The sequence below is a fragment of the Caldimonas manganoxidans ATCC BAA-369 genome, assembly GCF_000381125.1.
GTDB lineage: Bacteria > Pseudomonadota > Gammaproteobacteria > Burkholderiales > Burkholderiaceae_C > Caldimonas > Caldimonas manganoxidans.
On sequence record NZ_KB905952.1, the window covers coordinates 1 to 40643 of the forward strand.

32 protein-coding genes, 1 tRNA gene and 1 riboswitch are annotated in these 40643 nt (G+C 67.2%); of the genes, 21 read left to right on the top strand and 12 right to left on the bottom strand.

Annotated elements, in window-relative coordinates; genetic code table 11:
- Positions 1–215: 215 nt before the first annotated feature.
- Positions 216–608, bottom strand: coding sequence for a rhodanese-like domain-containing protein (locus F615_RS0112440; RefSeq protein ID WP_019561520.1), 393 nt, complete (start codon positions 606–608; stop codon positions 216–218).
- An 88-nt stretch (positions 609–696) separates the two neighbouring features.
- On the opposite strand from F615_RS0112440, the gene F615_RS0112445 reads away from it, so the two are divergent.
- Positions 697–1752, top strand: coding sequence for a homocysteine S-methyltransferase family protein (locus F615_RS0112445; protein WP_019561521.1), 1056 nt, complete (start codon positions 697–699; stop codon positions 1750–1752).
- A gap of 18 nt (positions 1753–1770) precedes the next feature.
- Here F615_RS0112445 and F615_RS18500 read toward each other — a convergent pair whose 3' ends face one another.
- The gene (locus F615_RS18500) at positions 1771–2382 is read right to left on the bottom strand and encodes an OmpA family protein (protein WP_019561522.1); all 612 of its coding nucleotides are present in this window, start codon (positions 2380–2382) and stop codon (positions 1771–1773) included.
- A gap of 82 nt (positions 2383–2464) precedes the next feature.
- Entirely contained in the window at positions 2465–3136 is a 672-nt protein-coding gene (locus F615_RS0112455) for a YiaD family glycine zipper/OmpA-like lipoprotein (protein WP_019561523.1), read from the bottom strand.
- Positions 3137–3271: 135 nt separating this feature from the next.
- Positions 3272–3356: riboswitch (S-adenosyl-L-homocysteine riboswitch) on the top strand.
- 38 nt (positions 3357–3394) lie between these two features.
- Here F615_RS0112455 and metH point away from each other — a divergent pair.
- Positions 3395–6130 carry a methionine synthase gene (gene metH / locus F615_RS18505; RefSeq protein WP_083932468.1) on the top strand — a complete coding sequence of 912 codons (2736 nt, stop codon included), beginning with the start codon at positions 3395–3397 and terminating at the stop codon, positions 6128–6130.
- Here metH and F615_RS18510 read toward each other — a convergent pair.
- Positions 6055–6756, bottom strand: a complete 702-nt coding sequence (locus F615_RS18510; protein ID WP_019561525.1) for a TetR family transcriptional regulator — start codon at positions 6754–6756, stop codon at positions 6055–6057. The two genes, metH and F615_RS18510, sit on opposite strands and share 76 nt — an antisense overlap.
- A gap of 180 nt (positions 6757–6936) precedes the next feature.
- On the opposite strand from F615_RS18510, the gene F615_RS0112470 reads away from it, so the two are divergent.
- From F615_RS0112470 to F615_RS18515, 3 genes are read left to right on the top strand one after another with little or no spacing between them, the layout of a single operon-like run.
- Positions 6937–8124, top strand: a complete 1188-nt coding sequence (locus F615_RS0112470; RefSeq protein WP_019561526.1) for an efflux RND transporter periplasmic adaptor subunit — start codon at positions 6937–6939, stop codon at positions 8122–8124.
- Between the two features lie 15 nt (positions 8125–8139).
- Positions 8140–11286, top strand: a complete 3147-nt coding sequence (locus F615_RS0112475; RefSeq protein WP_019561527.1) for an efflux RND transporter permease subunit — start codon at positions 8140–8142, stop codon at positions 11284–11286.
- Positions 11283–12728, top strand: coding sequence for an efflux transporter outer membrane subunit (locus F615_RS18515; RefSeq protein ID WP_019561528.1), 1446 nt, complete (start codon positions 11283–11285; stop codon positions 12726–12728). The genes F615_RS0112475 and F615_RS18515 overlap by 4 nt, the downstream gene beginning before the upstream one ends.
- A 15-nt stretch (positions 12729–12743) precedes the next feature.
- Here F615_RS18515 and F615_RS0112485 read toward each other — a convergent pair whose 3' ends face one another.
- The gene (locus F615_RS0112485; protein WP_051090248.1) at positions 12744–14162 is read right to left on the bottom strand and encodes an aminopeptidase P N-terminal domain-containing protein; all 1419 of its coding nucleotides are present in this window, start codon (positions 14160–14162) and stop codon (positions 12744–12746) included.
- A gap of 102 nt (positions 14163–14264) precedes the next feature.
- Here F615_RS0112485 and F615_RS0112490 point away from each other — a divergent pair, with 102 nt between their 5' ends.
- The gene (locus F615_RS0112490) at positions 14265–15959 is read left to right on the top strand and encodes a choice-of-anchor I family protein (protein ID WP_169452431.1); all 1695 of its coding nucleotides are present in this window, start codon (positions 14265–14267) and stop codon (positions 15957–15959) included.
- Here the strand turns inward: F615_RS0112490 and F615_RS0112495 are convergent.
- Complete coding sequence (locus tag F615_RS0112495; protein ID WP_019561531.1) at positions 15953–16645, bottom strand: PH domain-containing protein; 693 nt, start codon at positions 16643–16645, stop codon at positions 15953–15955. The two genes, F615_RS0112490 and F615_RS0112495, sit on opposite strands and share 7 nt — an antisense overlap.
- Positions 16642–17379, bottom strand: coding sequence for an N-acetylmuramate alpha-1-phosphate uridylyltransferase MurU (gene murU, locus F615_RS0112500; RefSeq protein ID WP_019561532.1), 738 nt, complete (start codon positions 17377–17379; stop codon positions 16642–16644). The genes F615_RS0112495 and murU overlap by 4 nt, the downstream gene beginning before the upstream one ends.
- 155 nt (positions 17380–17534) lie before the next feature.
- On the opposite strand from murU, the gene tkt reads away from it, so the two are divergent.
- Entirely contained in the window at positions 17535–19580 is a 2046-nt protein-coding gene (gene tkt / locus F615_RS0112505; protein WP_019561533.1) for a transketolase, read from the top strand.
- An 83-nt stretch (positions 19581–19663) separates the two neighbouring features.
- Positions 19664–20665: a type I glyceraldehyde-3-phosphate dehydrogenase gene (gene gap, locus F615_RS0112510; RefSeq protein WP_019561534.1), complete on the top strand. Its 1002-nt coding sequence runs from the start codon at positions 19664–19666 to the stop codon at positions 20663–20665.
- A 60-nt stretch (positions 20666–20725) separates the two neighbouring features.
- Here gap and F615_RS0112515 read toward each other — a convergent pair whose 3' ends face one another.
- Genes F615_RS0112515 through F615_RS0112525 form a run of 3 tightly spaced genes read right to left on the bottom strand, consistent with a single transcriptional unit; the run spans position 20726 to position 22748 of the window.
- Positions 20726–21466, bottom strand: coding sequence for an SPOR domain-containing protein (locus F615_RS0112515; protein ID WP_019561535.1), 741 nt, complete (start codon positions 21464–21466; stop codon positions 20726–20728).
- Complete coding sequence (locus F615_RS0112520; protein WP_019561536.1) at positions 21460–22296, bottom strand: biotin--[acetyl-CoA-carboxylase] ligase; 837 nt, start codon at positions 22294–22296, stop codon at positions 21460–21462. The genes F615_RS0112515 and F615_RS0112520 overlap by 7 nt, the downstream gene beginning before the upstream one ends.
- Complete coding sequence (locus F615_RS0112525) at positions 22242–22748, bottom strand: SET domain-containing protein (protein WP_026330288.1); 507 nt, start codon at positions 22746–22748, stop codon at positions 22242–22244. The genes F615_RS0112520 and F615_RS0112525 overlap by 55 nt, the downstream gene beginning before the upstream one ends.
- A gap of 141 nt (positions 22749–22889) precedes the next feature.
- On the opposite strand from F615_RS0112525, the gene F615_RS0112530 reads away from it, so the two are divergent.
- The 13 genes from F615_RS0112530 (at position 22890) to F615_RS0112590 (ending at position 37918) form a co-directional block, all read left to right on the top strand.
- On the top strand, positions 22890–25487 hold the full coding sequence (locus tag F615_RS0112530; RefSeq protein ID WP_019561538.1) for a DNA topoisomerase III: 2598 nt from the start codon (positions 22890–22892) through the stop codon (positions 25485–25487).
- A complete protein-coding gene (locus tag F615_RS0112535; RefSeq protein WP_019561539.1) occupies positions 25484–26458 on the top strand; it encodes an AEC family transporter in 975 nt (324 codons plus the stop codon). The genes F615_RS0112530 and F615_RS0112535 overlap by 4 nt, the downstream gene beginning before the upstream one ends.
- A 38-nt stretch (positions 26459–26496) precedes the next feature.
- On the top strand, positions 26497–27777 hold the full coding sequence (locus F615_RS0112540) for a glutamate-5-semialdehyde dehydrogenase (protein WP_019561540.1): 1281 nt from the start codon (positions 26497–26499) through the stop codon (positions 27775–27777).
- The gene (gene queC / locus F615_RS0112545; RefSeq protein WP_019561541.1) at positions 27770–28492 is read left to right on the top strand and encodes a 7-cyano-7-deazaguanine synthase QueC; all 723 of its coding nucleotides are present in this window, start codon (positions 27770–27772) and stop codon (positions 28490–28492) included. Before F615_RS0112540 ends, queC begins: the two co-directional genes overlap by 8 nt.
- 85 nt (positions 28493–28577) lie before the next feature.
- On the top strand, positions 28578–29171 hold the full coding sequence (locus F615_RS0112550) for a LemA family protein (protein WP_019561542.1): 594 nt from the start codon (positions 28578–28580) through the stop codon (positions 29169–29171).
- A 31-nt stretch (positions 29172–29202) separates the two neighbouring features.
- On the top strand, positions 29203–31146 hold the full coding sequence (locus F615_RS20500) for a M48 family metallopeptidase (RefSeq protein ID WP_019561543.1): 1944 nt from the start codon (positions 29203–29205) through the stop codon (positions 31144–31146).
- Between the two features lie 26 nt (positions 31147–31172).
- Positions 31173–31484: a c-type cytochrome gene (locus F615_RS0112560; protein WP_026330289.1), complete on the top strand. Its 312-nt coding sequence runs from the start codon at positions 31173–31175 to the stop codon at positions 31482–31484.
- Positions 31485–31495: 11 nt separating this feature from the next.
- Positions 31496–32770, top strand: a complete 1275-nt coding sequence (locus tag F615_RS0112565; RefSeq protein ID WP_019561545.1) for an NAD(P)/FAD-dependent oxidoreductase — start codon at positions 31496–31498, stop codon at positions 32768–32770.
- Positions 32771–32843: 73 nt separating this feature from the next.
- Positions 32844–34136, top strand: coding sequence for a 16S rRNA (cytosine(967)-C(5))-methyltransferase RsmB (gene rsmB / locus F615_RS0112570; protein WP_019561546.1), 1293 nt, complete (start codon positions 32844–32846; stop codon positions 34134–34136).
- 18 nt (positions 34137–34154) lie between these two features.
- Positions 34155–34787: a DUF4390 domain-containing protein gene (locus F615_RS0112575; protein ID WP_019561547.1), complete on the top strand. Its 633-nt coding sequence runs from the start codon at positions 34155–34157 to the stop codon at positions 34785–34787.
- Between the two features lie 22 nt (positions 34788–34809).
- Positions 34810–37104, top strand: coding sequence for a sensor histidine kinase (locus F615_RS0112580; RefSeq protein ID WP_019561548.1), 2295 nt, complete (start codon positions 34810–34812; stop codon positions 37102–37104).
- Between the two features lie 8 nt (positions 37105–37112).
- Complete coding sequence (locus tag F615_RS0112585; RefSeq protein WP_026330291.1) at positions 37113–37796, top strand: response regulator; 684 nt, start codon at positions 37113–37115, stop codon at positions 37794–37796.
- A 46-nt stretch (positions 37797–37842) separates the two neighbouring features.
- A tRNA-Phe gene (locus F615_RS0112590) sits at positions 37843–37918 on the top strand.
- A 264-nt stretch (positions 37919–38182) separates the two neighbouring features.
- Here the strand turns inward: F615_RS0112590 and F615_RS0112595 are convergent.
- Together F615_RS0112595 and F615_RS0112600 are read right to left on the bottom strand one after the other, a co-directional pair.
- Positions 38183–39145: a hypothetical protein gene (locus F615_RS0112595; RefSeq protein ID WP_019561550.1), complete on the bottom strand. Its 963-nt coding sequence runs from the start codon at positions 39143–39145 to the stop codon at positions 38183–38185.
- Between the two features lie 3 nt (positions 39146–39148).
- The gene (locus F615_RS0112600) at positions 39149–40390 is read right to left on the bottom strand and encodes a hypothetical protein (protein ID WP_019561551.1); all 1242 of its coding nucleotides are present in this window, start codon (positions 40388–40390) and stop codon (positions 39149–39151) included.
- Between the last annotated feature and the right edge of the window lie 253 nt (positions 40391–40643).

Consider the following 40643-nt stretch of genomic DNA (forward strand, 5'->3'; position numbering starts at 1 on the left):
CGGGCCATGTACTTGCCGTGGATGTCGACGGTGAAGTCGGCGCTGACGACCGTGCCGCCATGGGTGGTCTTGTCGCCCAGGACGATGAATGGGCGCATGCAGTCCTCTCCTGATGGTGTTGTGTGGCCCCAGCGTGCTGCATCATGCGGGGCCCACGGGCAGTTTATGCAGCGTCAACGCACACGCTGTAATGAGTTGTGACACGACGGGGCGCGCTACATCTGTTCCCAGGGCAAGCCGTCGTGCCGCCAGCCGTTCTGCGTGCCGCGGTGCAAGTGCTCGTCGCGATCACCCTCGAAGCCGTGGCGCACGTCGACCACCTCGGTGAAGCCGGCAGCCTCCAGGGCCCGCGCGGCCTCGAGGCTGCGCGGGCCCGAGCGGCAGATCAGCACCACCGGGCGGTGCGGGCTGGCGGTCTCGCGCCGCACGCGCTCGACGAAGCGCGCCTCGTCGATCTCCATCTCGGGGTATTCGTACCAGGGGATGCGCACCGCGCCCGGCGGGTGGCCCACGTACAGGTACTCGATCTCCATGCGCACGTCCACGAAGAGGGCGTCGGGGTGGGCCTGCAGGTGGGCCCAGGCCTGACGGGGGGTGAGGTCTTTCATGGCGTCGGCGACTGGTCGTGGCGGCATTGTCCCGCAGCGCCAAGCCCCCAGGGAGCGCCGGCCCGGCGCCCATGCCTACAATGCGTACATGGACGCCCGACCCTACACCCGCGCCGCCGCGCTGCCGGAGCTGATGCGCCAGCGCATCGTCATCCTCGACGGCGCGATGGGCACCATGATCCAACGTTACAAGCTGAGCGAGGCCGACTACCGCGGCACGCGCTTTGCCGACCATCCCAAGGATCTCAAGGGCAACAACGAACTGTTGGTGTTCACCCGGCCCGATGTGATCAGCCAGATCCATGAAGCCTATCTGGCGGCCGGGGCCGACATCATCGAGACCAACACCTTTGGGGCCACCTCGGTGGCCCAAGAGGACTATGGGCTGGCCTCGCTGGCGCGTGAGATGAACGTGCAAGCGGCCCGCCTGGCGCGCGCGGCCTGCGAGAAATTCGCCACGCCAGACAAACCCCGTTTCGTGGCCGGGGCCTTCGGCCCGACGCCGCGCACGGCCAGCATCAGCCCGGATGTCAATGACCCTGGGGCGCGCAACATCGATTTCGACACCTTGCGTGCGGCCTACTACGAGCAGGCCGAAGGGCTGCTCGAAGGCGGGGCTGACCTCTTTCTGGTGGAAACCATCTTCGACACGCTCAATGCCAAAGCGGCGATCTTTGCGATCGATGAGCTGTTCGAGGCCACGGGCGAGCGCGTGCCGGTGATCATTTCGGGCACCGTCACCGATGCATCGGGGCGCATCCTCTCGGGCCAGACCGTCACGGCCTTTTGGCACTCGGTGCGCCATGCGCGCCCCATCGCCGTGGGCCTGAACTGCGCATTGGGGGCGGCGTTGATGCGTCCGTACCTGGAGGAGCTGGCCAAGGCCGCCGACGACACCTTCATCTCCTGCTACCCCAATGCGGGGCTGCCCAATCCGATGAGCGAGACCGGCTTCGACGAGACCCCCGAGGTCACCAGCGCGCTGATGGAAGACTTCGCGCGTGCCGGGCTGCTCAACATCGCCGGCGGCTGCTGCGGCACCACGCCCGAGCACATCGCGGCGATCGCCCAGCGGGTGGGGCGCTACCAGCCGCGTTGCCAGGCCCAGGGCATGTTCAGCCGCCTGGTGTCGCAGACGGCTTGAGCCTGGCCGCCTCGGCGCTCAGGGGGCCGGCACGCTGATGAGCAGCTCGACCCGGCGGTTGAGCGCCCGCCCTTGGGCGGTGGCATTGTCGGCCACGGGTTCGGTTTTGCCGCGGCCTTCGGCGAGCAAGCGCTCCACCGGCACGCCACGCCCCACCAGGTAATCACGCGCGGCTTCGGCGCGCTCTTTGGACAGGCGGTTGTTCAGTGCGTCCGAGCCGCGCGCGTCGGTGTGCCCGAGGATGAGCACCCGGGCCTCGGGCGCTTCGAGCAAGGCGGCGGCCACCAGGTCCAGGGTCTGCCGGAAGCCCTCGGTCACCGCGGCGCGCCCGGAGACGAAGGAACTGTCGCCGGTGGCGCGCACCAACAGACGGTTGTCGTCGGTGCGCCGCACCTCGACCTTGCCGGTCTGGGCGGCGCCCAACAGACGTTGCGCCAACGCCTCCATCGAGGCCGTCCAGGCATGGCTGTCGATCACCGAGACGGCCGGGGCCGCAACAGGGGCCGGTGGCGGGGCGGGCGCCGCCACGGGGGCCGGCGGCGGTGCTTCGCTCGGCGTGGGCGTGGCGCAGCCGGCGAACCCGGCGAGGGTGACCAGGACTGGCCACAGTCGTTGCAAGCGCATGCTCATGTCTTTTCCTCCTGAGTGGGATGGGTGGGGACGAAGAAAAACCCCGGCCTGGCGCCGGGGCTGGGTTTGGGTGCAGCGGCGATCAACGAGCCTGAGCGGTTTGCTCGCGCTCGGCCACGAAGATCTCCACGCGCCGGTTCTTGGCGCGCCCTTCGGCCGTGTCGTTGCTGGCCACGGGCTCGCGGCTGCCCCGCCCATCGATGCTGATGCGCGAGACGGCCACGCCGCGGGCCACCAGGTAGTCGCGCGTGCTGGCGGCACGCTCGATGGACAAGGGGTTGTTGACCGCATCGGAGCCGGTGCTGTCGGTGTGGCCGATGATGCGGATCTCGGTGGCTGGATGCTCGCGCATGCTCTGGGCGAATTTGTCCAGCACGCTGGCCAGTTGGGGCCGGATGGCCGAACGGCCCACGTCGAAGCCGGCATCGGACGGAATCTGCACGCGGATCTGGTTGTCGGCCGTGCGCTCCACCCCGATGCCTGTGCCGGCGCTGGCCTGCTCCATCTTGGCGCGTTGCTCTTCCATGCGCTTGGACCAAATGTAGCCGCCCAGCGCACCGACGGCCGCACCGGCGGCCGCGCCGGTGGCCGCGCTCTTGCCTTTGTTGCCCCCGGCGGTGGCCAGACCGATCAACGCGCCGGCGGCCGCGCCGATGCCGGCCCCCTTGGCGGTGTTTTGCTGGGTTTCACTCATGTTGGCGCAGCCTGCGGCCCCCAGGGCCAAGGCGCACAGTGCCACGATGCTTCGCTTCATGATCGTTCCTCGGACTGCCAAAGTTCAAATTCCAGCCGAAGCTGGATCGACTGGCAAGGTCATGGCGTTGAAAAATGTAACGACCGCTCGATCCATGAGCCCCCTCGGTTGGAGGGGCTTCGCGTAAAATACGTAACTTCCAAGGAGCGTTGCAGCACCGGTGCCTCTGGCGTCCGTGTGTCAGGCTTGGAATTTTCGTTCGCAACGACGCTCGCCCGCGCCGCCACGGGTGAGCCGTGGCCCCTCGCATGACCGGCCATGACTTCTGCCTCCCTTACTGCCTCCTCTGCTGTGCCGCCGATGCGACTGTCGGGGCTGGAACCCGTGTTGATCGGTGATGGCACGCTGTTCGTCAACATTGGCGAGCGCACCAATGTGACCGGCTCCAAGGCATTTGCGCGCATGATCCTCAACGGTCAGTTCGAAGAGGCCTTGGCCGTGGCACGCCAACAGGTGGAAAACGGCGCGCAAATCATCGACGTCAACATGGACGAGGCCATGCTCGACAGCAAGGCCGCGATGGTGCGCTTCCTCAACCTGATTGCGTCTGAGCCTGAGATTGCGCGCGTGCCGATCATGATCGATTCCTCCAAGTGGGAGGTGATCGAAGCCGGCCTCAAATGCATCCAGGGCAAGGGCATCGTCAATTCCATCTCGCTCAAAGAGGGCGAGGCAGAATTCAAGCGCCAGGCCCGGCTGATCCGGCGCTATGGCGCGGCCACCGTGGTGATGGCCTTCGATGAGCAGGGCCAGGCCGACACCTTCCAGCGCAAGATCGAGATCTGCCAGCGGGCCTATCGCCTCCTGGTGGACGATGTGGGCTTCCCGCCCGAGGACATCATCTTCGACCCCAACATCTTCGCGATTGCCACCGGCATCGAGGAGCACAACAACTACGCGGTCGACTTCATCGAGGCCACGCGTTGGATCAAGCAGCATTTGCCCGGGGCCAAGGTGTCCGGCGGCGTCTCCAACGTGAGCTTTTCCTTCCGCGGCAACGAGCCGGTGCGCGAGGCCATCCACACGGTGTTTCTGTACCACGCGATCCGTGCCGGCATGGACATGGGCATCGTCAACGCCGGGCAGATCGGCGTCTATGACGATCTAGACCCCGAGCTGCGCGAGCGGGTGGAAGACGTGGTGCTCAACCGCCGCCCAGACGCCACTGAGCGGTTGCTGGAGATTGCAGAACAGGTCAAGGGATCGGCCAAGGATGACAGCGCCCGCTTGGCTTGGCGCGCGCTGCCGGTGGAGGAGCGCTTGAGCCATGCGCTGGTGCACGGCATCACCGACTTCATCGTGCAAGACACCGAGGAAGCCTGGCAGAAGATCAAGGCCCAAGGCGGCCGACCGTTGCATGTGATCGAGGGCCCGTTGATGGCCGGCATGAACATCGTGGGCGACTTGTTCGGTGCGGGCAAGATGTTTTTGCCGCAGGTGGTCAAGAGCGCACGCGTGATGAAGCAGGCCGTGGCCCATCTCGTGCCCTACATCGAGGAGGAAAAGCGCCAGCTCGAGGCCGCCGGCGGCGATGTGAAACCCAAAGGAAAAATCGTCATCGCCACCGTCAAGGGCGACGTACACGACATCGGCAAGAACATCGTCGCGGTCGTCCTGCAGTGCAACAACTTCGAGGTGGTCAACATGGGCGTGATGGTGCCCTGCCAGGACATCCTCGCCCGCGCCAAGGTCGAAGGGGCGGACATCATCGGGCTGTCGGGGCTCATCACGCCCAGCTTGGAAGAAATGCAGTACGTGGCCTCGGAGATGCAGCGCGACGAATACTTCCGGGTCAAAAAGATCCCACTGCTCATCGGTGGGGCCACCACCAGCCGCGTGCACACGGCCGTGAAAATTGCCCCGAACTACGAGGGGCCGGTGGTCTACGTGCCCGATGCCTCGCGCAGCGTGAGCGTGTGCTCGGACTTGTTGTCGGACGAGCGCGCGGCGAAGTACCTCGAAGAACTGCGGGCCGACTATGAGCGCGTGCGTCAGCAGCATGCGGGCAAGAAGCAGGCGCCCTTGGTGAGCTTGGCGCAGGCGCGCGCCAACAAGACCCCGATCGATTGGGCCTCGTATATGCCGCCCAAACCCAAGTTCCTGGGCCGGCGCGTGTTTCGCAATTACGATTTGGCCGAGATTGCGCAGTGCATCGACTGGGGTCCGTTTTTCCAGACCTGGGATTTGGCCGGTTCTTTTCCGGCCATCCTCACCGACGAGATCGTGGGCGAATCGGCGCGGCGCGTCTACAGCGACGGGCAGCGCATGCTCAAGCGGCTGATCGAAGGCCGCTGGCTCACTGCGCATGCGGTGATCGGCTTGTATCCGGCCTGTCAGGTCCACGATGACGACATCGTGCTCTATGCCGACGAGGCGCGCACCCAGGTGCTGATGACTTGGTACGGCCTGCGCATGCAAACCGAGCGCCCGGTGGTCGATGGGGTGCGTCGCCCCAACCGCTGTCTGGCCGACTTCGTCTCACCGCTGAACAACGATTACGTGGGCCTGTTCGCGGTGACCGCCGGCATCGGCGTGGAGAAGAAGGAGCGGTACTTCTTGGATGACCACGACGACTACTCGGCCATCATGCTCAAAGCGCTGGCCGATCGGCTGGCCGAGGCGCTGGCCGAGCGCATGCACCAGCGCGTGCGCACCGAGCTGTGGGGCTATGCTCCGGACGAGGCGCTGTCCAACGAAGAGCTGATCGCCGAAAAATACCGTGGCATTCGCCCGGCCCCTGGCTACCCGGCCTGCCCGGACCACAGCGTCAAACGCGACATGTTCCGAGTGCTGGGGGCGCACGAGATCGGGATGGGCCTGACCGACAGCCTGGCCATGACCCCGGCGGCCAGCGTCAGTGGGTTCTACCTGGCGCACCCGCAGGCGGTGTACTTCAATGTGGGCCGGGTGGGGGCCGATCAACTCGATGATTTGGCCCGCCGCAGCGGGCGCGACCGCGCCGAAGTCGAGCGCTTGGCCGGGGCCTGGGTCTGAGTGCGCAGCTCCAGCGGCAGCACGCCTTGCAAATAGGCGTCGATGAGCGCATGAGCGCTGTCCAGTGGCTCCAGCTCGGGCAGGCGTAGCAAGCGCAAGCGCAGCAGGCCACCCAGGAAGCATTTGGTCTCCAAGGCCGCCAGGCGGGGCGTGATGTCCGGGCGCAGCGTGCCTTCCAGACGGGCTTGTTCGTAGGTGCGCTCGAGCTTGCCGATCAGGTCTTGGCTGTGAGCGATCCAGTCGCTCAGATCCTCGCTGCGTTCGCCGACGAATTCGCACTTGAACTCCAGAATCTCCATCACCACCCGCAGCTCGGGGTCATCGATGGAGCCGATCAGCTGACGCAGGAAATTGCGCAGGCGGTTGCGTGCGTCGGCCTCGGGGTCGAGCAGCAGCGTGTAGTCCAGCCGATCGATGAAGGGGATCGAGACTTCATCGAACATGGCGTCGATCAACTCGCCTTTGTTGGCGAAATGCCAGTACACCGCGCCGCGTGTGACGCCCGCTTCCTTGGCGATGTCCTCCAGGCTGGTCATCGACACGCCTTGGGCGTGGAAACACCGCCGTGCGGCGGCCAAGATCGCCCGGCGGGTTTGTTCGGCTTCTTCTTTGGTGCGTCGCGCCATGATAAGCATACATTCGTGAATGTATGTATGATACGGGCTTTCCCGGGGGCGCGAACTCGGGGTTGATCCGCACCGGCGTGCGGTCGATCGAGGGACGCGCCCGGCTCGATCCACCTATCCATGCTCACGCCGACGGCTTCGTGTTCGAAGCCCGGGGCGGCGTGAGTCGATGAGGACTTCATGCGAACGATCGTCGATGACTTCACACGCCGGTTCGCTGCGGGCTCGGTGAGCCGCTGGAGCGCTGTATTGCTGGCTGCGGCGGCGTTGGCGGGCTTGGCGGCCTGCGATGCGGCCAAGACCGCGCCCAGCCCTGCGGCCGGGGCGGCCCTGCCGGTGCAGGTGCGCGTGGTGCAAGAGCAGCAGCTGCCGATCACGTTGGAGGCCGTGGGCCAGGCCGAAGGCTCCAAACAGGTCGAGGTGCGCGCCCGCGTGACCGGGTTGATCGAGCGCCAGCGCTACCAAGAGGGCGAGCCGGTGCGTGCCGGCGCGGTGCTGTATCAGATCGAGCGCGCGCCCTTCGAGATCGCGCTGCAGCAGGCGCGCGCCCAGCTGGCCCAACAGCAAGCGCAGCTGGATCAGGCCCGCCGCGAGTACGAACGACTGCGCCCGCTGGCCGAGGCTCAGGCCATCAGTCGACGCGAGGCCGACAACGCCCAGTCGTCGCTGCAGCTGGCGCAAGCGGCCGTGGCCCTGGCTCAGGCCCAGGTTCGACAGGCCGAGTTGAACCTGTCCTACACCACGGTGACGGCGCCGATCTCGGGCATCAGCGGGCGCTCGCTGAAGTCGGAAGGGGCGTTGGTCAACCCCAGCACCGACAGCCTGCTGACCACGGTCACGCAGACCGATCCGATCTGGGTGCGATTCGCGCTGTCCGAAGCGGAGCTGGCCCGTGTGCGGGCGGCCGGCGGCACGCAAGTGCGGTTGTTGAGCGACCGGGGCGAGTCGCTGCTGGAGCAGGGGCGACTGAACTTTGCCGGCTCCACGGTGGATCCGTCGCTGGGCACGGTGCCGCTGCGGGCCGAGTTTGCCAACCCGCGGCTGCGGGTGCTGCCTGGCCAGTTCGTCAAAGTGCAGGTGGTGGCAGGGCAGGCACGAGGCTTCTTGGTGCCGCAGTCGGCCGTGATGCAAAACGAGCAAGGGCGCATGGTGTGGGTGGTGCGCGAGGGGCAAGCCCAGCCGGCGCCCATCCAGACGGCCGGGTGGTTGGGCAGCGATTGGGTGGTCACCAGCGGGCTGAAGGCCAGCGATCAGGTCATCGTCGAGCATCTGATGAAGCTGCGTCCCGGCGCCCCGGTGGCGCCGCAGCCGGCCGAGCCGCAGCCCGCTGCAGCGCCAGCGGCCGCCGCAGCGGCCTCGACGCAGTGAAGAAAAGGAGGGCGCATGAACTCTCGCTTCTTCATCGAGCGGCCGATATTCGCCGCGGTCTTGTCCATCGTCGTCGTGCTGGCCGGGCTGGTGTCGATGCGCGCTTTGCCGATCGCCCAATATCCGGAGATCGCCCCGCCGACGGTCACCATCAGCGCGTCCTATCCCGGCGCTTCGGCCGAGACGCTGGCCACCACGGTGGCCGCACCCATCGAGGAGCAGCTCTCCGGCATCGAGGGGCTGCAGTACTTCAATTCAAGCGCCTCGTCCAACGGCACGGTGGAAATCACCGCTACCTTCGAAGTCGGTACCGACATCGACAAAGCCACCTTCAATGTCAACAACCGCGTGCAGCTGGCCTCGCCGCGCCTGCCTGACGAGGTGCGCCGCAACGGCGTGGTGGTGGCCAAGCGCTCGAACAATTTTTTGCTCGTCATCGCGTTGAACTCGCCGCAGGGCACGCACGATGAGTTGTTCTTGTCCAACTACGCCACGCTGAACATCCTGGACGAGCTCAAGCGCATTGCGGGCACGGCCGACGTGCAGGTCTTCGGCGCGCGCGACTATTCGATGCGGGTGTGGCTCAATCCGGACCGCATGGCCCAGCTGGGCATCACGCCGGCTGACGTGGCCGCGGCCATCGGCGCACAAAACGCGCAATACGCCGCGGGCAAGATCGGCGCCGAGCCTGCGCCACCGGGGCAAGAGATTGCCTACACGGTGACCGCGCGCGGCCGCCTGCTGCGCCCGGAAGAGTTCGGCGAGATCATCCTGCGCGCCAGCGGCCCCGGCGGCGTGCTGCGCCTCAAAGACGTGGCCCGCGTGGAGCTGGGCGCGCAAAGCTACGACCAGTCCAGCTACGTGGATGGCAAGCCCTCCATTGCCATCGGCGTGTTCCTGCAGTCTGGGGCCAATGCGCTGGACGTGGGCGAAGCCGTCAAGGCCAAGATGGCCGAGCTCAAGCGCGAGCGCTTCCCCACCGATGTGGACTACAGCATTCCCTACGACACCACCTTGTTCGTCTCGGCGTCGATCCACGAGGTGGCCAAGACGGTGATCGAGGCCGCGCTGATCGTGCTGGTGGTGGTGTTCATCTTTTTGCAAACCTGGCGCGCCACGCTCATTCCGATGCTGGCCGTGCCGGTGTCGCTGATCGGCACCTTCGCCGGCCTATGGCTGTTGGGCTTTTCGATCAACACGCTGACGCTGTTTGCGATGGTGCTGGCCATCGGCATCGTGGTCGATGACGCGATCATCGTGATCGAGAACGTCGAGCGGCTGATGCGCGAGGAGAGAATGAGCCCCTTTGCGGCGGCCATCGAGGCCATGCGCGAGGTCTCCGGCGCCGTGGTGGGGATCGTGCTGGTGCTGTGTGCCGTGTTCATCCCGGTGGCCTTCATGGGGGGCATCGCCGGCCAGCTGTACCGCCAGTTCGCCGTGACGGTGGCCATCTCGGTGGTGCTGTCCGGCGTGGTGGCGCTGACGCTGACCCCGGCGTTGTGTGCGTTGTTGCTCAAGCCCCATGAGCATGAGGGCCCCACGCGCGGCGAGCGGTTGTTCGCGCCGTTCAACCGTGGGTTCAACTGGCTCACGGCGCGCTTTCTGAAAGGGGTGGATTGGGCGCTGCGGCGTCGGCTGGCCGCCTTGAGCGGCTTCGTGCTGATGCTCGGCGCGGCGCTGTGGCTGCTGGCGACGGTGCCGGGCAGTTTCGTGCCCGATGAGGATCAAGGCTACATCATCGCCTCGGCGGTGTTGCCCGATGGCGCGACGCTGGCGCGCACCGAACGCACCACCGAGCGGCTGCGCCAAATGAATGCCGACAATCCGGCCATTCGCAACTTCTTCGCGATCAATGGCTTCGACTTCATCGGCGGGGGCGCCAAGGCCAATGCGGCCACCATCTTCATCCCCATGAAGCCTTGGGAAGAGCGCCAGCAAAGTGCGCAAGCGCTGGCGCAGGCGGTCTCGGGCATGGGCTTTGCCTTGCCCGATGGCATTGCCTTCGCGTTCAATCCACCCGCCATCCTGGGGCTGGGGCAGGCCGGCGGCTTCGAGGTCTATGTGCAAGGCCGCACCGAGCCCGATCCTCTGAAGCTGGCGCAGGTCACGCAAGACTTCATGGCCGCGTTGGCCAAGCATCCCGCGCTGACGGGCTTGAACACCTTCTACCGCCCCACGGTGCCGCAGTTGCGCGTGGAGGTCGATCGCGAAAAGGCCCTGGCCTTGGGCGTGCCGGTCAGTGAGGTGTTTGCCGCCTTGCAAGCGCAGATGGGCTCGTACTACGTCAATGACTTCAACCGCCAAGGGCGCACCTATCGCGTCACGATGCAGGCCGATGCGCCCTACCGGGCCAAGCCGGAGGATCTCGGTCGCTTGCACGTGCGCTCACAGACCAGTGGGCAGATGATTCCGCTCAAGGCGCTGATCCGGGTCAGCGACATCGTCGGCCCGGAGCAGGTCGAGCGTTACAACGGCTACATCGCCGCCAAGATCTTCGGCAATGCCGCGCCAGGCTACAGCTCCGGCGAGGCCATCGCCGCGGTCGAACAAGTGGCGCGCGAGCATTTGCCGGCGGGCTATTCGATCGAATGGACCGGCCAGGCGTTCCAGGAAAAGCGCACCGGCAATGCGTCCGTGTTCGCCTTCGGCTTTGCGCTGATCATGGTCTATTTGATCTTGGCCGCCTTGTATGAGCGCTGGGGTGTGCCGATGGCGGTGATGCTGGCCGTGCCCTTTGCCGTCACGGGGGCGCTTTTGCTGGTGTTCTTGCGCGGCATGGAAAACGACATCTACTTCCAGATCGGCCTGGTGGTGTTGATTGGCCTGGCCGCGAAGAACGCGATCCTGATCGCCGAATTCGCCATGCAAGGCATGGAGCGGGGCTTGTCGGCCGTGGCCGCGGCCCGCGAGGCCGCGCGTCTGCGCTTCCGCCCGATCGTGATGACCTCGCTGGCCTTCGGCTTGGGGGTGGTGCCGCTGATGATCGCCACTGGCGCCGGTGCGGCGGCCCGCCAATCGATGGGCACGGGCGTCTTCGGTGGCATGCTGGTGGCCACCTTCGTGGCCCCGATCTTCATTCCGCTGTTCTTCACTTTGCTGGCCCGCAAGCCGCGGCCCCAGCACAGCCATGCGCCAGGCTCGACCGAGGAGGTACCGGTATGACGATGCGCCAACCGTTGCGAACCCTGCGGCTGGGGCCCCTGCTGGGTGCGGCCGTGCTTGGGGCTTGCGCGGCCGTGGGGCCGGATTATCAGCGTCCGGCCGTGAACCTGCCGCCGCAGTATGCCGCGCCTGCCGAGACCTCCCCCGTGGCGCAGGCGCCGTCGGAGGTGTCGCCCCACTGGTGGACCTTGTTTGGCGATGCCACGCTGGACGACTTGATGCAGGCTGCGCGGCGCCACAATACCGACGTGCAAGCGGCCGTGGCCCGGGTCGAGCAAGCCGTGGCGCTGCTGAGCGAGGCCGAGGCGCTGCGCTGGCCCACGCTGGGTCTGCGCGCCAGCGCCACGCGACAACGCAGCAGCGAGCTGTCGGCCACCGGCACGGGGGCGACCTTCAACACCTTCGAGCTTGCCGCCAGCACCGGCTTCGAGATCGATTTCTGGGGGCGGCTGCGTCGGGCTTCGGAGGCCGCCCGCGCGCAGGCCCTGGCCAGCGACCATGCCCGCGAGGTGGTGTGGCAGACCGTCAGCGGCCTGGTGGCCCAAACCTACTTCAGCCTGCGCATGCTCGATGAGCAGATCGCACTCAGCCGCGACACCCTGGCCTCACGCGAGGCCAGCTTGCAGCTGCTGCGCATGCGGCTGCAAGGCGGGGCGGCTGCGCGCTTGGACGTGGATCAAGCCGAGGCCGAGCGTGCCGAAGCGGCTTTGCAGTTGCGTGAGTTGCAGCGCCAGCGCGAGTTGGCGCGTTCACAGCTGGCGCTGCTGAGCGGCCAGCCGGATTTGCAGTTGGCCCCCGGGGCGGTGCGCGACCTGCCGGTGCCGCCGGTGCCGCCGGCCGGTCTGCCCTCGTCCTTGCTGGAGCGCCGGCCCGACGTGCGGCAAGCCGAAGCGCTACTGGCCGCGGCCAATGCCCAGATCGGCGTGGCCCGGGCGGCGATGTATCCCAGCATCACGCTGACGGGCGCCTTCGGCGGGCAAAGCGCCGAGCTGGCCGATCTGCTCAAGGGCGGTGCGCGCATCGGGCTGTTGGGCGTGGGGCTGGATGTGCCGATCTTCGACGCCGGCCGGCGCCGTGCGCAGACGGCTCAGGCCGAAGCGCGTCAGCGCGAGGCCCTGGCGGCCTACCAAGGCGCGGTGCAAGCGGCCTTTCGCGATGTCGCCGACGCCTTGACCAATCTGCAAGCCGCCCGGGCCGCGCAGGCCGATGTGGAGCGTGCCGCGCAGGCCAGCGAGCGGGCGCTGCGCTCCGCGCAGCAGCGGTATGAGGCCGGCTACTCGGCCTATCTGGAGCTGCTCGATGCGCAGCGCAGCGCCAATGCCGCGCGGCTGCGGGTGCTGGACAACCACCGCGCCCAACTGGCCGCGACGGTGGAACTGTTCAAGGCCTTGGGCGGCGGCTGGACGCCGCCCGCATCGCCGCCGCTGGCTCAGGGCTCCTGAACGCGGGCGCGGCCCTCAGGCCGCACCCGCCATCAGCGCTTCGATCTCGTCGGGCTGCACGGGGGCGTCGCGGGTCAGCAGCTCGCAGCCCGCGGGCGTGATGAGGGCATCGTCTTCGATGCGGATGCCGAGGTGCCAATAGCGTTCGGGCACGCCTGGGGCTGGACGCACGTACAAGCCGGGCTCGACGGTGGCCACCATGCCCGGCTGCAAGATCCGCGAGGGTTTGCGCAGCACTCGGCCGCCCATGCCGTCGGGTTGCTCGATCGGGGGCTCGTCTTCTTGCACATACGAGCCCACGTCGTGCACGTCGCGGCCCAGCCAGTGGCTGGTGCCGTGCATGTAGAACGGGCGATACGCGGCCGTGCCGATGACCTCATCCACGTCGCCATGCCGGCTGCGGTCCAGCAGCCCGGTGTCCAGCATCCCCTGGCACAGCACGCGCAAGGCGGCCTCGTGGGCATCGCGCAGGCGGGCTCCCGGCCGCAGGGCCGCGATCGCGGCGGTTTGGGCGGCCAGCACGATCTCGTAGAGCTCGCGCTGCGCCGCGCTGAAGCGTCCGCTGATCGGGAAGGTGCGGGTGATGTCGCCGGCATAGCCGCGGTATTCGCAGCCGGCATCGACCAGGCACAGCTCCCCGGGCTTCAGCGCAGCTTCTCCTGCCGGATGGTGCAGCACACAGGCGTTGGCGCCGGCGGCCACGATGCTCGGGTAGGCCGGACCGACGGCGCCTTGGCGTCGGAACTCGTGCAGCAGTTCGGCCTCGAGATGGTATTCGCGACATGGCTCCAGCCGGCCTTCGCGTGCCCACTGGCCACAGCGTTCCATCACGCGCACATGCGCCAGGGCCGAGATGGTGCCGGCGCGGCGCATCAATTGCAGTTCGTGCGCGTCCTTGATCAGGCGCATCTCGTCCAGCAGCACCGACAGGTCACGGCACTGCGTGGGGCAGCTTGCGCCCTGGCGCTCGCGCGCGCGCACCACGTCCAGCCAACGCTCGATGCGCGTGGCCAAGCCTTCGTGCACGCCAAAGGGGTACCAGACCGCCGGATGCCCGCTGAGCAAGTTGGGCATGTGCTGGTCGAGATCTTCGACGCTGAGCGCCGCCTCCACGCCCAGGGCGGCCGCCGCGGCCTCGGGGCCGAGCCGATGGCCATCCCAGATCTCGCGCTCGGGATCGCGCGGCAGGCACAGCAGCGTGCTGCGCCCGGTGCTGTCCAGCACCAGCCAGGCGTCGGGTTCGTCGAAGCCGGTGAGGTAATGGAAGTGGCTGTCGGGCCGATAGGGATGGTGAGTGTCGCGGTTGCGCACGCGCTGCGGCGCCGTGGGCAGCACGGCCACACCGCCGCCGGCCTCACGCAAGGTCTGCGCCAGCCGGGCCCGGCGCTGGCGGGGGGCCTCCGGGTCGGCGGCCAAGGGGGGAAGCAGGCTCATCCGCACAGTCTAGCCCGGCGGCGTGGTCGGTGGCGACTTCATCACCCTGTCACAACACAGGCAAACACTGCGCGGCGTTTGTCAGTCGTTGCAGGAGAAACTGTGAAGCAAAAGCACAAGCCCTGGGGGATGGGCGGCATCGTGGCGGTCGCGACGGCCCTGGTCGTGGGCTGCGGAGGCGGCAGCGACGGCAACTCACCCGACGAACCCGTGGTGCTCACACCCACCAGCCTGAGCATGACGCGCATCGGCGGTTACGTGCACGAGAACCCGACGAGCCAGCCCGGCGCTGCCGAGATCCCCGCCTACGATCCCCTGAGCCGTCGGCTCTTCGTGGTCAATGCCACCCTCGGCTCGGTGGACGTGCTCGACCTGAGCAACCCGGCCGCGCCGACCCTGGTGCAGACCCTGGACGTGAGTGACCTGGGCGCCAGCGTCAATAGCGTGGCCATACACAATGGCGTGGTGGCCCTGGCCATCGAAGCCAATCCCAAAACCGACCCCGGGCGGGTGGCGTTCTATCGTGCGGCCGATTTGCAGCGCATCGGCCAGGTCACGGTGGGGGCTCTGCCCGACATGCTGACCTTCACCCCCGATGGCCGGCGCCTGCTGGTGGCCAACGAGGGGGAACCCAACAGTTACAACCAGCCCGACTCGGTGGATCCCGAAGGTTCCATCAGCATCATCGACCTGCCGGTGCTCACGCCCACCCAGGCCACCCTCACCGTCACGGCCCGCACGGCGGGGTTTGCGGCCTTCAACAACCAGGCGGCCTCGCTGCGCGCGGCTGGCGTGCGCATCTACGGCCCCAATGCCACCGTGGCGCAGGATCTCGAGCCCGAGTACATCGCCGTCTCGGACGATGGCCGCACGGCCTACGTGACGCTGCAGGAGAACAACGCGATCGCCATCGTGGACATCGAGACGGCCACGGTCACGTCCATCCGCCCGCTGGGCTTCAAGGACCACAGTCTTGCCGGCATGGGCATGGACGTGAGCGACGAAGACGGCGGCACCCACACCAACAGCGGCACCCCCGCGGTGCGCATCGCGCCGGTGCCGGTGCGCGGGCTCTACCTGCCCGATGCCATCGCCAGCTACACGGTCGGCGGCCAGACCTACCTCATCACCGCCAACGAAGGCGATGCGCGCGATTGGCCGGGCTTCAACGAGGAGACGCGCGTGCGGGCTTACTGCACCAACGGCCTGGAGCCGGCGATCTTCGGGCCGGACGCCGCCAACCTGCTGTTCGACTCCCACCTGGGCCGCCTGCGCATCACCACCACGCCCAACGGCGGGCTGGACGGCAAGAACAGCGCCGGTCGCTGCACCGAGCTGTACGCCTTCGGTGCTCGATCCTTCTCGATCTGGACCGCCGACGTCAGGCAGGTGTACGACTCGGGCGACGAGTTCGAGCAGCGCACGGCGGCCTTGGCGGGCACGCCAGGTCATGACTACGCCTTCAACGCCAGCAACGACAACAACACGCTCGATAGCCGCAGCCCCAGCAAAGGCCCCGAGCCCGAGGGCGTGGTGCTGGGCCGCTTCGGCGCAAAGACCTTCGCCTTCATCGGCCTGGAGCGTGTGGGTGGGGTGATGATCTACGACGTGAGCGACCCCGCGGCGCCCCGCTTTGTCACCTACCTGAACACGCGCGAAGGCGCGGGTGGCGACCGCGGCCCTGAAGGCCTGGCGCTGATTCCGGCGGCCGACTCCCCCCATGGCCAGCCCCTGCTCATCGTCGGGCACGAAACCAGTGGCACCACCGCGGTGTATCAGATCAACCTGAGCTACTGAGCCTTTTCGCTCTGGGCGCGGCGCAGCTCGACCAGCTTGCGCCGCAGTTCGCGCTCTTGCGGGTCCTTGGGCTCACGCCGTGCTCTCGCGCGCCGCCGTTCGTTGGCCCGCCGCTGTTGCAGTTCACGCACTTGCTGGATTTGCAGCCGGATGAAGTTGGCCACGTCTTCCACCCGACTCAGGCCGCCCAGCGTGGCCGTATGGGGGAGTTTGACGGCTTTGCCGTCGTCCAGGGTCAGCGCGATGTAGCAGGTGCCCAGTGGTCCCAGCCAGCGCTTTTCCACCACATGCACCTCGGCCACGCGCGAGACCGGCACTCGACGGGTGGAATGCCGCCAGCCGCGCCGCCAGCTCACGGACTTCACGCTGGCGGCGGCGCGTTCCCAGGTCCACCAGTCCCAGCCCAGGGCGGCGCACCAGGCCAGCCCCGCGGGCACCCACAGCCCGGGCCGATCGAAGACCCAGGCACAGGCTCCCAGCACGCCGGCCAAGATCAGACCGGCCCAGACGATCGCCAGGTCGCGCTGCGGCGTGAGCAAGGAGCGGTCGTAGACGAAGGAATCCAAGCCCTCGCCGGACAAGGGCGAGGCCGCCAGTTGCACGCCGCGCAGGGCCTTGATCACGCCCACCTCGAGCAAGGCCGCCAAGGCCACGGCCGCCAGCATTCCGACGAGCAGCTCCTTCATGTTCCGTCCTCCGGGGTCGGTGCTGTGCCAAACGGCAGCGGTGCCGACAAGGCTTCCCATTGTGCGGGGGTTCCGACGTTTTCCCAGCGGCCTGTATACATTTCGACACTGATTTGGCGGCGACGCATCGCCTCATGCAAGAGCGGGCCCAGCGCGGCAGGACGCCCCACGGGCAGGTGGCGGCACAACTCGGCGCGCATCAGCGCCAGGTTGGCGTAGGTATGGAGCGGCACGGTCTGCGGCGGTTCGCTCAGTCCCAGGCCGTCGGCGCCGATGCCGAAGTCGCCGCGCGGGTGGTACGGCGGGTTGGGCACCAGCCACAGATGGGCCAGCCGCGAGCCTGCGGCAAAGGCCTGCGCGCGCGCGGCGTCGAAGCGGAAATCGGGGGCGAAGATGTCGCCGGAGACCACCCAGAAGCATTCGCCCAGCCACGGCAGGGCCTTGGCGATGCCACCGGCGGTCTCCAGTGCCCCGCCATGGTCGCGACCTTCCATCGAGTAGTGGATGCGCAGCCCGAAGCGCGAGCCATCGCCCAAGGTGGCTGGGAACCGCGCCTCCAGCCAGGCGGTGTTGATGACCACCTCGCGTACGCCGTCGCGTGCCAGGGCCAGCAAATGCCATTCGATCAAGGGTCGGCCGTGCACCGGCAACAGCGGCTTGGGGGTGTGGTCGGTCAGCGGGCGCATGCGTTCGCCGCGGCCGGCTGCCAGGATCAGGGCTTTGAGGTTGTCCATGCGCGCAACAAAGGGCCTTCGGAGGCCCGGCGGGCCCCCAGCGGGGTGATTATCCGCGCCGACTTACAATGCGGGATTCCCCGATCCAACCCCCGTCCCATCCGCGCATGCCGTCGGCGGCGCCGGGATGCACAGCCGCAGCGGCAGGTTTTCTCATGGACATGAGTGCCCAGACCCCCTCGACCCTCCAGAACACCACCTTGATGGCCAATGCGATCCGCGCCCTGGCGATGGATGCCGTGCAGGCCGCCAATTCGGGCCACCCCGGTGCCCCCATGGGCATGGCCGAGATGGCCGTGGCGCTGTGGAGTCGCCACTTGCGCCACAACCCGGCCGACCCGCAGTGGCCCGATCGCGACCGCTTCGTGCTGTCCAATGGGCACGGCTCGATGCTGATCTACGCGCTGCTGCACCTGAGCGGCTATGACTTGTCGCTGGAGGAGATCAAGCGCTTCCGTCAGTTGCACAGCAAGACCCCGGGGCATCCCGAGGTGGGCATCACGCCGGGCGTGGAGACGACCACCGGTCCGCTGGGGCAGGGCTTGACCAATGCCGTGGGCATGGCCTTGGCCGAGAAATTGCTGGCGCATGAGTTCAACCGTGGCGAGCACCGCATCGTCGATCATTACACCTACGTGTTTCTCGGCGACGGCTGCTTGATGGAAGGCATCAGCCACGAAGCCTGCGCCTTGGCTGGCGCCTGGAAGCTCAACAAGCTCATTGCGCTGTACGACGACAACGGCATTTCCATCGACGGCCAGGTCGATCCCTGGTTCATCGATGACACTCCCCAGCGCTTTGCGGCCTACGGCTGGCAAGTCATCGACGACGTGGACGGCCATGACGTGCAGGCGGTGGATGCGGCCATCGCCCAGGCCAAGCGCAGTACCGACCGGCCCACGCTGATCGTGTGCAAGACCACCATCGGCAAGGGCTCGCCGAACCGGGCCGGCACGGCCAAGGTCCATGGCGAGGCCCTGGGCGTGGAGGAGATTCGCGCTACGCGCGACGCCTTGGGCTGGGTGCATGACCCCTTCGTGATTCCGGCCGAGGCCTACGCGGCTTGGGATGCCCGCCAGACCGGTGCGGCGCTGCAGCGCGACTGGCAGTCCCGCTTCGAGGCTTACCGGGCCGCGCATCCCGAGCTGGCCGCCGAATTCGAGCGCCGCATCCGCGGCGAGCTGCCCGCCTCGTTCGCCCAGGTGGCGGTGGATGCGGCCGTGGCGGCCCATGCCAAGGCCGAGACCGTGGCCACCCGCAAAGCCAGCCAGATCGCGCTGGAGGCCTTCACCGCGGCGCTGCCGGAGCTGCTGGGCGGCTCGGCCGATTTGACCGGCTCCAATCTCACCCAGACCAAGAGCACGCCGGCGTTGCGCTTCGATGCGGTCAGCGGCGAGCCCAACGGCGGGCGGCACATCAACTACGGGGTGCGCGAGTTCGGCATGGCCGCCATCATGAACGGCATCGCGCTGCACGGTGGCTACATTCCCTACGGCGGCACCTTCCTGACCTTCAGCGATTACTCTCGCAACGCCATCCGCATGGCCGCGCTGATGAAGCAGCGCGTGATCCACGTGTTCACGCACGACTCCATCGGACTGGGCGAAGACGGCCCGACCCACCAGTCGATCGAGCATGCGGCCAGCCTGCGTCTGATCCCCAATTTGGATGTCTGGCGTCCGGCCGATACCGCCGAGACCGCGGTGGCCTGGGCCTGCGCGCTGCAAAACAAACATCGCCCCACGGCCTTGCTGCTGTCGCGTCAGAACCTGCCCTATGCGCCCAAGGCGGGGCTGGAGGACATCGCGCGCGGGGCCTATGTGCTGGCCGAGCCGAGCGAAGTGGGGCTGCAGAAAAAGCCGCAGGCCGTCCTCATCGCCACCGGCTCCGAGGTGCAGCTGGCCTTGCATGCGCAGCAGTTGCTGGCCGTGCAGGGCATCGCGGTGCGCGTGGTGTCCATGCCGTCGAGCACCGTCTTCGACCGCCAGGACGCTGCCTACAAGAGCCAGGTGCTGCCTGCGCGGCTGCCCCGCATCGCGGTGGAAGCTGGCGTCACCGACTTCTGGTGGAAGTACGGCTGCGCCGCGGTGGTGGGCATCGACACCTATGGCGAATCGGCGCCGGCCGGTGTGCTGTTCAAACACTTCGGCTTCACGCCGGAGAATGTGGCGGCCACCGTGCGCGCCGTGCTGGCACAGTGAGTCGAAGAGCGGGGGCGACCGACGACGGCGCCCCCGTTTTTCATGAGCGACACAGATCGACTTTTCTCTAGGAGAGCGCAATCATGACCATCAGAATCGGCATCAACGGCTTTGGGCGCATCGGGCGCATGGTGTTCCGCGCGGCGGTGAAGAACTTCCCGGACATCGAGGTGGTGGCGATCAACGACTTGCTCGAACCCGACTACCTGGCCTACATGCTGCGGTACGACTCGGTGCATGGTCGCTTCGATGGCGAGGTGGCCGTCGAAGGCAGCACCTTGGTGGTCAATGGCAAGAAGATCCGCCTCAGTGCCGTGAAAGACCCGGCCGAGCTGCGATGGGGCGAGGTCGGCGCCGACATCGTGGTGGAATCCACCGGTTTGTTCCTCACCAAAGACACCGCTGGCAAGCACCTGAGCGCCGGCGCGAAGAAAGTGATCATGTCTGCGCCGTCCAAGGACGACACCCCGATGTTCGTCTACGGCGTCAACCACACCAAATATGCCGGCGAGGCCATCATCTCCAATGCGTCTTGCACCACCAATTGCTTGGCGCCGCTGGCCAAGGTGCTGCACGACAAATGGGGCATCAAGCGCGGCCTGATGACCACCGTGCACGCGGCCACGGCCACGCAAAAAACGGTGGACGGGCCGAGCAACAAGGACTGGCGCGGCGGCCGCGGCATCCTCGAGAACATCATTCCCTCCAGCACCGGCGCGGCCAAGGCCGTGGGCGTGGTGATCCCCGAGCTCAACAAGAAGCTCACCGGCATGGCCTTCCGAGTGCCCACCTCCGACGTGTCGGTGGTTGACCTCACCTGTGAACTGGAGAAGCCCGCCACCTATGCCGAGATTTGCGCCGAGATGAAGGCCCAAAGCGAAGGCGCGTTGCGAGGCGTGCTGGGCTACACCGAAGACAAGGTCGTGGCCACCGATTTCCGTGGCGACCCGCGCACCTCGATCTTCGATGCCGAAGCCGGCATCGCCTTGGACTCCACCTTCGTCAAGCTCGTGGCCTGGTACGACAACGAATGGGGCTACTCCAACAAGGTGTTGGAAATGGCCCGCGTGGTGGCCTCGAAGTGATCGGCGCTCGTCGTTGACCTCAGGGCTCCTGCGGGAGCCCTTTTTCGTGTCCCCGTAGGATCAGGGGCGCGCGTCGGACGCAACCTCACAGGGCGCGGGCCGACGCCCCTGCAGCCGCGGGGCCAGGTCCTCCAAGCGCGTTTGAAGTTTGGCGCTGGCCGCGGGGATGCGCACCTGCACACGCACGGCCGGTGGCGTGATCGTCAGCACGCGGGCCGCACGCACACCGCGATCGGCCAAGGCCAAGGCCCGCCGCTCGGCGCTTTCGCGCGAGTTGAAGCGGCCCAGCGTCAGCCCGGGCTCCAGGCCGGGCGAATGGCGCAGCTCTTCAGCGCGGATGCCGGCTGCGCGCAGTTCCTCTTGCCGGCGCAGCAGCGCCTCGCGGCTGGGGTACTTGCCCAAGTAGACCAGGAACACCCCACCGTGCTCCTCGCGCTGCGCGCTCCAGTCCACACCTTGCAGCACCTGCGAGAAGGTCGTTTGCACGGCGGCGTACTCGGCCTCGGTGTAGGGGCCGATCTCCAAGCAGCTACTCTGGGCTGCCTCGCTGGCGGCCGAGGCTGGGGCGGGCAGCGCCGGGGCGTCCTGTGGCTCAGCCGCCGAGGCCGCCTCGGGCTGAGAAGGCGCAGCCGCCTGCGGCGCGGTGTGGATTTGCACGAGCTCGGGACGCACCTGGCGCTGGAGCCGTTCGGGCTCGCGTGGGCTCGGCGAGATCGACACCAGGCCGTGCAAATGACCGGCCGTCCAGGCGTAGTAGCCCAGGTTGGCCAGCAGCAGCACGAGCACCAGCAGTCTCAACATGGGCGCACACTCACCTCGCCGCTGTCCAGACGGTGCAGGCCGTGCGCGTCACGCAGCAGCAAAGCGCCATCCTCGTCGACCCCTTCGGCCTGGGCTTCGGGCAGCTCCGGCTTGGTGGTGCGCACACGGCGGCCGCGCAACAAATCACGGGCTGCGAAACGCCGCGCAAAGGCCGCAAAGCCGCGCAGCTCGAACAGCTTGAGTGCGCCCACCAAGGCGGTGGCGGCCGCCGTGAGGGCCTCGGCGGCGGTGAGGCCCGGGTCGAGCTGGCGCAGCCAAGCCACCGGATGGCGCGGGTCGGGCAGGGCCGGCGGCACCTCGATGTTCAGGCCCACGCCCACCACCACATGGCGGGTGGCACTGGCATGGCCCTGGGTCTCGATCAAGATGCCGCCCAGCTTGCCGGCGGGGGCGCCGTGGTCGTCGAGCGTCCACAAATCGTTGGGCCACTTGATGCGCAGCAGCGGGTGCAGCGCCTCGGCCAGGGCCACGCCCACGGCCAGCGACAGTCCGCCCCAGCGCTGCGGCGACAGCGGCAAGCCCAGTGAAAAGGTCAGCGAAGCCCCCGGCGCCGACTGCCAGGCCCGCCCTTGGCGGCCGCGCCCGGCGTGTTGGCGCTCGGCCACCAGCAGACAGGCGGCGGTATCGCCCTGACGTGCGCGTTCCAGCAGCCGGGTGTTGGTGGAGTCGACCTCGGCCAGCACCTCCACGCTCAACCCCGGCAGCTGGGGTTCGAGCCGTTCCCAGAGGTCTTCGACCGGCCAGCGCAAGGTGCTCATCGCTTCGGGGCGAGCATGGTGCGGCGGCAGTTCGGTGCACCGCAGCGGCATTCGTACTGCTTTTTTAGTTTGGGCGTGTAGCGCTCGTCGATCACCAGGCGGTAGTCGTAGAACAGCTCCTCGCCAGGGGCGATGTCACGCAAAGCCTTGATGAACACGCGGCCATTGACTTCGTCGGCTTCGCAATTGGGGTTGCAGGCATGGTTGATCCAGCGTGCGGCGTTGCCGCCGTACTTGGCGTCGATCACATGGCCGTCGTCGATGTGGAAGTAGAACGTGTGGTGCGGGTCGCTCGGGTCGTGCGGGTGGCGGCGTAAGGCTTCGGCCCAAGTGATGACTTCGCCCTTGTACTCGATGATGCGCTCGCCGGCGCGGATGGGCGCCACGGCGAACACCCCTTTGCCGTGCACGCTGGAGCGGCGCACCTGGATGCGCCGCCGCCGAGCTGGGGCAGCGGACCCCGCGGCGGCGCGGGGGGAACGGGAGGGCCGAGCTTGCGTCATGGTCGACTTTGGGTACATTGAAATGTGGGAGCGCGCGCGTGCGTGCGCGCACGCGCGAGGCAGCGGCATTGTAGGGGCCGCGCGCTAGGCGCGCTGCGTGGCCGGCTCGCCGCCCCCCTTCCTGACCCCCACACGAGATCCATGAGCAAAGCCCTGGTGATTGCCGAGAAGCCGTCCGTCGCACAAGACATCGTGCGAGCGCTCACGCCTGTCTGCGGCAAATTCGAAAAGCACGACGAGTATTTCGAGAACGAGCGCTACATCGTCAGTTCCGCCGTGGGCCATTTGGTGGAAATCAAGGCGCCCGAGGCCTACGACGTCAAGCGCGGCAAGTGGAGCTTTGCTCACCTGCCGGTCATCCCGCCGCATTTCGAGCTGCATCCGATCGACAAGAGCAAAGGCCGGCTCAACACGCTGGTCAAGCTCATTCGCCGCAAAGACGTCACCGAACTCATCAATGCCTGCGACGCTGGGCGCGAGGGCGAATTGATCTTTCGCCTCATCGTGCAGTACGCCACGCCGGCACGCGGGGGCTTGAACAAGCCCATTCGCCGGCTGTGGTTGCAAAGCATGACGCCCCAAGCCATTCGCGAAGGCTTCGAGCGACTGCGCAGCGACGAAGAGATGCGCGGCCTGTCGGAGGCTGCGCGCAGCCGCAGCGAGGCCGACTGGCTGGTGGGCATCAATGGCACGCGGGCGATGACCGCCTTCAATTCGCGCGACGGGGGGTTCTTCCTGACCACCGTGGGCCGCGTGCAAACGCCCACGCTGTCGATCGTGGTCGAGCGCGAGGAGAAGATCCGCAAGTTCGTGCCGCGTGACTACTGGGAGGTGCGCGCCACCTTTGCGGCCCAGACGGGCACTTACGAGGGCAAGTGGTTCGACCCGGCCTGGAAGAAGAACGAGGCCGACTCCGAGCTGCGTGCCGACCGGCTGTGGTCGGCCGAGCAAGCCCAGGCCATCGCCGAGGCGGTGCGTGGCCGCGCCGGCACCGTCACCGAAGAGGCCAAGCCCAGCACCCAGAGCAGCCCGCTGCTGTACGACCTGACCACGCTGCAGCGCGAGGCCAATTCCCGCTTCGGCTTCTCGGCCAAGACCACGCTGTCGCTGGCGCAGGCCTTGTACGAGAAGCACAAGGTGTTGACCTACCCGCGGACCGACTCGCGCGCTTTGCCCGAGGACTACCTCGGCGTGGTCAAAAAGACGATCGAGATGATTGCCGGCGAAGACCTGCCGGGCCCGTTGCGCGAGTTGGCGCCTCATGCGGCCAAGGCGATCCAGGCGGGCTACATCAAGCCCAACAAGCGGGTGTTCGACAACGGCAAGGTTTCGGACCACTTTGCCATCATTCCGACCTTGCAGCCGCCCAAGAGCCTGACCGAGGCCGAGGCCAAACTCTATGACCTGGTGGTCAAGCGCTTTCTGGCGGTGTTCTACCCGCCGGCCGAATACCTGGTCACCACCCGCATCACCACGGTGCAGGACCAGGGGCAGACCTACAGCTTCCAAACCCAGGGCAAGGTGCTGGTGCAGCCGGGCTGGCTGGCCGTCTACGGCAAGGAGGCGCAAGAAGACGATGCCAACCTCGTGGCAGTGACGCCGGGTGAGACCGTGCGCGCCGAGGAGGTGGCCATCCATGCCACCAAGACCCGGCCGCCGGCGCGCTACACCGAAGCCACGCTGCTGTCGGCCATGGAAGGGGCAGGCAAGCTGGTGGACGATGAAGAACTCAAAGCCGCGATGCAAGACAAGGGCCTGGGCACCCCGGCCACCCGCGCGGCCATCATCGAAGGCTTGATCCAAGAGAAGTATCTCGTGCGGGAAGGGCGCGAACTCGTTCCCACCGCCAAGGCATTCCAGCTCATGACACTGCTGCGCGGCCTGGACGTGGAAGACCTCACCAAGCCCGAACTCACCGGCAACTGGGAGTACCAGCTCGCCCAAATGGAGAAGGGCAAGCTGTCGCGCGAAGCCTTCATGGCCGAGATCGCCGCGATGACGCAGCGCATCGTGCAAAAGGCCAAGGAGTACGATCGCGACACCATCCCGGGCGATTACGCCACGCTCAAGACGCCATGCCCCAACTGCGGCGGGGTGGTCAAAGAGAACTATCGGCGCTTCAGCTGCACGGGCAAGACGGGCAACGAAGACGGCTGCGGCTTTTCGATCAGCAAGATTCCCGGGGGCCGCAGCTTCGAGCTGCACGAGGTCGAGCAATTCCTCGCTCACAAGAAGATCGGCCCGCTGGACGGCTTTCGCTCCAAGGCCGGCTGGCCGTTCTCGGCCGAGCTCAAGCTGGTCTATGACGAAGATCTGGGCAACTACAAGCTCGAGTTCGATTTCGGCGAGGATGCCAAGCAGGCACAAGATGGCCAGCCGGTGGACTTCAGTGGCCAAGAGTCCTTGGGCGCCTGCCCCAAATGCAAGGGGCATGTGTACGAACACGGCACCAGCTACGTTTGCGAACACGCCGTGGGCTCGCCCATCACCTGCGACTTCAAGAGCGGCAAGATCATCCTGCAGCAGCCCGTGGCGCGCGAGCAGATGAGCAAGCTGCTGGCCACCGGCAAGACCGATTTGCTGGAGAACTTCGTCTCCAACAAAACGCGTCGCAAGTTCAAGGCCCACCTGGTGTGGGACGCCAAAGAAGGCAAGGTCGGTTTCGAGTTCGAGCCGCGTGCGACCAAGACGGCGGCCAAGAAGACCCCGGCGGCGAAGAAGGCGGTCGCCAAGGAATGAGCTCGGCGGTCTTTCTGAAGCTGCTGGCCATCTTCATCGTCGTGACGATCGGTTGGCTGGCGGGGCGGGCCAAGTTCTTCGGCGGTGGCCAGACGGCGCGCTCGCTGTCCAATGCTGCGTTCTACTTGTTTGCGCCGGCGCTGCTGTTTCGCACCACCGCGCGCATCGACTTCGCCGCCTTGCCCTGGACGGTGATCCTGGCGTATTTCATGCCCGTGGTGGGGCTGTTGCTGGCTCTCTATGGCTGGCGACGCACACAGACCGCTGGGGCCAAAGGCGCGCCGGCCGAGCCCAGCGTGCGCGCCATCACCGCCACCTTCGGCAACACCGTGCAGCTGGGCATCCCGATCGCGCTGGCGCTGTTCGGTGAGGCGGGGTTGTCGATCCACCTGGCCATCGTCAGCTTGCACGCGCTCATCCTGCTGAGCCTGTTGACGGTGTTGGTGGAGCTCGACTTGGCGCGCGCGGCCTCGCGCGCGCAGGGCGGCCGCTCCCGCCTGAGCACCACGCTCAAGCTCACGGTGCACCACACCCTCATCCACCCGGTGGTGCTGCCGGTGCTGGTGGGCATGGGCTGGAATCTGGCGGGCTTGCCGATTCCGCTGGCGGCTGACGAAATCCTGTCCATGCTGGGGCAGGCCGTCGTGCCGGTGTGCCTGGTGGCCATCGGCATGTCGCTGGCCCACTATGGCTTGCAGGGCTCACTGCGCGCAGCCGCTGGGCTCACCGCGGCCAAGCTCGTGGCCCAGCCGGCGCTGGTGCTGGCCGTGGGGCACTTCGTGTTTGGCTTGTCGGGCCTGCCGCTGACGGTGATCGTGATGTGCGCGGCGCTGCCCTCGGGCACCAATGCGCTGATGTTCTCGCAACGCTATGGCTGCCAAGAGGCCGAAACCACGGCCACGCTGGTGTTGTCCACCTTGGCCTTCGTGCTCACCGGGCCGCTGTGGCTGGCCCTGTTGTCGCGGCTGTGAGCCCGGCGGCGGCCGGCTGGATTTGCGACAATGCCGGGATGACCCCCATCGATCTCCAGGCTTACATGACCCAAGTGGGCGCAGCCGCTCGCGCGGCCGCCGCCCGCATGGCTGCGGCGTCCACCGCAGCCAAGAACGATGCCTTGCGGCGCTTGGCCGCCTTGATTCGCGAGCATGGGCCGCACCTGCAGGCCCAGAACGCCAAGGACCTGGCGGCCGCGCAGGACCGCGGTTTGGCCGCGCCCATGGTCGATCGGCTGCGCATCAGCGATGCGGTCGTGGCACAAATGGCCGAAAACTGCGAGCAGGTGGCGGCTCTGCCCGATCCGGTGGGCGAGATGATCAACCTGCGCCGTCGCCCCAGTGGCATCACCGTGGGCCAGATGCGCGTGCCCATCGGGGTGTTCGGCATGATCTATGAAAGCCGCCCCAACGTCACCATCGAGGCTGCGTCGCTGGGCATCAAGAGCGGCAATGCCTGCGTGCTGCGCGGCGGCTCCGAGGCGCTGCACTCCAACCTGGCGCTGTGGAAGCTGGTGCAGCAGGCCCTGCAGGCCGCTGGCCTGCCGCCCCAGGGCGTGCAGCTGATCGAAACCACCGATCGTGAGGCGGTGGGCCGTTTGATCGCGATGCCCGAGTACGTGGACCTCATCATCCCGCGTGGTGGCAAGTCCTTGATCGAGCGCATCAGCCGTGAGGCCACCGTGCCGGTGATCAAGCACTTGGACGGCAACTGCCATGTCTATGTCGATGCCTGGGCCGATCTCGAGTTGGCCGTGGCCGTCACCGACAACGCCAAAACGCAGAAATACAGCCCTTGCAATGCGGCGGAATCCTTGCTGGTGCATGAGGCCATTGCCCCGGCCTTTTTGCCCCGCATCGGCGCGATCTTCGCCGCCAAGGGCGTGGAGATGCGCTGCGATGCGGCCGCCAAGGCGCTGCTCGCGGCCGTGCCGGGCGCCAAGCTCGTGGACGCCACCGAGCAGGACTGGTTCGAGGAATACCTCGCGCCCATCATCAGCATCAAGCTGGTCAAAGACCTCGACGAGGCCATCGCGCACATCAACCGCTACGGCTCGCATCACACGGATGCCATCCTGACCGAGCACCATCCCAACGCGATGCGTTTCCTGCGCGAAGTCGATTCGGCCAGCGTGATGGTCAATGCCAGCACGCGCTTTGCCGATGGATTCGAATATGGCCTGGGCGCCGAGATCGGCATCTCCACCGACAAATTCCACGCCCGCGGACCGGTGGGCCTGGACGGGCTGACCTCCTTGAAGTACATCGTGCTGGGACAAGGAGAGCGGCGTGGCTGATTCCCGCACGGCGCTGGTGCTCTTCAGCGGCGGGCAGGATTCCACCGTGTGCCTGGCCTGGGCGCTGTCGCGCTTTGCGCATGTGGAGACCGTGGGTTTCGACTATGGCCAGCGCCACCGCGTCGAGCTGGCGTGCCGGGTCACCGTGCGCGACGAGTTGCGGCGGGCGTTTCCAGGGTGGGCCAGCCGCCTGGGCGACGACCATGTGCTCGATCTGGCCTTGCTGGGCCAGCTCAGCGACACGGCCCTGACCCGGCAGCGGGCCATCGAGATGCAGGCCCATGGCCTGCCCAACACCTTCGTGCCTGGGCGCAATCTCTTGTTCTTGACCCTGGCGGCCACGCTGGCCTATCGGCGTGGGGCCAGTGTGTTGGTGGGCGGCATGTGCGAGACCGACTACTCCGGTTACCCGGACTGCCGCGACAACACGCTCAAAGCCTTGCAAGTGGCCATCAGTCTGGGCATGGACACCCCGATGACGGTGGAAACACCGCTGATGTGGCTGAACAAAGCCCAAACCTGGACGCTGGCCGAAAGACTGGGCGGGACGGCGCTGGTGGACTTGATCGTCGAACACACGCACACCTGTTACCTGGGCCAGCGTGAGCCGCGCCATGCCTGGGGCCGCGGCTGCGGGCAGTGTCCGGCCTGCGAGCTGCGTGCGCGCGGGCATGCCCAATACCTTGCCGGTGAGCCGGCGGCCGAGCTGGGCTGAACCCGAGCTCGGTAGCCGGCGCGCGCCGGCGTATCGCGCGATCGTAGTAGAGTCGCGGGAACGAGACTGCCATGGGGGATCCTCGATGAGCACCACACAAGTGCTGGGCTGGGTGGTCGTGGCCGTGTTGGTGTTTTGGGCCGTGGGGGCCTACAACCGGCTGGTGCGCTTGCGCAATGCCATTGGCAATGCCTTTGCCCAGATCGACGTGCAGCTCAAGCGGCGCTACGACCTCATCCCCAACCTGGTGGAGACGGCCAAGCAATACATCGCCCACGAGCGCGAGACGCTGGAAGCGGTGATCGCTGCGCGCAACCAAGCCCGCTCCGCGGCCGAGCATGTGCGGGCCAAGCCCACGCATGCCGCTGCGGTGGGCGCGCTGGCGGTGGCCGAGCAGACCCTGGAGGGCACACTGGCGCGGCTGATGGCGGTGGTCGAGAACTACCCCGAACTCAAAGCCGACCAAACCCTGCGCGAGCTGTCCGAAGAGCTCACCAGTACCGAAAACCGGGTGGCCTTCGCGCGCCAGGCCTTCAACGATGCGGCGCTCGACTACAACAATGCCGCGCAGCAGTTTCCGACCAACCTCATCGCCGGGCTCTTCGGCTTCAGGCCGGCAGGCATGCTGCAGTCCACCGCCAGCGACGAGGAACGCAAAACCTTGCGTGTCCAGTTCTGAACAGGCCCTGGCAGGCTGGCGCTGAACCCCCATGGCGATGCGCTTTCGCGAACATCAGGAAGCCGCGCAGACCGCCTCGCGGCGCCTGCTGTACTTGTTCGCCCTGGTGCTGGTGCTGCTGGTGCTGGCGGTCAACGGCGTCTTGGCGTTGATCTACCGGCTGAGCTTTCCGTGGACTCAGAGCTTTCCCCCGCTGTTCTTCGAGACCAACACCGCACTGACCTTGTTGTTCGTGCTGGGCGGCTGCTGGTTCGAAACGCTGCGTTTGCGCGAAGGCGGTGCCCATGTGGCCCGCCTGGCCGGTGGTGTGCCCATCGATCCGCCGCAGGGCCGGGTGGGCGATCTGTACGAAAAACGCTTGCGCAACGTGGTCGATGAAGTGGCCTTGGCCGTGGGCATGAAGCCCCCGCCGGTCTATGTGCTGCAAGGCGAGCAGGCCATCAACGCCTTTGCCGCAGGCTGGGATGCCGATGACGCGGTGATTGTGGTCACTCGCGGCGCACTGGAGCGGCTCACGCGCGATGAACTCCAAGGCGTCGTGGCGCATGAGTTCAGCCATCTGTTTCACGGCGACACCCGGCTCAACATGCGCCTGATCGGCCTGGTGTGGGGCCTGCAGATGATCTATACCTTTGGCCGCACGCTGGTCGAGCCCGATGCGATGGGCCGGCGCAAGGCGGGGGTCTTGGTCGGCCTGGCCCTCATGGCCGTGGGGGCGCTGGGCTGGCTCGCCGGGCGCTTGCTCAAGGCGGCCGTCTCGCGCCAGCGCGAGTTCCTGGCCGATGCCTCGGCAGTGAAGTACACGCGCAGCATCGAAGGCATCGGTGGAGCTTTGCGCAAAATCGCCGATCAGGCTTGGCGGGGCAGCCATCGCATGGCCCACCCGCAAGTCGAGAGCCTGTCGCATCTGCTGTTCGTCTCGCGCGTGCGCTGGGACCTCTTTGCCACCCACCCTCCACTGGCCGAGCGCATTCGCCGCATCTATGGCTTCGAGGTGGTGCCCCTGGCTGCGCGGGTGCTGCCTGCCGAAGACGACGACGCGCCGCTGACCCAACCGATGGCCGGCTGGGTCGCTGCTGCCGAGGACCTTCCGGCCGATGGGGCAGGCGCCGTGGGCCTTACGCGGCCGGCCGAGGCGGCGGCTGCGGCAGCGCCGACGGACGCTAGGCGCCACGATGCCGCGCCGGACCCCGCCGGGGACGGGCTGGCGCAGCATGAACGGGAGGCGTTGGCGCGCATCGAGCGCTGGCAGGGGCCGGGCGAGCGCCGTGCCGCGGTGCTGGGTTTGCTGGTCACCCCCGGGCAAGCGCGCGAATGGCAGGCCTGGGCCGAGGAAACCGCTGGGCTGGCCGTGGCGCCGACCGTGCGGGCCGAGCTGGAGCAACTCAAACACCGCCTGCGGCTGCCGGTGTGGGAGATGATGCTGCGCCGCTGCGCCAAGGCCCCCCTGGCCGAGCGCCGCGGCTTGGTGGAGGCCGCGCGCCGCATCATGAAAGCCGATGGTCATGTCAGCCCCATGGATCGCCTGCGCTGGCTGGCGATGCGCCACGTGCTCAGCGGGGCGGCGCAGCGCCTTCCCCCACCCACGGGGGATAACGATATTGCTCATTTGGCTAAAGACGTGACCACCGTCACGGCATTTCTGGCGAGAATCATCGACGCACAGGCGTGTGAACAGGGGCAAGCCGGTGCTTGGTATCAGCGTGTGATGCAAGGGCTTTGGGGGCCAGAAGCGGTGCCCACATGGTCCGCGCCCGACCTCGATGCGTGGGTTCAGGCCTGGCATCGGCTGATGCGTCTGTCGGCGATGCAGCGGCCGGTGCTGCTCAAGGCCTGGGTCGATGCGGCATGGCAGTGCGCCGCGCCAGGCCAGGCGCCGGATCCGGCCGCGTGCGATGCGCTGCGTTTGTGCGCGTTGTTGCTGGATACCCCTAGTCCCAAAGCGCTGGCAGACCAATATATTGATGTTCACTGATATTCAAAACCTGAGGAGTCCGCACGATGAACTTGAAGTCCGCAGCGGCCGCAATGGCCTTGATGGCCGCTGGGGCGGCCGGCGCTCAAGATGCGCAGTCTCTATACGTTCGGAGCCTCGCGGCCACGTGTGCCAATTGCCATGGCACGTCGGGGCAGGCGGTGCCTGGCTCTCAAGTGCCGTCCCTGGCTGGCATGCCGCAAAGCTACATCGTCGAGCAGATGAAAGCCTTCAAGACCGGTGCGCGCACGGCCACGGTGATGCACCAGCTCGCCAAGGGCTATAGCGACGAGCAGATCCAACAGATTGCGGCCTATTTCGCCGCGCAGAAGAAGTGAGGAGGTCCACCATGCTGCAACGACGAACGTTCCTCCAAGGCGCTGCGGCGGCCGGCGTGTTGGGCCTGAGCGCCTGCGCGACCACCGGGGTGCCCTCCAAAGCCCGTGTGTTGGTGGTGGGCGCAGGCTATGGTGGGGCCACGGCGGCCAAGTATGTGCGCCTGCTGTCGGACTATCAGATCGAAGTCGTGCTGGTCGAGCCCAACAGCGCCTTCGTGTCGTGCCCCATCTCCAACTTGGTGCTGGGTGGCCATCGCAGCCTGGAGGAGATCACCACGCCCTACGACAACCTCGTGCGTCGCCACGGCGTGCGCTTGGTGCGTGACATGGTCAGCCGCATCGATCCGGCCAAGAAAGTCGCGGTGCTGGCCTCGGGCCCCACGATCGCGTACGACAAGCTGATCCTGTCGCCGGGCATCGACCTGATGTTCGACAGCATCCAAGGCTTGAAGGCGGCCCATGACAGCGGGCAGATCCTGCAGGCCTGGAAGGCTGGCCCCGAGACCCTGGCCTTGCGCCGCCAGCTCGAGGCCATGCCCGATGGGGGCGTCTTTGCGATGACCGTGCCCGAGGCCCCCTACCGCTGCCCGCCGGGGCCGTATGAGCGCGTGTGCCAAGTGGCCGACTACTTCAAGCGCGCCAAGCCGCGCTCCAAGGTGTTGCTGCTCGATGCCAACCCCGATGTCACCTCCAAAGGACCTTTGTTCAAAAAGGTCTGGGCCGAGCAGTACAAGGGGATCATCGAGTACCGGCCGCAACACAAGGCCGTGGCCGTGGATGCCAAGACCAAGACCATCAAGTTCGAAGTCAATGACGATGTCAAGGCCGACGTGCTCAACGTGTTGCCCCCGATGCGCGCAGGCAAGATCGCCGTGGACACGGGCCTGGCCAATGCCAATGCACGCTGGTGTCACGTGAACTTCCTCAACTTCGAGTCCACCGCCGCCAAGGACATCCACGTGCTGGGCGATGCGATCCAAACCGCGCCCTTGATGCCCAAGAGCGGTCACATGGCCAACTCGCATGCCAAAGTGGCGGCGGCGGCCGTCGTGGCCGAGCTGCGCGGCTGGCCGGTCAATCCAGCGCCGATGCTGACCAACACCTGCTACAGCTTCGTCGACGGCAAGAACGTCATCCATGTGGCCAGCGTGCACGAGTACGTGCCAGCCGAGAAGACCTTCAAGACCGTGGCCGGCTCGGGGGGCGTGTCCTCGGGGCCCAACGAGCTGGAGGGCATCTACGCTTGGAACTGGGCCCGCAACATCTGGGCCGATAGCCTGGCTTGAGCCCTGCCCTGGCGCCTGAGGGGCCGCTGCGGTGCAGCGGCCCTTTGTTTTTTGCCCCCTTAGACTTCGGGTCGTGAACTCGCCTTCCTTGCCCTTGTCCCGCTTGTTGAACCACACGGCTGAGGCCGTGCTGGCCGTGGGGCGGGGCCGCTCGCTGACCGAAACCCTCGCCCGTGTGGCGGCTCCGGCGCGCGCCGGCACCCAGGCCCTGAGCTTTGCCGTGATGCGCGAGCTGGGCCGCGCCCGCGCCTTGCGCCGCCACCTGGTGCCGCGCGCGCCGGCTCCACCGGTGGAGGCGCTGCTGTGCACCGCCTTGGCCTTGCTGGTGCAAGGCCGCGACTCGGGCTATGACGAGCACACCCTGGTGGACCAGGCCGTCGAGGCCGCCAAGCGGCAGAGCCGGACCTCTTGCGGACTGGTCAATGCCGTGCTGCGCCGGTTTCTGCGCGAGCGCCAGGCGTGTTTGGCTGCCGTCGAGGCCGACCCCGAGGCGCGTTGGAACCACCCCGCGTGGTGGGTCCAACGGCTGCGTCAGGACTGGCCTGCCGAGTGGGAAGCCTTGCTGCATGCCGCGCAGCAGCATCCACCGATGACCCTGAGGGTCAACCGCCGGCGCATCGACCGCGAGGCTTACGCGCGCCAATTGGCCGAGGCTGGCCTGCGCTGCCACCCGCTGGGCGAGGTCGGCTTGGTGCTGGACCGTCCCCGGCCCGTGGAGCAGATTCCGGGCTTTGCGCAAGGCCTGTGCTCGGTGCAGGACCTGGCGGCCCAATGGGCTGCGCCGCTGCTGCTGGGCATGGGCTTGCCCCCGCGCGCGCGCGTGCTCGATGCCTGCGCCGCCCCGGGCGGCAAGACCGCCCACCTGCTGGAGTCGGCCGACCTGGAGGTGCTGGCCCTGGACAGCGATGCTCAACGCTTGCAGCGCGTGCGCCAGACCTTGGACCGTTTGGGCTTGCAAGCCGAACTGAAGGTTGCCGATGCGCGCCACACCGCGGCCTGGTGGGACGGCCGGCCCTTCGATGCGATCATGCTGGATGCGCCATGCAGCGCCTCGGGGATCGTGCGCCGCCATCCCGACATCCGGTGGCTGCGCCGCCCCGGCGACATCGAGGCGCTGGCGGCCCTGCAGCGCGAGATGCTGGACGCGCTGTGGCCGCTGCTGCGTCCTGCAGGCGTCTTGCTGTATTGCACGTGCTCGGTCTTTCGGGCCGAGGGGCAGGCCCAGATCGACGCATTTTTGCAACGCCATCCCCAGGCCCGGGCCCATCCGGCGCCCGGCCATGCCCTGTCCGTGCCTGACAATGGACCCCGGGCCGTCGCCGACCACGATGGCTTCTACTACGCCTTGATCGAAAAAACCGCCTGAACCCCGGATCGTCCACCCGTGCTGACCGTTGCGCCGCGTTTGACCGATGCCTCCGGCCCCGCGGCCACAGGCCTGCTGTGGGCCGCGCGCAGGGCGCTGCTCGCCTGGGTCTTGGCCCTGGGTGGGGTCGTTGGCCTCATGCCGCTGGGTGCGCTGGCCCACAACGGCAGCATCATGCTGTCCGAAGTCGAGATCGACCGCAGCGACGAAGGCGTGTTGCTGAGCTTCAGCACGCGCATCGAGTTGCCTCGTGCGGTGGAAGACGCCCTCATCAAAGGCGTGCCGCTGCAGTTCGAGGCCGAGGTCAACACCTACCGCAGCCGCTGGTACTGGCGCGACCTGCGCGTGGCCACGGCCAGCCTGTCCTGGCGCATCACCTACCAGCCGCTGACACGCCGCTACCGGGTCCAGTCCGGGGCGTTCAGCCAACAATTCGAATCGCTGCACGAGGCCCTGGGCACCATGCAGCGCACCGTGGGCTGGAAAATCGCCGACGGCTCTCGCCTGGCTGCCGGCGAGCGCCATTACGCCGAGCTGGTCTTCCGCCTGGACACCAGCGTCTTGCCCCGGCCCTTCCAAATCGGCATCGGGGGCCAGTCGCACTGGGACTTGTCTGCCCAGAGCGTGCTGGTGATTCCCGACCGCCCTTGAGCGGCACCCCAGGAGAGCGGCCGTGAGCAAAGCCACCCGTTGGGCCTGGGTCCTGTCCAGCGTGGCCGTCTCGGGCGCGGTGCTGGTCTTGATGTTCTTGCTGGCGCTCGCCAGCGACAACCGCCGACTGTACGAACAGCACTATGGCTGGTTGCTGGGCTTCAATGCCATCATCGCCTCGGTGCTCATTTTGGCCCTCGCCATCGCTGCGGTGCGCCTGGCCGTGCGCATGCGCCGCGGCAAGTTCGGCTCCCGCCTGCTGGCCAAATTGGCCGGCATCTTCGCCCTGGTGGGGGTGATTCCCGGCGTGCTGCTGTACACCGTGAGCTACCAGTTCGTGGCCAACAGCATCGATTCCTGGTTCGACGTGGAGGTCGAAGGCGCCTTGGATGCGGGCTTGAACCTGGGCCGCGTCACCCTCGACACGCTGGTCAATGACTTCGCGGCCAAGACCCGGGCGGCCGCCGACCGGCTGGCCGACGCCGGCGGCGGGGCCAACGCCCTGGGGTTGGAGCGCATCCGTGAGCAACTCGCCGCCGAAGATGCCGCCTTGCTCGATGGGGCCGGACAAGTCTTGGTCAGTGCTGGACTGTCGCGCGAGGCGCTGGCACCCGAGCGGCCGCCGGCCGCACTGCTGCGCCAGGCCCGCAGCCAGCGCATCGCCACCCAACTCGAAGGGCTGGACGAAGACGCCGGCCCGCCCCGCATCCGTGCCGTGGCCTATGTGGCCTCGGTCGGCTTTCGCCTCAGTCCCGAAGAACGCTACCTCCAGGCCACTCAACGGCTGCCGGCGACCTTGGCGGCCAATGCCTTGGCCGTGCAAAAGGCCTATCGGGAATACCAGCAACGCGCGCTGGCCCGCCAAGGGCTCAAGCGCATGTACCTGGGCACCCTCACGCTGGCGCTCATCCTGTCGGTCTTTGGGGCGGTGCTGCTCGCCGTGGGCCTGGGCAACCAGCTGGCCCGGCCGTTGTTGCTGCTGGCCGAAGGCGTGCGTCAAGTGGCCCGTGGCGACCTCACGCCCAAACCGGTGTTCACCTCCCGGGACGAACTGGGCGGACTGACGCGCTCGTTTGCCGACATGACGCAGCAGCTGTCCGATGCCCGCGCGCTCGTCCAGCGCAGCCTCAGCGAACTCGAAGGCGCCAAGACCAACTTGCAGACCATCTTGGACAACCTCACGGCAGGGGTGATCGTGTTTGGGGCCGATGGTCGCATCGACACCGTCAACCCCAGCGCCACACGCATCCTGCGCCTGCCGCTGGGCGCCTACCAAGGCCGCCGGTTGGCCGAGGTGCCCGGCCTGCAAGACTTCGCCACGGCCATCGAGCAGCAATTCGAACAACACGCCGCTGGCAACGAAGGCGGCGAACGCGATCACTGGCAGCAATCCTTCGAGCTCAGCAGCGCCGAGGCGGGCGTCGATCGCGAGCCCATGACCCTGTTGGTCCGCGGGGCCTGGTTGCCGCAACAGGCCCGGCTCATCGTCTTCGACGACATCACCGAAGTCATGTCGGCCCAGCGCTCCGTCGCCTGGGCCGAGGTGGCCCGACGCCTGGCCCACGAGATCAAAAACCCGCTCACGCCGATTCAGCTGTCGGCCGAGCGGCTGCAGCACAAGCTCGAAGCCAAGCTCGACGAAGCCGACCGCCAGCTCCTGACCAAGGCCGTGGGGACCATCGTCAGCCAGGTGGGGAGCATGAAGCAACTCGTCAACGAGTTCCGTGACTACGCCCGCCTGCCGGCGGCTCAATTGCGCCCCATCGATCTCAATGACCTGGTCAGCGAAGTGCTGGTGCTGTACGGCTCGGTGCAGGAAGAAGGGCGGCTCAAGGTCGATCTCGAACCCGGCTTGCCGCTCATCCTCGGGGATGCCGCGCAGCTGCGTCAGGTCATCCACAACCTGCTGCAAAACGCCTTGGATGCCGTGGCCGAGCGACCCCAGGGCCAGGTGCGGGTGCACACCGAGGCTGCCCGCACCGACACGGGCGAGCTGCGCGCGGTGCGCTTGATCGTGGCCGACAACGGTCCGGGCTTCCTCGACAAAGTGCTCAAACGCGCCTTCGAGCCTTACGTCACCACCAAGAGCAAAGGCACTGGCCTGGGGCTGGCCGTGGTCAAGAAAATCTGCGACGAACACGCTGCGCGCATCCGCCTGACCAACCTCACCACATCCGAAGGGCTGGGCAGCGCCCAGCGAGGGAAGAACCCCGAAGTGAGAGGGGCCCAAGTTTCGATATCATTTTCCAGGTTTGCGACCGCTCAGGAGGGCGGCCGCGACGACACCGCAACCCCAGGTGCCCGTCCAGGGGCCTGACCATCCGCATGGCCACCATACTTGTAGTAGACGACGAGCTTGGCATTCGCGCATTGCTGTCGGAAATCCTGGCAGACGAGGGGCACACCGTGGAGCTGGCCGAAAATGCCGCCCAGGCGCGCGCCTTGCGTGAGCGCATGCAACCCGATCTCGTGTTGCTCGACATCTGGATGCCCGACGTCGATGGCATCACCTTGCTCAAAGAGTGGGGCGCCAACGGCCAGCTGACGATGCCGGTGATCATGATGTCTGGGCACGGCACCATCGATACCGCCGTGGAAGCCACCAAGCATGGCGCCATGGCCTTTTTGGAAAAGCCCATCACCTTGCAAAAGTTGCTGCGCGCCGTCGAGCAGGGATTGGCCCGTCAGGCCCCGCGTCCTGCGGCCCCGGCATTGACCACGGCGGCGGCGCCGCGCGAGCGCGTACCGGAGGGTGTCAACCACGGTGCTTCAGTGAGCAACAGCCTGTCCTCCGGGCCGCAGGCCGAGCAGGTCTTCGTGCTCGATCGCCCCTTGCGCGAAGCGCGTGATGCTTTCGAGAAGGCTTACTTCGAGTTCCACCTGGCCAAGGAGCACGGCAGCATGACCCGCGTGGCCGAAAAAACCGGTCTAGAGCGCACCCATCTGTACCGCAAGCTCAAACAGCTGGGCGTGGACCTCTCGCGCAACAAGCGCAGCGCCGGCAACTGACCCCTGCTGGAGGCGCAAGGTTTGCTGCTATAATTTCGGTCTTTCCGGCCAAGTAGCTCAGTTGGTAGAGCAGCGGACTGAAAATCCGCGTGTCGGTGGTTCGATTCCGCCCTTGGCCACCAATACCTAACGCCCAACCCTCATCGGTTGGGCGTTTTCGTTTGCGGGCTCCGCGACACCATGCGGGGTTTGGCGGCGTTCCGCGTGTGCCACGCGGTAGTGGCAGGGTGGCCGGAAGTCGCCCGGTTCGACTCTCTTCTGCTCTCAGTTCTCTCAAAACCCGCGCCAACTTCTTCGCCGGAGCGCACGCAGACGGGCTTGCCCGTCAACGACTTGCACGTGTGTCGCCGCGATCGGTTGTTCATCGTGCTTGGAAGAGCAAGGCATCAAGCCCGCGCCGCAGTCGCCGCTGCAGCACAGGGCATCGAGTACAGCCCCTGGCGTCCCTGCACCACCACGAGCGCACGATAGGCGAAGAGCGGCCCTTCGGCCTCGGGCTTGCCCTTGTCGCGCGCCTTGACCTTGAACACGTCGATGGGCTTGTCGCTGTTGAGCCCGGCGCGCCGCATGATCTGGTCGGCGGTGCGGGGCTCGCCCTTGAACGACCACAGCGCGTCGAACACCGCGGCCTGAGCCTCGGTCAGCCGGATCGGGCCGTGCGGCCAGTCGGGCAGCGTGACCCAGCGGAAATCCGCCGAGAAAGGCCCCTTCACCGGCGTCCTTGGATCGCTGGCCTGCGGTGCTGGCGGCTCTCCCGTCGGGGCGATGAACGAGATGCCGCCTCCGTAGAAGGCGAAGCGATCCTCCAGAGCCAACCACTCCACGGCCGGGCCGAAGGGCGCCCCGCGCGTCTCGCGTGGCTTCGGCGTGATGACGCGGATCGGCCCGCCTGCGACCCGCACCCGCTCCAGCAGGGCCGGCTCGCGCCATAGCCGGATCAGATCGCGCGCCAGCAGGACTGGCGAGCACCGGGAATCGCCAAGGCGCCACACGCCATCGCCGAGGGCGTCGATGCCATCGCGGCTCTCGATCGAAAGCGCCAGCCGCAGCTTTCGGCGCAGCCAGTCCTCGTCCAACCTCAACGCGGCCGCGTCGTCGGCCGCGACGGCCACCGGCCCGCACTCGGGGCAATGGCAGGTACCCCCCCGGTGCCCGTCGCCCCAGACCTGCGCCCGCTGCTGGTGACAGAAGGGGCACAGCACGAATCGCTGGTCCAGGGCCGTGGGCTTCACCGCCTGCCCGAGGGTCGGCAAGGCGGCGATCTCGCGGGGTGAGAGCGCGGCTCGAAGGATGGGCGTGCCGCCCGCGAACAAGCGGCACACCAGGGCCCAGGCGTCGTGCGTGGCCACCGATCAATCCTCGTAGATCGGCTGCGGGCTGGCCGTGTCCGCTTCCGGCGGCGCTTCCTGGGCGTTCAGCGTCTGGCCGGGCTGCAAGATGCCCAGCGAGACCAGGTAGCCCTCCAACTGCGCCTGCAACGCGGCATCGAACTTGTGCAGGTTCAGCCGTCCGCGACGCGTCACCTCGACCGTGATGACCTTGGAACGAGCCTTTCCGGGTTCGGGCGGGTAGTACAGGTTGATGCGTGCCGACGTGATCAACCAGCCGCGGGCCAGCGGGTCCTCACCGGGGAACTCCTCGCGCAGCAGTTCGGTGACGCAGCGCTGCTCGCTCGACGCCATCGCCGTGCAATCGAGCTTCAGTGCCGTGCTCGGGCTCAACACCGAGAGGGACTTGACCTGCAGCGCCATGAAGCCATCCGCCACGGCCTGCGGCACATCGAAGCCGAGGCGCAATACCGACAGATCCAGCGTCGGCGGCTTGATGCGGTGCGCGTCCACCTTGACGCCCAACAGGTGCTCGGCGAAGGCGTCCACGAGCATCTGGTGGTACTTGGCGCCACCGCGCACGAGGGTGCGAACGACCCCGGTGGCGACGGCGTACTCCAGCACCATGTGGATGTTCGGGTTGCCGATGCGACGGGTGAGATGGGCGCCCTCGAACTCCAGGCGCAGCATCGCCAGATCCTTGACGTGCACCGTCAGCAGGAACACGCCGGGGCTGCGTTCCACCAGGTAAGCCACGCTGCCGTCGCCGCATTGCAGTTCGCGCTGATAGAAGGCCGAGATGGCCTGGCGCAGCGCGGCCAGTGCGGCGTCCGAGGTGTTCGGCCGGCGCTTCACGCCGAGGTCGTGCTGCTGGGCTTGCGATCCGTGGCGCTCCAGGTAGTCGAACTCGCAGGCCCGCTCGAACAGCGCCGGATGGTTGGCATACAGCCAGAAGGAGCGGTGGGTGTCGCTCCGGCATGCCACGAGACCCAGCAGCGCGGCGCCGTCTCCGGCGGCGGCCTGGAACATCGCCTGCTTGCCGGCCGGGTCGGCCAGCTGGATGCTGGCCATGAGGTTGCCGATCAGACGGTCGCGGGCGGCGACGTCGGGCCAGGTCCGAACGGCCTCCACCAGTGCCTGCGAGGTGCGAGGCGTGTCCTCCCAGTCGAAATCGTCGGCCACGGGCAGGCCGTGCGAGGCCAGGAAAGCGCTGAGGGTCGCGTCCACCGGCAGTTCGAGCAGCACGTCGACGAAGGTCTTCTTCATCTTCTCGGTCCTTTCCGCAAGAGGTGTCGAGGGCTGCGGACCGATGGATCGGGCACGCGGGCCGGCGACGGGGTTACCGAACGGCCATCTCGCCAGAGTAAAGCAGCGAGATACAGCGCGATTGTGTCCCGCCCAATTCCGCTTGTCAATCATCGCGGCACGTCTGGCGCTTTTTGGTATTTCGCAGCTATACTTGCAGTCTGTTTTCCTACACTGACAGTCGATTCGAGACAGGACATCGCCATGGCTTCCA

What these genes read in the sequence shown, in the direction of transcription:
- F615_RS0112440 (WP_019561520.1), bottom strand. Translation starts at nt 608, where the DNA reads ATGAAAGACCTCACCCCCCGTCAGGCCTGGGCCCACCTGCAGGCCCAC.
- F615_RS0112445 (WP_019561521.1), top strand. Translation starts at nt 697, where the DNA reads ATGGACGCCCGACCCTACACCCGCGCCGCCGCGCTGCCGGAGCTGATG.
- F615_RS18500 (WP_019561522.1), bottom strand. Translation starts at nt 2,382, where the DNA reads ATGAGCATGCGCTTGCAACGACTGTGGCCAGTCCTGGTCACCCTCGCC.
- F615_RS0112455 (WP_019561523.1), bottom strand. Translation starts at nt 3,136, where the DNA reads ATGAAGCGAAGCATCGTGGCACTGTGCGCCTTGGCCCTGGGGGCCGCA.
- metH (WP_083932468.1), top strand. Translation starts at nt 3,395, where the DNA reads ATGACTTCTGCCTCCCTTACTGCCTCCTCTGCTGTGCCGCCGATGCGA.
- F615_RS18510 (WP_019561525.1), bottom strand. Translation starts at nt 6,756, where the DNA reads ATGGCGCGACGCACCAAAGAAGAAGCCGAACAAACCCGCCGGGCGATC.
- F615_RS0112470 (WP_019561526.1), top strand. Translation starts at nt 6,937, where the DNA reads ATGCGAACGATCGTCGATGACTTCACACGCCGGTTCGCTGCGGGCTCG.
- F615_RS0112475 (WP_019561527.1), top strand. Translation starts at nt 8,140, where the DNA reads ATGAACTCTCGCTTCTTCATCGAGCGGCCGATATTCGCCGCGGTCTTG.
- F615_RS18515 (WP_019561528.1), top strand. Translation starts at nt 11,283, where the DNA reads ATGACGATGCGCCAACCGTTGCGAACCCTGCGGCTGGGGCCCCTGCTG.
- F615_RS0112485 (WP_051090248.1), bottom strand. Translation starts at nt 14,162, where the DNA reads ATGAGCCTGCTTCCCCCCTTGGCCGCCGACCCGGAGGCCCCCCGCCAG.
- F615_RS0112495 (WP_019561531.1), bottom strand. Translation starts at nt 16,645, where the DNA reads ATGAAGGAGCTGCTCGTCGGAATGCTGGCGGCCGTGGCCTTGGCGGCC.
- murU (WP_019561532.1), bottom strand. Translation starts at nt 17,379, where the DNA reads ATGGACAACCTCAAAGCCCTGATCCTGGCAGCCGGCCGCGGCGAACGC.
- tkt (WP_019561533.1), top strand. Translation starts at nt 17,535, where the DNA reads ATGGACATGAGTGCCCAGACCCCCTCGACCCTCCAGAACACCACCTTG.
- gap (WP_019561534.1), top strand. Translation starts at nt 19,664, where the DNA reads ATGACCATCAGAATCGGCATCAACGGCTTTGGGCGCATCGGGCGCATG.
- F615_RS0112515 (WP_019561535.1), bottom strand. Translation starts at nt 21,466, where the DNA reads ATGTTGAGACTGCTGGTGCTCGTGCTGCTGCTGGCCAACCTGGGCTAC.
- F615_RS0112520 (WP_019561536.1), bottom strand. Translation starts at nt 22,296, where the DNA reads ATGCCGCTGCGGTGCACCGAACTGCCGCCGCACCATGCTCGCCCCGAA.
- F615_RS0112525 (WP_026330288.1), bottom strand. Translation starts at nt 22,748, where the DNA reads ATGACGCAAGCTCGGCCCTCCCGTTCCCCCCGCGCCGCCGCGGGGTCC.
- F615_RS0112530 (WP_019561538.1), top strand. Translation starts at nt 22,890, where the DNA reads ATGAGCAAAGCCCTGGTGATTGCCGAGAAGCCGTCCGTCGCACAAGAC.
- F615_RS0112535 (WP_019561539.1), top strand. Translation starts at nt 25,484, where the DNA reads ATGAGCTCGGCGGTCTTTCTGAAGCTGCTGGCCATCTTCATCGTCGTG.
- F615_RS0112540 (WP_019561540.1), top strand. Translation starts at nt 26,497, where the DNA reads ATGACCCCCATCGATCTCCAGGCTTACATGACCCAAGTGGGCGCAGCC.
- F615_RS0112550 (WP_019561542.1), top strand. Translation starts at nt 28,578, where the DNA reads ATGAGCACCACACAAGTGCTGGGCTGGGTGGTCGTGGCCGTGTTGGTG.
- F615_RS20500 (WP_019561543.1), top strand. Translation starts at nt 29,203, where the DNA reads ATGGCGATGCGCTTTCGCGAACATCAGGAAGCCGCGCAGACCGCCTCG.
- F615_RS0112560 (WP_026330289.1), top strand. Translation starts at nt 31,173, where the DNA reads ATGAACTTGAAGTCCGCAGCGGCCGCAATGGCCTTGATGGCCGCTGGG.
- F615_RS0112565 (WP_019561545.1), top strand. Translation starts at nt 31,496, where the DNA reads ATGCTGCAACGACGAACGTTCCTCCAAGGCGCTGCGGCGGCCGGCGTG.
- F615_RS0112585 (WP_026330291.1), top strand. Translation starts at nt 37,113, where the DNA reads ATGGCCACCATACTTGTAGTAGACGACGAGCTTGGCATTCGCGCATTG.
- F615_RS0112600 (WP_019561551.1), bottom strand. Translation starts at nt 40,390, where the DNA reads ATGAAGAAGACCTTCGTCGACGTGCTGCTCGAACTGCCGGTGGACGCG.